Source organism: Erythrobacter sp. AP23 (assembly GCF_001542855.1).
GTDB lineage: Bacteria > Pseudomonadota > Alphaproteobacteria > Sphingomonadales > Sphingomonadaceae > Qipengyuania.
This window is the reverse complement of record NZ_LNBY01000012.1, coordinates 165,729-223,399: the sequence shown is the minus strand read 5'-3', so window position 1 is coordinate 223,399 and position 57,671 is coordinate 165,729. Positions and strand designations below refer to the sequence as shown.

At 64.5% G+C, this 57,671-nt stretch carries 53 protein-coding genes (2 of these 53 cut by a window edge); 39 read left to right on the top strand and 14 right to left on the bottom strand.

Translation table 11 applies throughout. The features are described 5' to 3' along the window. From argS to tatC, 8 genes are all read left to right on the top strand, one after another. Positions 1–878 carry the 3' portion of an arginine--tRNA ligase gene (gene argS / locus ASS64_RS06390; RefSeq protein WP_067691505.1) on the top strand. It extends 862 nt beyond the left edge of the window, so only the last 878 of its 1,740 coding nucleotides appear in the window; its start codon lies beyond the left edge, outside the window; the stop codon is at positions 876–878. 2 nt (positions 879–880) lie between these two features. Then, positions 881–1,573, top strand: a complete 693-nt coding sequence (locus tag ASS64_RS06385) for an SPOR domain-containing protein (RefSeq protein ID WP_067691502.1) — start codon at positions 881–883, stop codon at positions 1,571–1,573. Positions 1,574–1,654: 81 nt separating this feature from the next. Then, complete coding sequence (nagZ, locus tag ASS64_RS06380; protein ID WP_067691673.1) at positions 1,655–2,677, top strand: beta-N-acetylhexosaminidase; 1,023 nt, start codon at positions 1,655–1,657, stop codon at positions 2,675–2,677. Beyond that, the gene (locus ASS64_RS06375) at positions 2,674–3,483 is read left to right on the top strand and encodes a ScpA family protein (RefSeq protein WP_067691500.1); all 810 of its coding nucleotides are present in this window, start codon (positions 2,674–2,676) and stop codon (positions 3,481–3,483) included. The genes nagZ and ASS64_RS06375 overlap by 4 nt, the downstream gene beginning before the upstream one ends. Further along, entirely contained in the window at positions 3,483–4,097 is a 615-nt protein-coding gene (scpB, locus tag ASS64_RS06370) for an SMC-Scp complex subunit ScpB (RefSeq protein ID WP_067691497.1), read from the top strand. The genes ASS64_RS06375 and scpB overlap by 1 nt, the downstream gene beginning before the upstream one ends. A gap of 61 nt (positions 4,098–4,158) precedes the next feature. Beyond that, positions 4,159–4,389, top strand: a complete 231-nt coding sequence (gene tatA, locus ASS64_RS06365) for a twin-arginine translocase TatA/TatE family subunit (RefSeq protein ID WP_067691494.1) — start codon at positions 4,159–4,161, stop codon at positions 4,387–4,389. A 24-nt stretch (positions 4,390–4,413) separates the two neighbouring features. Continuing rightward, entirely contained in the window at positions 4,414–4,848 is a 435-nt protein-coding gene (gene tatB / locus ASS64_RS06360; RefSeq protein WP_067691491.1) for a Sec-independent protein translocase protein TatB, read from the top strand. Position 4,849: 1 nt separating this feature from the next. Further along, positions 4,850–5,644: a twin-arginine translocase subunit TatC gene (gene tatC / locus ASS64_RS06355; protein ID WP_067691489.1), complete on the top strand. Its 795-nt coding sequence runs from the start codon at positions 4,850–4,852 to the stop codon at positions 5,642–5,644. On the opposite strand, the gene ASS64_RS06350 is transcribed toward tatC, so the two are convergent. Next, positions 5,629–7,278 (bottom strand): amidohydrolase, encoded by a 1,650-nt coding sequence (locus ASS64_RS06350; protein ID WP_067691670.1) that lies wholly within the window; start codon positions 7,276–7,278, stop codon positions 5,629–5,631. The genes tatC and ASS64_RS06350 overlap by 16 nt on opposite strands. A gap of 109 nt (positions 7,279–7,387) precedes the next feature. Between ASS64_RS06350 and ASS64_RS06345 the strand changes: the two genes are divergently transcribed. From ASS64_RS06345 to ASS64_RS06330, 4 genes are all read left to right on the top strand, one after another. Beyond that, positions 7,388–8,638 carry a threonine ammonia-lyase gene (locus ASS64_RS06345; RefSeq protein WP_067691487.1) on the top strand — a complete coding sequence of 417 codons (1,251 nt, stop codon included), beginning with the start codon at positions 7,388–7,390 and terminating at the stop codon, positions 8,636–8,638. A gap of 170 nt (positions 8,639–8,808) precedes the next feature. Then, complete coding sequence (locus ASS64_RS06340) at positions 8,809–9,651, top strand: arginyltransferase (RefSeq protein WP_067691484.1); 843 nt, start codon at positions 8,809–8,811, stop codon at positions 9,649–9,651. Positions 9,652–9,694: 43 nt separating this feature from the next. Beyond that, entirely contained in the window at positions 9,695–11,791 is a 2,097-nt protein-coding gene (locus ASS64_RS06335) for an autotransporter assembly complex family protein (protein WP_234002343.1), read from the top strand. After that, positions 11,791–16,002, top strand: a complete 4,212-nt coding sequence (locus ASS64_RS06330) for a translocation/assembly module TamB domain-containing protein (protein ID WP_067691481.1) — start codon at positions 11,791–11,793, stop codon at positions 16,000–16,002. Before ASS64_RS06335 ends, ASS64_RS06330 begins: the two co-directional genes overlap by 1 nt. 7 nt (positions 16,003–16,009) lie before the next feature. Here the strand turns inward: ASS64_RS06330 and ASS64_RS06325 are convergent, their stop codons facing one another. From ASS64_RS06325 to ASS64_RS06285, 9 genes are all read right to left on the bottom strand, one after another. Continuing rightward, positions 16,010–16,576: a fasciclin domain-containing protein gene (locus ASS64_RS06325; RefSeq protein WP_198147666.1), complete on the bottom strand. Its 567-nt coding sequence runs from the start codon at positions 16,574–16,576 to the stop codon at positions 16,010–16,012. A 10-nt stretch (positions 16,577–16,586) separates the two neighbouring features. Next, complete coding sequence (locus ASS64_RS16800) at positions 16,587–17,555, bottom strand: hypothetical protein (protein ID WP_067691475.1); 969 nt, start codon at positions 17,553–17,555, stop codon at positions 16,587–16,589. Positions 17,556–17,645: 90 nt separating this feature from the next. Then, complete coding sequence (locus tag ASS64_RS06315; RefSeq protein WP_067691472.1) at positions 17,646–18,233, bottom strand: lysozyme; 588 nt, start codon at positions 18,231–18,233, stop codon at positions 17,646–17,648. Between the two features lie 140 nt (positions 18,234–18,373). Continuing rightward, positions 18,374–21,991 carry an autotransporter domain-containing protein gene (locus ASS64_RS06310; protein ID WP_067691469.1) on the bottom strand — a complete coding sequence of 1,206 codons (3,618 nt, stop codon included), beginning with the start codon at positions 21,989–21,991 and terminating at the stop codon, positions 18,374–18,376. A 230-nt stretch (positions 21,992–22,221) separates the two neighbouring features. Next, complete coding sequence (gene glnA / locus ASS64_RS06305; protein ID WP_067691465.1) at positions 22,222–23,631, bottom strand: type I glutamate--ammonia ligase; 1,410 nt, start codon at positions 23,629–23,631, stop codon at positions 22,222–22,224. A 58-nt stretch (positions 23,632–23,689) separates the two neighbouring features. Then, positions 23,690–24,028: a P-II family nitrogen regulator gene (locus ASS64_RS06300; protein WP_067691461.1), complete on the bottom strand. Its 339-nt coding sequence runs from the start codon at positions 24,026–24,028 to the stop codon at positions 23,690–23,692. A gap of 168 nt (positions 24,029–24,196) precedes the next feature. Continuing rightward, a complete protein-coding gene (gene argC, locus ASS64_RS06295; RefSeq protein ID WP_067691458.1) occupies positions 24,197–25,135 on the bottom strand; it encodes an N-acetyl-gamma-glutamyl-phosphate reductase in 939 nt (312 codons plus the stop codon). Next, a complete protein-coding gene (locus tag ASS64_RS06290; protein WP_067691455.1) occupies positions 25,125–25,478 on the bottom strand; it encodes a hypothetical protein in 354 nt (117 codons plus the stop codon). Before ASS64_RS06290 ends, argC begins: the two co-directional genes overlap by 11 nt. Before the next feature lie 74 nt (positions 25,479–25,552). Next, positions 25,553–26,941 (bottom strand): M17 family metallopeptidase, encoded by a 1,389-nt coding sequence (locus ASS64_RS06285; protein ID WP_067691453.1) that lies wholly within the window; start codon positions 26,939–26,941, stop codon positions 25,553–25,555. 58 nt (positions 26,942–26,999) lie between these two features. Here ASS64_RS06285 and ASS64_RS06280 point away from each other — a divergent pair, with 58 nt between their 5' ends. Both ASS64_RS06280 and map read left to right on the top strand, forming a co-directional pair. Further along, a complete protein-coding gene (locus ASS64_RS06280; protein WP_067691450.1) occupies positions 27,000–27,812 on the top strand; it encodes a DUF3298 and DUF4163 domain-containing protein in 813 nt (270 codons plus the stop codon). A gap of 40 nt (positions 27,813–27,852) precedes the next feature. Then, a complete protein-coding gene (gene map, locus ASS64_RS06275; protein ID WP_067691448.1) occupies positions 27,853–28,680 on the top strand; it encodes a type I methionyl aminopeptidase in 828 nt (275 codons plus the stop codon). Here map and ASS64_RS06270 read toward each other — a convergent pair. Together ASS64_RS06270 and ccmA are read right to left on the bottom strand one after the other, a co-directional pair. Next, on the bottom strand, positions 28,677–29,330 hold the full coding sequence (locus ASS64_RS06270; protein WP_067691445.1) for a heme exporter protein CcmB: 654 nt from the start codon (positions 29,328–29,330) through the stop codon (positions 28,677–28,679). The genes map and ASS64_RS06270 overlap by 4 nt on opposite strands. Further along, positions 29,327–29,908: a heme ABC exporter ATP-binding protein CcmA gene (gene ccmA, locus ASS64_RS06265; RefSeq protein ID WP_067691442.1), complete on the bottom strand. Its 582-nt coding sequence runs from the start codon at positions 29,906–29,908 to the stop codon at positions 29,327–29,329. The genes ASS64_RS06270 and ccmA overlap by 4 nt, the downstream gene beginning before the upstream one ends. A 58-nt stretch (positions 29,909–29,966) precedes the next feature. Here ccmA and ASS64_RS06260 point away from each other — a divergent pair, with 58 nt between their 5' ends. After that, positions 29,967–30,260 (top strand): 4a-hydroxytetrahydrobiopterin dehydratase, encoded by a 294-nt coding sequence (locus ASS64_RS06260; RefSeq protein ID WP_067691439.1) that lies wholly within the window; start codon positions 29,967–29,969, stop codon positions 30,258–30,260. Positions 30,261–30,263: 3 nt separating this feature from the next. Here ASS64_RS06260 and ASS64_RS06255 read toward each other — a convergent pair whose 3' ends face one another. Continuing rightward, a complete protein-coding gene (locus ASS64_RS06255) occupies positions 30,264–31,070 on the bottom strand; it encodes an SDR family oxidoreductase (RefSeq protein ID WP_067691437.1) in 807 nt (268 codons plus the stop codon). A 50-nt stretch (positions 31,071–31,120) separates the two neighbouring features. Continuing rightward, on the bottom strand, positions 31,121–31,738 hold the full coding sequence (locus tag ASS64_RS06250; protein WP_067691434.1) for a DNA-3-methyladenine glycosylase: 618 nt from the start codon (positions 31,736–31,738) through the stop codon (positions 31,121–31,123). Between the two features lie 90 nt (positions 31,739–31,828). Between ASS64_RS06250 and ASS64_RS06245 the strand changes: the two genes are divergently transcribed. The 24 genes from ASS64_RS06245 to ASS64_RS06130 all read left to right on the top strand — a co-directional run. Then, positions 31,829–32,146 carry a 2Fe-2S iron-sulfur cluster-binding protein gene (locus tag ASS64_RS06245; RefSeq protein ID WP_067691431.1) on the top strand — a complete coding sequence of 106 codons (318 nt, stop codon included), beginning with the start codon at positions 31,829–31,831 and terminating at the stop codon, positions 32,144–32,146. A 300-nt stretch (positions 32,147–32,446) separates the two neighbouring features. Further along, positions 32,447–33,463, top strand: coding sequence for a cysteine synthase A (locus tag ASS64_RS06240; protein WP_067691428.1), 1,017 nt, complete (start codon positions 32,447–32,449; stop codon positions 33,461–33,463). Positions 33,464–33,494: 31 nt separating this feature from the next. Continuing rightward, positions 33,495–33,857, top strand: a complete 363-nt coding sequence (locus ASS64_RS06235) for a hypothetical protein (RefSeq protein WP_157075100.1) — start codon at positions 33,495–33,497, stop codon at positions 33,855–33,857. 4 nt (positions 33,858–33,861) lie between these two features. Beyond that, entirely contained in the window at positions 33,862–34,602 is a 741-nt protein-coding gene (locus tag ASS64_RS06230; RefSeq protein ID WP_067691422.1) for a hypothetical protein, read from the top strand. A gap of 344 nt (positions 34,603–34,946) precedes the next feature. Beyond that, positions 34,947–35,447 carry a division/cell wall cluster transcriptional repressor MraZ gene (locus ASS64_RS06225; RefSeq protein WP_369815357.1) on the top strand — a complete coding sequence of 167 codons (501 nt, stop codon included), beginning with the start codon at positions 34,947–34,949 and terminating at the stop codon, positions 35,445–35,447. Next, positions 35,444–36,382: a 16S rRNA (cytosine(1402)-N(4))-methyltransferase RsmH gene (rsmH, locus tag ASS64_RS06220; RefSeq protein WP_067691415.1), complete on the top strand. Its 939-nt coding sequence runs from the start codon at positions 35,444–35,446 to the stop codon at positions 36,380–36,382. The genes ASS64_RS06225 and rsmH overlap by 4 nt, the downstream gene beginning before the upstream one ends. Next, the gene (locus tag ASS64_RS06215) at positions 36,382–36,888 is read left to right on the top strand and encodes a hypothetical protein (RefSeq protein WP_083508208.1); all 507 of its coding nucleotides are present in this window, start codon (positions 36,382–36,384) and stop codon (positions 36,886–36,888) included. The genes rsmH and ASS64_RS06215 overlap by 1 nt, the downstream gene beginning before the upstream one ends. Positions 36,889–36,950: 62 nt before the next feature. Further along, entirely contained in the window at positions 36,951–38,654 is a 1,704-nt protein-coding gene (locus ASS64_RS06210; protein WP_067691664.1) for a penicillin-binding protein 2, read from the top strand. Further along, positions 38,651–40,123, top strand: coding sequence for a UDP-N-acetylmuramoyl-L-alanyl-D-glutamate--2,6-diaminopimelate ligase (locus tag ASS64_RS06205; RefSeq protein ID WP_067691412.1), 1,473 nt, complete (start codon positions 38,651–38,653; stop codon positions 40,121–40,123). The genes ASS64_RS06210 and ASS64_RS06205 overlap by 4 nt, the downstream gene beginning before the upstream one ends. After that, a complete protein-coding gene (gene murF / locus ASS64_RS06200) occupies positions 40,120–41,586 on the top strand; it encodes a UDP-N-acetylmuramoyl-tripeptide--D-alanyl-D-alanine ligase (RefSeq protein WP_067691408.1) in 1,467 nt (488 codons plus the stop codon). The genes ASS64_RS06205 and murF overlap by 4 nt, the downstream gene beginning before the upstream one ends. Before the next feature lie 18 nt (positions 41,587–41,604). Further along, on the top strand, positions 41,605–42,675 hold the full coding sequence (gene mraY, locus ASS64_RS06195; RefSeq protein WP_067691405.1) for a phospho-N-acetylmuramoyl-pentapeptide-transferase: 1,071 nt from the start codon (positions 41,605–41,607) through the stop codon (positions 42,673–42,675). Next, positions 42,672–43,955, top strand: coding sequence for a UDP-N-acetylmuramoyl-L-alanine--D-glutamate ligase (murD, locus tag ASS64_RS06190; RefSeq protein WP_067691402.1), 1,284 nt, complete (start codon positions 42,672–42,674; stop codon positions 43,953–43,955). Before mraY ends, murD begins: the two co-directional genes overlap by 4 nt. Before the next feature lie 47 nt (positions 43,956–44,002). Beyond that, complete coding sequence (locus tag ASS64_RS06185; protein ID WP_067691662.1) at positions 44,003–45,220, top strand: FtsW/RodA/SpoVE family cell cycle protein; 1,218 nt, start codon at positions 44,003–44,005, stop codon at positions 45,218–45,220. Further along, entirely contained in the window at positions 45,217–46,413 is a 1,197-nt protein-coding gene (gene murG / locus ASS64_RS06180) for an undecaprenyldiphospho-muramoylpentapeptide beta-N-acetylglucosaminyltransferase (protein WP_067691399.1), read from the top strand. Before ASS64_RS06185 ends, murG begins: the two co-directional genes overlap by 4 nt. Next, complete coding sequence (murC, locus tag ASS64_RS06175; RefSeq protein ID WP_067691396.1) at positions 46,410–47,834, top strand: UDP-N-acetylmuramate--L-alanine ligase; 1,425 nt, start codon at positions 46,410–46,412, stop codon at positions 47,832–47,834. Before murG ends, murC begins: the two co-directional genes overlap by 4 nt. 44 nt (positions 47,835–47,878) lie before the next feature. Then, entirely contained in the window at positions 47,879–48,805 is a 927-nt protein-coding gene (murB, locus tag ASS64_RS06170; protein WP_067691660.1) for a UDP-N-acetylmuramate dehydrogenase, read from the top strand. Further along, positions 48,775–49,776, top strand: a complete 1,002-nt coding sequence (locus tag ASS64_RS06165) for a D-alanine--D-alanine ligase (RefSeq protein ID WP_198147664.1) — start codon at positions 48,775–48,777, stop codon at positions 49,774–49,776. Before murB ends, ASS64_RS06165 begins: the two co-directional genes overlap by 31 nt. After that, entirely contained in the window at positions 49,769–50,677 is a 909-nt protein-coding gene (locus ASS64_RS06160; RefSeq protein WP_067691390.1) for a cell division protein FtsQ/DivIB, read from the top strand. Before ASS64_RS06165 ends, ASS64_RS06160 begins: the two co-directional genes overlap by 8 nt. Then, positions 50,677–51,963 (top strand): cell division protein FtsA, encoded by a 1,287-nt coding sequence (gene ftsA / locus ASS64_RS06155; RefSeq protein ID WP_067691387.1) that lies wholly within the window; start codon positions 50,677–50,679, stop codon positions 51,961–51,963. Before ASS64_RS06160 ends, ftsA begins: the two co-directional genes overlap by 1 nt. A gap of 134 nt (positions 51,964–52,097) precedes the next feature. Further along, positions 52,098–53,894 carry a cell division protein FtsZ gene (gene ftsZ / locus ASS64_RS06150; RefSeq protein WP_067691385.1) on the top strand — a complete coding sequence of 599 codons (1,797 nt, stop codon included), beginning with the start codon at positions 52,098–52,100 and terminating at the stop codon, positions 53,892–53,894. Between the two features lie 49 nt (positions 53,895–53,943). Beyond that, positions 53,944–55,494: an SPOR domain-containing protein gene (locus ASS64_RS06145; RefSeq protein ID WP_067691382.1), complete on the top strand. Its 1,551-nt coding sequence runs from the start codon at positions 53,944–53,946 to the stop codon at positions 55,492–55,494. Between the two features lie 150 nt (positions 55,495–55,644). Beyond that, positions 55,645–56,148 (top strand): YbjN domain-containing protein, encoded by a 504-nt coding sequence (locus tag ASS64_RS06140; RefSeq protein ID WP_067691378.1) that lies wholly within the window; start codon positions 55,645–55,647, stop codon positions 56,146–56,148. A 134-nt stretch (positions 56,149–56,282) separates the two neighbouring features. Further along, a complete protein-coding gene (locus ASS64_RS06135) occupies positions 56,283–57,023 on the top strand; it encodes a Bax inhibitor-1/YccA family protein (protein WP_067691375.1) in 741 nt (246 codons plus the stop codon). A 133-nt stretch (positions 57,024–57,156) separates the two neighbouring features. Next, a protein-coding gene (locus ASS64_RS06130) for a hypothetical protein (RefSeq protein WP_234002342.1) crosses the window boundary here: on the top strand, positions 57,157–57,671 show its 5' portion. Its footprint extends 421 nt past the window's final position; 515 of the gene's 936 nt are visible here — the first part of the coding sequence; the start codon lies at positions 57,157–57,159; its stop codon lies beyond the right edge, outside the window.

Below are 57,671 nucleotides of genomic sequence, written 5' to 3'. Positions count from 1 at the left end.
TCGTCTACGACGGCGTGCTCGAAGCGCCCAAGGGCAAGGCTCCGCCCGAAGATTGGGAGCCGGTCGAGCTGCCGCTGTTCCGCTCCACCGAATTCGGCGACGACCAGGATCGCCCGATCAAGAAATCGAACGGGGCCTGGACCTATTTCGGCGCCGATCTCGCCTATCACTTCCAGAAGGCGGAAAAAGCCGACGCGCTGATCGACATCTGGGGCGCCGACCACGCAGGCACGGTCAAGCGCATCAAGGCCGCAGTCGCCGCGCTGACCGAGGGCGCGGGGCGCGACGTGCCGTTCGACGTCAAGCTGGTGCAGATGGTCAAGCTGCTGCGCGATGGTGTACCGGTCAAGATGTCCAAGCGGTTGGGCACTTTCGTCACGCTGGCCGATGTCGTGAACGAGGTTGGCAAGGACGTGGTGCGCTTCACCATGCTCACCCGCAAGCCCGACGCGCAGATGGAATTCGACTTCGCCAAGGTGGTCGAAGCCTCGAAAGACAATCCGGTCTTCTACCTGCAATATGCGCATGCCCGCATTCACTCGACCCTGCGCAAGGCAGGCGTCGAGCCGAGCGATGCGCATCTCGACCGGCTAGGCGAGGAAGAGCTCGCATTGGTGCGCGAAGCCTCGCAATTCCCGCGCGTGGTCGAATCCGCCGCCAAGGCGCGTGAGCCGCATCGTATCGCTTTCTTCCTCGGCGATCTCGCTGCCGCCTTCCACAGTTTCTGGAATGCGGGTAACGATGATCCGTCGAAGCGGATCATTCAGGAGAGCGATCCCGAACTGACGGGAGCGCGGCTGTTTCTGGCGGCGCAGGTCGGGCAGGTTATTCGCAACGGCCTTGCGATCCTGGGGGTCGAAGCGGTCGAGGAGATGTGAGCATGGTGGCGTCGACGCCTTACGATAGGGATGGCGATTTGCAGGGCGAAGACCAGCTCGACCTGGCCGATGACGAAAGCCTGCCCTGGCTCGAGGCGGGCGAGGACGAGGAAGAAACAGGAAGCTTCGACACGTCGCGACTGGTCCTCCTGGGCGTGCTCGCGCTTGTGCTGCTCGCTGTGGTGGTTGGTGGAATCTGGTTCGTTTCCAATCAGGCATTGGATGAACCCCCAGCCGATGGCAGCGTGATCGCCGCGCCGGACGAACCATATAAAACCAGGCCCGAGAACCCGGGTGGCAAGACATTTGCCGGAACCGGCGACACCAGTTTTGCGGTCGGCGAAGGCCAGACGCGGGAAGGCAGGCTGGCAGAGCCGCCGGGCGCGCCTGTCGACCAAGCTGGCGACGCCGGGCCTGCGATCGCCTCGACGGTCAACGAGGGTACGCGCACCGCACCGCCGGCCGGAACCGCTGTACAGGTCGGCGCCTATCCGCGCCGAGCCGACGCCGAAGCGGCGTGGTCGAACCTGATCCGCCAGACCGAGGCGCTCAACGGAGTGAGGCATCGCGTGGTCGAGGCGCAGGTCGATATCGGCCGCGTTTATCGCCTTCAGGCTCTGGCCGGAGACCGTGCCGCGGCCAACCGGCTGTGCTCAGCGCTCAAGGCCGATGGACTCGCCTGTTTCGTCAAATAAGGCGGTCTCCGGACCGAATTTCCACACTTCCCGCAGGTCGCAAGCTTGCGGGATTCGAGCGAAAACCCCAGTTTGCTGCGCATGACGCCAGCCATTTTCGGCATTTCCGGTCTCGAACTGAGCGCCGATGAACGTGCCTTTTTCAAGGAGGCGGACCCGGCAGGCTACATCCTGTTCGCGCGTAATTGCGAGAACAAGGAGCAGTTGCGCAAGCTGACCGACGATCTGCGCGCGATCCACGGTCGCGATCACCTGATCGTGTCGATCGACCAGGAGGGCGGTCGCGTCGTGCGCATGAAACCGCCCGAATGGCAGCGCTATCCGGCGGGCGAAGCTTTCGCCAAGCTGTGGGATATCGCGCCGGCCTCGGCGATAGAAGCGGCGCGGGTCAATGCCGAGGCGATGGGCCGCGAGCTCGGCGAGATGGGCATCACGGTCGACTATCATGCGCCGTTCGACGTGCGCCGCGCCGAGACCGATGACGTCATCGGCGACCGGGCGTTGGGCAGCGATCCCATGCAGGTCGCGGCGCTTGGCCGTGCAGTTCTCGACGGTATGGGCCGGGCCGGTATCGTAGGCTGCCTCAAACATATGCCCGGTCACGGCCGTGCGACATGCGATTCGCACAAGGCATTGCCCCATGTCATCGCGAGCGAAGAAGAACTCGAGATCGATATCGAGCCGTTTCGAACGCTGTCCGCGCATCCTCTTGGAATGAGCGCGCATATCGTGTTCGAGGCGTGGGACCCGCAGAATCCGGCGACGCTTTCGGAAACGGTGATTCGCGAGGTCATCCGCGGCAGGATCGGTTTCGACGGACTGCTCCTTTCGGACGATATCGACATGCAGGCGCTCGATGGCACGATCCCCGAACGTTCGGTCCGCGCGCTGGAGGCAGGCTGCGACATCGTGCTCAATTGCTGGGCGAAGATGGAGGACCAGATCGCCATCGCCGAGCGTGGCGGGACGATGCGCGCAAAGACGACCGAGCGGCTGGCACGCGTGCATGCTGCAATGCGCCAGCCGCAGGACGGGCCCGACACCGCCGAACTGCTTGCCAAGCGCGATGCGCTGCTGGCGATCGCCGAGGAGCGCGCGGCATGACCAGCGATGGCCTCTTTTTCAACGAGACCGCCGCTGAAACGCAGGATGAGTGGGATGGTATCGCGGCGCAGGCACCGGTCGACGAGAATGCGCTTTATCTCGAGCTGGAGGGTTGGGAAGGCCCGCTCGACCTGCTGCTCGACCTTGCCCGCCGGCAGAAGGTCGATTTGCGGTCGATCTCGATCCTCGCGCTGGTCGACCAGTATCTCGGCTATATCGACCGCGCCGGGGCGCTGAAACTGGAGCTGGCAGCCGACTATCTCGTGATGGCGGCATGGCTCGCCTATCTCAAATCGGCCCTGCTGCTGCCCAAGGAAGAGCAGGAAGACCCAAGTCCCGAAGAATTGGCACTCAAGCTGCAATTGCGGCTCCAGCGCCTGGGCGCGATGCGCGATGCCGCGGCACGGCTGCTGGGCGGCGACCGGATCGGGCGCGATGTGTTCCTGCGTGGCGATCCCGAGGGTCTTGAAATCGCCCGCAAGACCAAATGGCGCTGCGACCAGTTTGCGCTGATCGAGGCATATGGGCGGGTGAAGGCGCGTACCGCTCCTGCGATCCACATGGTCCGCGAACGGCCCGTGATGACGCTCGAATCGGCGCTTGACCGGGTGTCCAATATGCTCGGCGTGACGCTGGACTGGATGGAATTGCGCGATTTCCTTCCGCCCCATGCCGAACCGCGTCTCAAGCGCTCGGCGCTGGCTTCCAGCTTCGTTGCCGCGCTCGAACTGGCGCGGCTGGGCAAGGCCGAACTGCAGCAGGAGGATACTTTCGGCCCCCTCCATCTTCGCAGGATGCCGGGCTGATGGACGAACTCGCCCGCGCCGTCGAAGCCGCGCTGTTTGCGGCGGAAGAACCGATGACGGCGGAGGCGCTGGCAAGTTTCCTCGGAGATGCGGCAGTCGGCGACGTGCGCGCGGCCTTGCGCAGTGTGGCAGAGGATTACGAAAAGCGCGGCATCCACCTCGTGGAGCGCGGCAAGCGCTGGCATTTCGAAACCGCGCCGGATCTTGCGCACTTGCTCCGGCGCGAAAAGGAGCAGGTCCGCCGCCTGAGCCGAGCCGCGACCGAGGTTCTTGCGATCATCGCCTATCACGAGCCGGTCAGCCGTGCGGAGATCGAATCGATCCGCGGGGTGCAGACCAGCGGCGGCACGCTCGACGTATTGATGGAGGCGGGCTGGGTTAAGATCGCCGGACGACGCGAGGTGCCGGGGCGACCGACGATCTATGCGACGACGCCCGAATTTCTCGAGCATTTCGGCCTGTCGAGCCGCCGCGATCTGCCCGGGATCGCGGAATTGCGCGCGACGGGCCTGCTCGACCCGGTCGAGGATGCTTTTGAGGAGCTCATGTCCGACAGTTTGCCCGAGGATTCGGGCGACAGCATGGGTCGCGAAGAGACTTCGGATGAAGCCTGACTGGCGCTAAGCCGCGGCAATGCCTATATTCGTTGCCAAGCAATTCGAAAGAGTAGGTCCCATGGGTCTTAGTGTCTGGCAGATCGCCATCATCGCCATCGTTATCCTCGTCCTCTTCGGGCGCGGGAGGATTTCCGAAATGATGGGTGATTTCGGCAAGGGAATCAAAAGCTTCAAGCAGGGCATGAACGACGAAGACGAGGCGCCCGCCAAACAAATCGGCCACGAAGCCAAGCCCGCGGATGAAGGGCTGACCCCAGACCAGGTCAAGCAGACCACCGACACCAAGTAATTTCGCTAGAAAGCGAGGCAGGCCATGTTCGATATCGGCGCCAGCGAATTGCTGGTGATCGTCATCGTGGCGATCCTCGTGATCGGCCCCAAGGACATGCCCAAGGCGCTGCGCACTGCAGGCCGCTGGATCGGCAAGCTGCGCCGCATGTCGGGGCATTTCCGTGCGGGTCTCGACGAGGTCGTCCGCCAGGCCGAAATCGAGGAAATGGAAGAAAAGTGGGCCAAGCGGAATAAGGAAATCATGGCCAAATACCCCGAGGGCTCGACGCCCGAGGGCGGGGCGCCGGAAAACCTCATACCCGGCGAGATGGAGCCACTGGCTTCGGCCAATGAAGTACCGGATGCCGATGCGGCGGCAGAGGCTGCGATCAAGCGCGCGGCACCGGTGAAGGCGCCCGAGCATACGGACGAGCCGCCGCTCCCGCTCGATCCGCCGCCAGCAGGCAAAGGTCGCTGACATGGCCGTCATAAAGGATATCGACGAGAGCCAGGCCCCGCTGCTCGACCACCTGATCGAATTGCGCGCGCGGCTGGTGCGCTGCGTGCTGGCATTGGCGATCGCCTTCGGCATCTGCCTCTATTTCGCCGATCCGATCCTCGGCTTCCTGATCCAGCCGCTCAAGAATTCCTTTGCCGACGGGGAAGGCCAGCTGATCTTCACCAAGCTCTACGAGGTTTTCTTCGTCGAGCTGAAAGTGGCGCTGTTCGCGGGCTTCTGTCTCAGCTTCCCGATCATCGCGAACCAGCTCTGGGCTTTCGTCGCACCCGGGCTCTACGCGAAGGAGAAGAAGGCTTTCCTGCCCTTCCTGCTGGCGACGCCGATTCTCTTCACCATGGGCGCCGCGCTGGCCTATTACATCGTCATGCCGACCGCATTCCGCTGGTTCCTCGGTTTCGAAGGCACCGCGGGCGGGCTCGAAATACAGGCGCTGCCGACGGCGAACGAGTATCTCGGCCTCGTAATGCAGTTCATTCTCGCATTCGGGATGAGCTTCCTGCTGCCGGTCCTCTTGCTGTTGCTGCACCGTGCGGGGATCGTCACACGCGACCAGCTCGTTTCGGCGCGGCGCTATGTGATAGTGGCGGTGGTGGCGCTCGCGGCAATCATCACGCCGCCCGATCCGGGGTCGCAACTCCTGCTCGCGATCCCATTGCTGCTGCTATTCGAGGGATCGCTTTTTCTGATGCGGCTGACCGAGAAGCGGCGCAAAGCGGATGTCGAAAAGCCGGAGGAACCTCAGTCGGCATCATAGACCTTGCGTCCGCCGACCCAGGTTTCGAGCACCTTGGTTGCGCGCAATTCGCTGGGTGTCGCAAGCAGGGGGTCGCGATCGATCAGCACGAAGTCGGCACGCTCGCCCGGCAGCAGCCGGCCAAAGCGGCCTTCGGCAAATCCGGCATAGGCGGCCTCGCTCGTGAAACCCGCCAGCGCCTGTTCGCGGTTGACCCGCTCTTGTGGGCGCCAGCCGCCGAAAGGCTCGCCATTGGCGTCCATGCGTGTGGTGGCGGCGGCAAGGCCGGCGAAAGGATCGGGCGATTCCACCGGAGCGTCCGAACCAAAGGCCAGCCGCCCGCCAAGCTGGAGGATCGTGTTCCACGCATAGGCGCCTTCTAGCCGGTCGGGACCGAGCCGCGCTTCGGCCATCGTTCGATCGCTGGTCTGGTGAACCGGCTGCATCGATGCGATGATGCCGTTCTGGCCCAGCTTCGGGAGGTCCACCGGATCGACGATCTGGACGTGCTCGATCCGCCAGCGGCGATCGCCGGGAAAGCTTTCGGCGATCTCGCCAATTGCGTTGAGCGCGTCCTCATTGGCTGCGGTTCCGATGGCATGGATCGCGGGCTGGAAATTGCCCTGTGCCGCGCGCACGAGAATATTGCGCAGCTTGGCCGGGCTGGTCAGCGGCAGGCCGGTATTGCCCGGATCATCGGCATAGGGCTGCTTGAGCCAGGCCCCGCGGCTGCCGAGTGCGCCGTCGAGGTAGAGCTTCACACCGTTCATCCGCAGCTTGTCGTCGTAAAGCCAGGGCGAGGGCCGGGCGCCCGCGATCAGTTCCATCTGGTCGGGACCAGCGGCGTAGGACATGATCCTGAGCGTCAGCGCGCCCTTGTCTCCCGCGCGACGGAAGGCCTGCCAATCCTCGATCGTCGTCCCCATGTCGGCCACTGCGGTGATGCCGTGGCGGTGGAGCACCTTCTGTGCCTCGGCAAAGGCGAGATCGCGCTCGTTGGGACGCGGTGCCGGGATCGCGGCCCGCATCAATTGCTCGGCGGCATCGACGAATACGCCGGAGGGTTGCCGTGAGCCGAGCATGCGCTCGATCCGACCGCCGGAGGGGCTCTCGCTGGCTTCGGTAATGCCGGCCGCTCGCATGGCGAGAGTGTTGGCCCAGCCGGCATGCCCGTCGACCCGCTCGAGATAGACTGGACGGTCGGCTACGGCGCTGTCGAGCTCTTCGGCTGTCGGGAAACGGCCAAGGCCCCATTTTTCCTGGTTCCAGCCGCGTCCCAGGATCCACGGGCGCGCCTCGTTCTCGGCCGCGAAACGGCGGATCTTGTCGAGCGCCTCGTCGAGCGAAGTGGTATCCGACAAGTCGAGCGTCAGCGCGCCGATGCCGATCCCCATCACATGCGCATGGGCATCGATCAGGCCGGGAATCATCACCGCGCCCTTGCCATCCTCGCGATAGTCGGTCTGCGGCTTGTCTTCGCCCGACTTTACGATCTGCGCGACCTTGCCGTCATCGTCGATCACCAGCGCGGTGAAGCGTTCGACCTTGCCGTCCTCGCCGATCGTCATACCCTCTACATTGTCGATCAGCACATCGGCCTGAGCCGGTGCGGCCAGCGCGAGGGCGAGGGCAGTGGCAAGGAATTTGAACTTCATTTCAGGCGGTCCCCGTCCGTGTTTCGTCCGTGCGCGATAAGGCATAGCTTGAGCGAGGCAAACCCTTTCGGCGATTGCGCCCCGCGCCAGCGCGCCGTAGGGGCGGAGCATGACCCAAGCATCTCCCGTGCGTGCCGCCAAGGCGACCGAGCTCCTGACCCTCGACGATGTGCGCGCTGCCGCCGCACGTATCGAAGGCGCGGTGGTCAAGACGCCGATGCTGCGCTCGCAGACGCTGTCGGAGATTGCCGGGGCGGATATCTGGCTCAAGTTCGAAAACCACCAGTTCACCGCTGCCTACAAGGAACGCGGTGCGCTCAACGCCCTGTTGCATCTGAACGAGGAGCAGAAGGCGCGCGGCGTCATCGCCGCATCGGCCGGCAACCATAGCCAGGGTCTGAGCTATCACGGGCGCCGGCTCGACGTGCCGGTGACCATCGTCATGCCGCGGACCACGCCCAGCGTGAAAGTGATGCAGACCGAAAGCGTCGGCGGCAATGTCGAACTGTTCGGCGAAACCTTCGACGAGGCCTATGCCCACGCCCGCCAATTGGAGGACGAGCGCGGCCTCACTTTCGTCCACCCGTTCGACGAACCGCTGGTGGCGGCCGGGCAGGGTACGGTCGCGCTGGAAATGCTCGAGGAGAAGGACGATTTTGACTGCCTCGTCGTGCCCATCGGTGGCGGCGGGCTGATGAGCGGCATGGCGACGGTCGCCAAGGCGCTGAACCCATCAATCGAGTTGGTCGGCGTACAGGCCGAACTCTATCCCTCGATGTATTCTGCCGTTACCGGCGATGATCGCCCCTGCGGAGGCGATACGCTGGCGGAAGGCATTGCAGTGAAGGCCCCCGGCGAGTTCACCCGCCAGATAATTGCCGAACTTGTCGACCAGGTTCTGTTGGTCAAGGAGGCAAAGCTCGAGCACGCGGTATCGTTACTGTTGCAAATCGAAAAGACCGTGGTCGAAGGCGCGGGGGCTGCCGGCCTTGCCGCGGTGCTTTCGAATCCGGAGAGATTCGCCGGCAAGACCGTCGGCCTTGTCCTGTGCGGTGGTAATATCGACACCCGCCTGCTGGCCAACGTCCTGCTGCGCGATCTCGCGCGCTCGGGCCGTCTCGCGCGGCTCCGGATCGTGTTGCAGGATCGGCCCGGCGCGCTGTTCAAGGTGATGCGCGAGTTCAATACGCATGATGTCAATATCATCGAGATCTACCACCAGCGGATCTTCACGACGCTGCCTGCCAAGGGGCTGACGGCGGAGATTGAATGCGAAGCGCGCGGAGGCGAACAGATCGACCGGCTGGTGGAAGCGCTGCGTGCCAAGGGTTATAGCGTGGAACTGGCCGAGCTGGCCTGAACCGGATTGCCGCCGCAGCCCCTTCAAGCCGTCGAGTTTCCACCAATCCGCGTCGTTCGACGGATGGGTTGCATATTTCGTGGTTAAGAGGGTTTTAACGCGGGACCCGCTCTGGCATTGTATGTCTATCAGACAGGGAATTCCCAAGCCCCGAGAGGACGCAGGCCACCGTGACCGCACCAATTCGCTTCCCCCGCTTTTTCGTGACCAGCCCCGCGCCGTGTCCGTACCTGCCGGGCAAGAGCGAGCGGAAGGTGTTTACCGAACTGCGCGGCGAGAATGCCGACGAACTGAACGAGGCGCTCGGCCGGATCGGGTTCCGCCGCAGCCAGACGGTCGCCTATCGCCCGTCCTGCCTCGATTGCCAGGCCTGCGTGTCGGTCCGCGTGGTGGCGAATGAATTCCAGGCCTCGTCGAGCCAGAAGCGCACGCTCAAGTCGAATGACGACCTGATCGCCACCGAATGCCGTCCCTGGGCCACCTCCGAACAGTTCGAGCTTCTGCAGAAATATCTCTCTGCGCGCCACCCCGGCGGCGGCATGACGCAGATGGAAGAAACCGACTTTGCGGATATGGTGGAACACACCAGCGTTACGAGCTATGTGATCGAATATCGGGAGCCGGGCACCGGCTTCGAACCGGGGCGTCTGGTGGGGGCGTGCCTTACGGACTACCAGGGTGACGGGCTGTCGATGATCTACAGCTTCTACGACCCTGAGCATGGGGATCGCGCCGGGCTTGGGAACTACATCATCCTCGACCACATCCGCCGTGCTGCCGATCGTGGGCTGCCATACGTCTACCTTGGATACTGGGTCGAAGGGGCCGAGCGGATGCGATACAAGGTCCGCTACCGGCCGCTTGAACGACTCACTCGTGGCGGATGGGAGCGCATGCCCGATGCCGAGCAGAGGCGCCTTATCGCCGCTGCAACCGCCCCGCGTGCGAAGCGCCGCGACGAGGCCCTGCCTTCCAAAGACGGGCTGGCAGCCGAGTACAAGATCGCCGATTGAGAGCGCTCGTGTAGCGCTGACCACCTGCCTTGCCGCGCTTGCCGTGGCAGGTGCTCCGCCAATTGCCGCGCAGGATAGCGAGGTCCCGCCCTCGCTCGAGGATCTGATTCCCGACAGCGCGGTCGAGAACCCGGACGAATGGGCGCGGCAGGGAACCGACGACGCGGCTGGGCCGGGCGTCGATACCGTGCCCGATCTGGATGCGGAAACTCCCATCGCGGAGATTCCGGGAATGTCGGTAGCCTGGCCCGAGAATGTCGAACTCGAGCCGCTCCAACCGCTGGAACCCGAAGACGACATCGAATTCGCGCAATTGCTCGAAGATGCGCCTCAGGTCGCATTCGACGAGGCGGAAATCGAGGAATTGTCCGAAACGCTGGTGCTCGGCTTCCCGCAGCAGGAGCCGCCGTTCAGCCAGCGCGGCGATTTCGTCGACCGCTTCGAAGCGCTCTCGACCGTCGAAGAACTGAACGATGGCGACGAGAATGTCGCTCAGCTCGCAGCGCGGGCGCGCGAAGATGAGGAATTGCTCACCAACCTGCTGCGCGTCTACGGCTATTACGATGGCGAGATCGTCCGCACCATCGCCACACGCGATGCGGGCGAGGACACTGCAGACCAGCGCCCGCGCGTACGCTTCGACGTCATTCCGGGCGCGCGCTACACCTATGGATCTATAGACCTCGGGCAGCTGGATACTGCGGTGGATGCAGCGTCGTTGCGCGATTCCTTCAATATCCAGGTCGGCGATTATCTGCAGTCCGATACGATCATGGCCGAACGCTTCAATCTCGACCGCGCGCTGGGCGAGAGTGGTTACGCCTTCGCCGAGATCGACGAGCCCGAATTGCTGATCGATCACGAACGGGTCGAGGGCGATTTGACAATACCCGTGCGGCCCAATGGCAAATATGTCTTCGGCCAAGTCTTCAGCAGCGACGAGGCGTTTCTATCGAGCCGTCACCTCGAACGCATCGCGCGGTTCGAATCCGGAGACATCTACCGCCGCAGCCTCGAATTCGACTTGCGCCGGGCAGTCACCGCGACGGGGCTCGTATCTGCGGTCGGGGTCGAAGCGCGGGAGATCCGGCCACCGCAGGGCGACGAGCCCGGCGTGGTCGCAATGGATGTCACCATGGAACGGGCCAAGCTGCGCACCATTGCGGGCGCGATCGGCTATGGTTCGGAAGAGGGCATCCGGGTCCAGGCGAGCTGGGAGCATCGCAACCTCTTTCCGCCGGAAGGCGCGCTGCGCCTGCGCGGCATCCTCGGTACGCGCGAGCAGCTTGCCGGGATCACGTTCCGCAAGAACAATTTCGGTGGGCGCGACAAGGTTCTCACCGTCGATGCCTATGCCTCAAGCATCGATACCGTCGCCTATGACGCGCGCACCGTAGCGTTGACGGGGACATATGAACGCACGTCGACCCTCCTTTTCCAAAAGCCGCTCGCCTGGGGAATTGGCGCCGAAGTGCTTGCGACCGACGAACGCAACCGCATCGTCGAAGGGGTGGAGCGGCCACGGCAAACCTATTTCGTCGGCGCGCTGTTTGGCCGGGCAACACTCGATACCAGCGATTCCCTGCTCGATCCGACGCGCGGGTTCCGCGTGACGGGCTTTCTCGCGCCCGAAACCTCACGCACACAGGGCGTGCAATACTACTACCTGCGCAACCGCGTCGATGCCGCATACTACCAGACGGTCGGCAATCGCACGGTGATAGCTGCACGCGCCGCCTTTGCCAGTATCCAGGGGGCCGAGCTCGTCGGCATCGCGCCCTCGCGCAGGCTCTATGCGGGAGGCGGCGGGTCGGTACGCGGTTATGGCTATCAGGCGATCGGGCCGAAGAACGACTTCATGGAAGCCACAGGCGGGCGCAGCCTCGTGGAGGCCTCGATCGAGGCGCGGATCGGCACCGGCTTGCTCGATGGGGCGGTTTCGGCCGTGCCCTTCTTCGACCTTGGCAGTGTGTCCACATCGACCACGCCTGATTTCGGCGAGATCAAGATGGGGGCGGGGCTTGGTGTTCGCTACACCACCGGTTTCGGTCCCATCCGCCTGGATGTCGGCTTCCCGCTCAATCCTGAGCCGGAGGACTCCGCAGTCGGTGTCTATATTTCGCTGGGGCAGGCCTTCTGATGGCGGACGAGGTCGACGCCCTGGAGGAGCGGCCGGTTCCGTCCGCGAGTGCTTCGCGGCTGGGGAGGACCGGCAAATGGCTGCTTGGCCTCGCTGCGGCCCTGGTCTTTCTCGTGGCGAGCGCCCTGGTGGTGCTCAACACGCCGCTTGGCGAACGCTTCCTGGCCAACCGGATCGCCGAGCAGACCTTTCCCAACGGGCTCAACATCCGGATCGGTCGGATCGAGGGCAATCTTTACGGAGCGGCGATCCTGCACGATGTGCAATTGTCCGACCCGCAGGGTGTCTTCCTCACCATCCCGCGTGCCGAGATCGACTGGAATCCTGGCGCCTGGCTGTCGAACCGGCTCGAGATCGACAGCTTCGCCGCCCGCCGCGCGCAACTTGCGCGCATTCCCGAATTTCTGCCGAGCGAGGAAGAGGGACCGATTCTGCCCGGTTTCGATATCTCGGTCGAAGAGTTCACGATCGACAATCTGACGCTCGCGCGCGGGATAGCGGGGGATCGCGCGCAGAGGGTCGATCTGGCTGGCAGTGCCCAGGTCGCCGACCGGCGGCTGATGGTCGATCTCGACGGGCGATTGGGGCAGCGCGACCGGCTGGCGCTGTTGCTCGATGCCGAACCCGATGGCGACGATTTCTACATGTCGCTCGATGTCGCGGCTGAAGCGGATGGTCCACTGGCACGGCTGGCCGGCCTCGACACTGCTCACACCGCGCGCATCAGGGGCGATGGAACCTGGTCGCAATGGACGGGCGGGCTGCTGGTCCAGAGTGAGGAGGGGCGGGTCGCGGCACTACGCCTGACCAATCGCGCCGGCATTTTCGGACTTCTGGGCAAGATCGACCCTTCGGACTATCTTTCCGGGGTCCCGGCACGGGCGCTGGGCGAGGATGTGGCGCTCCAGGCGGAGCTGGCGATCGACAACCGTGTTTTCGATGGCCGAGCGCGGGTGATTGGACGCGGGCTCGGCCTCGTGGCGGATGGCCTGCTCGACCTCGCGGAGAATCGCGTCGACGGGCTCGAACTGGATGCATTCGTGCGCGATCCCGGCCTGTTGGGCGACGGTCTCGAGCTGCGGAACACGCGGCTCACTGCCACGCTTGACGGGCCCTTGCGCGATCTCGCGATTGCCCACGACCTTCGCGTAGGAGAGCTCGACCTTGATGGCACGCTGCTGTCGGGGCTCCGCCAACAAGGCACGGCGCAGTATGACGGAACGCGCTGGAGCCTGCCGCTCGACGTGGCGGTGGCGAGCGTGACCAGCGGCAATGCGCTGGTCGATCCACGCCTGGTGAACGGTATCGGGCGGGGGACTTTGGTCCTCACCGGTTCACGCCTGTTGGCCGACGATTTGCGGATCGCCTTCCCCGGCACATCCGCCAATCTTGCGCTGCGCGGCGATGTGTCCAGCGGGCGATACCGGATCCGCGGACCGGTGAGCGCGCAGCAGCTGGTACTCGACGATGTCGGTAGGGCGGGGGGCACGGCAATGATCGATCTCGCCCTCGCGCCGGGAGCGCCCTGGCGCCTGACTGCACAGCTCGATGCGCGGATCTCGCCGGTAACCAATGCCACGCTCGCCAATCTCGCAGGCGCGCCGATCCGAGTGCGCGGCGGGCTTGCAATGGGCGGCGCAGCCCCGCTCGAGTTCGACCGATTGCGCGTGGATGCAAGCAAGGTGCAACTCGCCCTCGACGGCAGCGTGCGCGAGGGCACCACGCGCGTGGCGGGAGCGGGCACGCATGTCGACTTCGGAGATTTCACGGTCGAGGCGAGTGTGAGCGATGCCGGACCGAGCGCGGCGCTCGTTTTCGCCCGACCGGCAACCGGACTGGAAAATGTCCGTTTGGCCATTGCACCGAGCGGCGAGGGCTTCGCGATCGATGCCGCAGGCGATTCGCTCCTCGGACCTTTCGCGGGCACGTTGGACCTGACCGCACCCGAAGGCGGCCCGACGCGTATCGCAATCGACCGGATGCGCGTATCCGATACCGGCGTCACCGGCAGCGTCGCTTTCGTGCAGGGCGGCGCAGAGGGCATGCTGGCCTTCGCCGGGGGCGGGCTCGACGGAACGGTTGCGCTGGCGCCGCGTGGCGGCGGGCAGGGGCTCGACATTGCGTTGCAGGCCCGCAATGCGCGCTTCGGCGGCGAAACGCCGCTTCGCATCGCACGCGCCGATGTCGAAGCCTCGGGTCTGATCCGGCAGGGAAGCACGACTTTCGTCGGTTCGGGTACGGCGGCGGGGCTTTCCTACGGCACGCTGTTCATCGCCCGCCTGGCGGCGCAGGGAGAGGTCGAGAATGGCATCGGCCAGGTCGATGCCTCACTGGCGGGCCGGCGCAGCGGGCGGTTCGTGCTCGACGTCAATGCCGGCATCCGCCCCGATCGCATTGCCCTTGCCGCGCAGGGCGAATTCGCGGGCAGGCGCATTTCCATGCCCCGCCGGGCTGTTCTGACCAATCAGGCAGACGGCGGCTGGCGTCTTGCGCCGACGCAGCTTTCCTACGGCGATGGCGGTCTGATCGCGTCGGGGAGTTTTGGCGGCGGTGATCTCGATTTCGATTTCAAGCTTGCGCGCATGCCGCTCTCCCTGATCGACATCGTCCGCCCCGATACCGGACTGGGGGGCACGATATCGGGGGTCGTTACCTACCGCACCGGTGCCGACCGGCTGCCGGTAAGCGATGCGAAAGTACGGATCGACGGGCTGACGCGCTCCGGCCTCGTGCTGACATCGCGTCCGGTCGATGTCGCCCTTGTCGCACGGCTCAGCGAAACCGAACTCGAAGCGCGCGCCCTGCTACGCAACGATGATATCCGGCGCGGTCGTGTGCAGGCGCGGATTACCGGCCTACCCGGCTCGGGTATCTTGATCGATAGGCTGCGCGCCGGGGGACTGTTCGCGCAATTGCGCTATCACGGCGCGGCGGAGAGCCTTTGGCGGCTCGCAGCGCTGGATACTTTCGACATTACCGGCCCGATCGCGATTGCCGCCGATGCGACCGGTACGCTCGAGGACCCTACCGTGCGTGGATCGATCTCGGGCGAAACGCTGCAACTGCGCAGTTCGCTGTCGGGCACGGACATTCGCGACATCTCCGTTCGCGGGCGGTTTCGCGGTTCGCGGCTTCAGCTGGCCCGCTTTGCCGGGACGCCTGCCGATGGCGGCAGCGTGAGCGGCAGCGGTATCGTCGACCTGCGGACGCTGGGCGAGGCGGTCGAGGGCCGGGTGCTGGAGATACGCGGACCGATCATCGACTTGCGCATAGCGGCCAGGAACGCGCAATTGATCGAGACCGGAGGGCTGAGTGCAACGATTACCGGACCGCTGCGAATCGTTTCCAACGGGCTCGGCGGCACCATTGCGGGCCGCGTCCGGGTCGATCGGGCAAGCTGGCGGCTCGGCACGGCAGCCGACGACCTGCGCCTGCCGCAGATCGCCACGCGGGAGATAAACGCTCCGGCCAATCGCGCTCCCCAGGTCGCTCCCGGCAGGCCCTGGCGCTATCTTGTCGATGCGCGGGCCGCCAGCAGGATCGACGTCGACGGGATGGGTCTCGACAGCGAATGGTCGGCAGATATCATTCTGCGTGGGACGACCGACGATCCGCGGATCGGCGGCAGCGCGGAGGTGGTGCGCGGAGACTACACCTTCGCCGGAACGCGTTTCGAACTGACCCGAGGCGAGATCGAGTTCGATGCCAATGTCCCGATCGACCCGAGGCTAGACATTCGTGCCGAAACCGAGCGCGACGGCCTGACCGTGGAAGCGACCGTCCGTGGCAGTGCGACCCAGCCCGAGATCGCATTCAGTTCCAATCCCTCGCTACCCGAGGAAGAGCTGCTCGCGCGCTTGTTGTTCGGCGGTTCGGTGACCAGCCTTTCCGCGACCGATGCGCTGCAATTGGGCGCTGCGGTAGCGAGCCTGCGCGGTGGGGGCGGGATGGACCCGATCAACCAGTTGCGCAGTGCCATCGGCCTCGATCGGCTGCGGATCGTCAGCGCGGATCCAGCCCTCGGGCGCGGGACCGGGGTCGCCCTGGGCAAGAACTTCGGGCGACGTTTCTATGCCGAGATCATCACCGACGGGCGCGGTTACAGCGCGACCGAAGTCGAGTTCCGCGTGACCAGTTGGTTGTCGTTGCTCGCAGCGGTTTCGACCGTTGGGCGCGAAAGCGTCGTGGCCGAAATCAGCCGCGACTATTGAGCCGCATTCACCCCTTGGGCGGAAGCAACACGCTGTCGATAGGGATCACCACGCCGTTGTTTGCTGCAATGGCGGTGCCCGAAAGGGTCGCGCGCGCAGCCCCACCCATTTCGACCGTGATCGTGTCGCCTGACTTTGTGAAGACCACATCGGTTTCGCCGAGAGTCGTCATGGTCACGGGGCCGCCCTGCGTTCGAATCGCTTCTTCGATACCCTCCGGAGTGACATGTCCCGGCAGCAAATGGTCGCGCAGGATCGCAACGAGTATCGGACGCTGATCTTCTTCGAGGAGCGCCGTGCCATCGGTACGCAAGTCTTCGAAAGCCATGTCGGTCGGCGCAAGGACCGTGTAGCTGGCGGGACCGTCGAAGACGCCCGACAGTTCCGACTGCGCCAGCGCCTGCTGCAGCCTGCCAAGGTCGTCGTTCGTCCCCAGTGCGGCCGCGAGCGTCAGCGAACCATCTTCCGTGGTCGCGATCTCGGGCTGATCCGGCTCAACGTCGCCGCACGCCGCCAGCAACGGCAGCGAAACAATCGCTACGAACCAACAGCGGATATTCCCTTTGCCGATCATACCCATCGCCTCAAACGAGCAGGTCGATGGCCGCCGCGACCATCCGAGTTGCGGGATCGATCCGATAGACGTAGCCGTCGGAATAGCGGTACCAGGCATTGGCCGTGTCCGCGTACCGTTCGCGATAGGAATAGGGCACGTTATAGACGTCATAGCCGTGCGGCATGGGTTGGCCGACAACGAATTCGTCACCGGTCAGCAAAGCAGCCACGGAAGTGATCGCGGTATTTTCGGGATCGATCCGGTAAATGACATTGTCGGCGAAGCGATAGGATGAAGCGGATCCCAGATCGAAATAGTCGACGTAGTAATCGGGAACCGTGAAGCTTTCGTAGGAGGATGGCCAGGCATTGCCGATGGCCAGTGCGCCGCCGAGCAAGGGGATAAAGCCAGCAATGCCATTCTTGTCCGCACGGCGCAGCAGATACCCATCCCGATAGACGAACCGGCCGGGTGCATAATTGCTCAGCCCGAACAAGCGGGGGCCATACTCATAGCCGTTCCACCGCTCGAGCCGGTTCGCAAGCTGGTCGGATTGGCCGGGCGGCAGGCAGCCATTGTTTTTCGCGGCAAGGCCCGGCGGGCATCCGTCGATGATCGCGCGTACGCGATCGCGCGATAGGAAGTCATGGTCCGGCGTTTGGCGCATGCCGTCGAAGTCTTGTTGCTCGCCTAGCGCTTTCACAGGGGTTTGACGACGCTCCGCCGAACGCTCGATCCGGCGGTCACCATCGACGGCGGTTCGCCTTCGATTCTCGCCCTTCTCCGCGCTGTGGTCGCGACTGTATTGGCGAGGGTCAGCCGGGCGCGAGCGTGCCGCTTCGCCCCTACCGTGGGATTTGCGCTCGGCAACGCGTTCCGAGGCGTGAGAGACATTGTCTTCCCCACTCGCCTTCTTCTCGATGCCCTTTCCGGGAGCCGCATAGACTCCACTTGCGGCGAGCGCGATGGCGGCCGCGGCTGCTAGCAAGGTTGTCATTTGTTAAGCTCCATTTGCTGCCCCAACGGCGACGGGTCCGTTCCGGTTCCGGTCGTCGGTGGGGTTAGAAACGGCGGAGTTTCTCGGTTTTCATCGCGATCGATAAAGCGTCGCTTCGGCGTTGCGCCGACGCACGAGACCCTTCAACACGCGTCCTCCTGCGCGGTTCCAGCGCGAGAACTCTGCCGCCGCCGCTGCGTGATCGCCCGATAGATGGCGCTTGAGGAGGGTCGATCGCCCGATCGCCCCGGTATTGTAGTGGAAGCTCACGAGGGCATCGAACTCATTCTGCGTCGTCGGCGCATCGCCGAGCGCTACAGCCACATCTTCGGCATGCCGGGCGATATCGGCGGCAAGGCGATCGTCGCATTGCTCTTGCGTCCATACCGTGCCCGGGCCGATGCCTTTTCCGGTCGCGCCCCAGCCGATGGTCCACGGGGCATCGCCAGTGCCGGGATCGGGATAGGCTTCGATGAGCCCGTCGGAACGCAAGCGCGCGCAGCCTTCGAATTGGCGGATGAGTTGGAGGCCGCGTGGCCCGATACTACGCGATGGAACGGGGGCCTGGGGCACCTCGTGCGAGCCGTCCAACGCGGCATCGAGGGCGTCGACTTCGGCCTGGCGGAAGCCGCGCCCCAACAGCTTGCGGACGGCATCGAAAAGCGGTTTGCGGTTCATATCGGGCCTCCATGATCAAAGAGGCCGGCTGATTAGGCACACAGATACCGAGTAGGAAAATCCTTTCGTGCAAAGGAGGAAGGGCCGCCCGGTTTCCCGGACGGCCCTTCCAGTTTTGTGCGATTGCTCGCGGCGTTCGATCAGTACTTGAACGTCGCCGTCGCGCGATAGGTTTGCGCATTGGCATTGTGACGCCCGATCGTCGTGTCAAATCCGACCCCAAACATTGCCGACTCGGTACCAAATTGAGCCGACAGACCTGCTTCTGCCCAGTTCTTGTCTCCATTCGCCAGAAGGAAGAGCGCACCTGGGCCAGTGCCGTTGGCAAACTGCGCCGAGAAGGCTTGCGGACCGTCTTCGTACTCGTGCACGAAATCGAAATTGGCGTCGAGTTGGAATGTCCCGCTGATCTTCTGGTAATCCAGACCGATACGACCCTGGAGGCTTTCGAAGTCCTCGCGATCGATCCGCAGGGCAAGCGGGCCACCGGTTTCAGTGACGACGTCGAACGACTGATCGGCATAGCGCAGCTCGATCCCCGGAGAGATCGTGCCCATCGGGCCTTCGATGTCGTAGGAGATACCCAAGGCCGCCGCGATGCCGCCATCGCTGCTTTCGCTCGCAAGCGTCTGGGTGCCACCGAGGAACGATACGGTCCGCGTGGTGTCGACGTCGAGATCGGTCAGGCTGACCTGACCGTCGATGACGAAACCATCCTCTGTTTTGGCACTACCGTAGGCCGATACAGCCAGCATCGTCGCTTCGGCTTTCTGCCCGAGCGCGGTGTCGGCGTCGAGGTCCGAGTAATAGACGGACAGGCCGATCATCGAGCTATCGCTGGGGAAGTGCTCGATACCGCCACCGAAGAAGTAGCCATCCACATCGGTATCGACCGCGGTGTAGCCGGGCATCGAGTCGCCGCTGCCACTAAGCAGTCCGCCTGCGAGATAAAGAGCGAAATCCTCGCGAATCGCACCCTCGCGCACGCTGGTCGGTTCTTCGCCCTGGTCGAGGCCAAGCGCACCGGCAACGATCGGCTGGCTGCCGCGCGAGACCTGCATCTGCGCGGTCTGCAGCGGATTGCCGAACGTGGCGATCGTGCCGCCGGATCTGGCGAGATCCGATTCCCGCAGGCGCATTGCATTGAACGACTGCAGGTTGTTTAGCGATTGCGCAGCAAGCTGCTGGACGGCCGTTTCGGCGACCGGTGCCAGCCCTTCGAAAGTGGCCTGGATCGTGGCCGCATCTGCGAAATCGAGGCCGTAGAGTTCGGCCAATGCCGAATTGCCACGGTTCTGGTCGAACAGCTGCGCATAGGCACGCTGCACGGGGTCGCTCGTGTCGATTACGGTACGATAGCTCGCGGCGAGGATCTGCATCAGCACTGCCGTATCGGTGTAGGTGAACGACTGGCTGAGGATCGCGGAGATATCGTTCTCGTTGAAGGTGCCGTCGAGGCCTCCGGCTGCTGTCAGGATGGTGTATTCCTGGCCCAGACCGTTGACCTGCTGCATGATCCCGGGACCAACGACGACATCACCACCGATCGAGGCACCCCCGGAAATCTCAAGAAGGTCCGAGGTGTTGTCCGGTCCGATATCGATCATCAGTGTCGAACCCGATGAGAGGATCGCATTACCGTCGATTCCGAGGGTACCGATGGTGCCCATCGTTCCGGGAGCGATGGCGCCGACGATATTGGTGAAGAACGGAGTTTGAACAGTGCCCGTGCCACCAAGGATGCCGGCAATCATCAGATAGTCGCCGCTCGTGCGCAGAGCGCCGTCGACATTGATCGTTCCGCCGCCCTGCATGATGTCGATGATCGAAGTGAGATCACCGTCGGCCTGGATATCGAGACCTGCGGCACCCACGACCGTAAGCCGATCGATGGTCACGGCGCTCGACAGCGTGGTCGTGCCGGCTGCGCTGAGCGTTACGTCGAAGTAACGCGCATTCACCTGTTCCGCCGGATCGGCGCTGACGACCGGATCGATATTGTCGGGGACGAACCCGGTTGCACCGGGCAGACCGTTATCGAGCGTGGGAGCGGGATTGTCGGCGTCCGCAAACTCTGGAGGGCCGCCGCTCGGGCCGTGGGGCTGCTCTTCCGCCGGTCCAAGCTCATATTGCGCCTGTTCGATGGGGAAGAGAATGCTCGTCGCGTGAGGCTGCTCCAGCGAACCGCTGATCACCTGACCCCCGGTATCGCCGGCGCTTGCGGAAACAACCGCTTCACCACGATTGTTCGACGTATTCGCCGAAACCAGTGCTTCACCGCGATTGTTGGATTCGCCTGCGGTTACTCCGATTTCTTCGGGAGCGTTCGACGTACCAGCGGAAAGGACCGCTTCACCCCGATTGTTCGACACGGCAGCGGTTGAGGCCGGTTCGCCATCGACCGTCGTTTCTCCGGTTCCGACATTCTCGCAGCGATTGGTCGGAAGCGTGGTATCTACGCCAGCGGGATCGAAGAAAAACGGGGTCTGAATGCAAACTTCGCCGAAGTCCGGTTCAGTGCCGTTCAGTCCCGCGCCGGGCGATGACGGCAAGCCATTCACAACTTCACCGGCCTCGTTGATGACACGATAGATCGGGTCGAGGTCGGTCTGCCAGTGATTGGGGTCTTCCCACGCCCCGTCTCCTGCAATCGCACTCACGTAGCGATAAGGATTGGTCGCGACGATGTAATCCCAATACAGGAACAGGGGCTGGTAGAATGAACTGGAGCCATAGGCGCTGAAGCCAGCTGAGCCAAAAAAGCTCGAGCCACCGGATAGAACACCGATCTGCAGGTTCTCGGTAGACAGATCGTTATTCGCGGCATCCAGGATGAGGGGGCCGCCCGAATCTCCGCCCGCCGTGGTGCCTTCACGGGCCAGGGGATCGTCACGATAGAGGTTGAGATCGCGGACATCCGGCGCGGTTGTGTCGTCACCATCCGTACGGGCCGGGTCGTCGAAATCGAGCTGGTAGAGATTTTGTGGCAGGAATGGTTCCCCGTCACCGCCGAAGAATGCATCATTGCGATCATCGAGAGACAGCAGTCCGCCGAGCATATTTTCGGCCGAGCGACGGCGGAAATCGATCGCTTGGCTGTCGCCCGTCGTACCGCTCCCGGTACGGCCATAGCCGGTGATGTTAACGTGATAACCGGTACCGTTGACGGGATCGATTTCGTCTGGCGAAGGCAAAGGCGAGAACAAGAGCGCCCAAGTCGGAATGGTCGACACTAGCGAAGTGGTGGTCGGGTCGAACTGTGTTCCGACCGGCGTATCCAGCGTGGCGATGGCAATGTCTGCTTCGATAAAGCCAAGTGCCTGCGGATTCTGTAGCGATCGCGGATCGTAGCGGATTTGATTGATATTGTAGACCAACAGATCCGTATTGGTCTGGCCCGTACCGAACCAGTCCAGAATGCCCGGGAAGGCATCGACCGTGAATGTTACCGATGCGCGCACATTCTCGCCATCGTAGTCGCTTGCGGCGCGGTCGTTGACGCAGTGCGCGGCAAACAGGACTGTGCGCGGGTTGATCAGCGTGCCGGTGCAGATGCCAATGCCGCCTTGTCCGACCTGATTGGTTATGACCATGCCGACGCCGTTAACATCGCCTTCTTCATCGACGATTTCGTCAGGCGTAAAGTTGTCGTTCGGCACAATTGCATGTGCAGGCGAACTCATCGCGACAGACGAAAAAGCGATGGTGGCGGCACCCGCCAACAGGCGGCCGCCGGTGCGGTTAAAACTAGATTTCATTACGAAAGCCCCTCCAGGATTGGTTCGCAAACGCGGGCCCGAGCCCCGCATGCGATTGTTCTAGAACCGACCGAAGTGAAAAGGGAAGGGCCTTGCGACCGCGTTGTGACTCGTTTTTCGATTCAATGTGGCAGCAAGGACGCACTTTTTCATACAGTTCAAAGAGAAAGGCGACCGGATCGCTCCGGCCGCCACTTCGATACTAATGCCGATTGACCGGCGGAGCCGGATCAGGCGCTGTAATACATGTCGAATTCGGCCGGGCAGGGTGTGGTTTCGACCCGCAGGACCTCGTCCCACTTCAGTTCGCAATAGGCTTCGATCTGGTCCTTGGTGAACACATCGCCCTTGAGCAGGAAGTCGTGGTCCGCCTCCAGTGCTTCCAGCGCCTCGCGCAGCGAGCCGCAGACGGTCGGCACGTCGGCCAGTTCGGCGGGCGGCAGGTCGTAGAGGTTCTTGTCCATCGCCTCGCCCGGGTGGATCTTGTTGGTGATCCCGTCGAGCCCGGCCATCAGCAGCGCGGCATAGGCGAGATAGGGATTGGCCATCGCGTCGGGGAAACGGAACTCGACGCGCTTCGCCTTGTCGCCCGCGCCGTAGGGAATGCGGCATGATGCCGAACGGTTGCGCGCCGAATAGGCGAGCAGCACCGGCGCCTCGAAACCCGGGACCAGGCGCTTGTAGCTGTTGGTGGTCGGGTTGGTGAAGGCATTGAGCGCCTTGGCGTGTTTGATGACGCCGCCGATGTAATAGAGGCAGTTTTCGCTCAGGCCGCCATACTGATTGCCGGCGAAGGTCGGCTTGCCGCCGTCCCAGATCGACATGTGCGTATGCATGCCCGAACCGTTATCGTCCTTGATCGGCTTGGGCATGAAGGTCGCGGTCTTGCCGTAGATATGCGCGACCTGGTGCACGACATATTTGTATATCTGCATGTTGTCGGCGGTTTCCACGAGCGTGCCGAAAGTCAGGCCCAGTTCGTGCTGCGCGGCGGCCACCTCGTGGTGGTGCTTGTCGCAGTTGAGGCCCATTTCGATCATGGTCGAGACCATCTCGCCGCGGATGTCGACCGCGCTGTCGACCGGGGCGACGGGGAAGTAGCCGCCCTTGGCGCGCGGACGGTGGGCGAGGTTGCCGCTCTCGTATTCCTTCCCCGAATTGGTCGGGAGCTCGACGTCGTCGATCGCATAGCCCGAGCCGGCATAGCCATCCTCGAAGCGCACATCGTCGAACATGAAGAATTCGGCTTCGGGGCCGACATAGACGGTATCGCCCACACCGGTCGATTTGAGATAGGCCTCGGCGCGCTTGGCGGTCGAGCGCGGGTCGCGCCCGTACCATTCGCCGGTCGAAGGCTCGACGATGTCGCAGAAGACGATCAGCATGGGTTCGGCACTGAAGGGGTCGACATAGACCCGGTCGAGGTCGGGCTTGAGGATCATGTCGCTTTCGTTGATGACCTTCCAGCCGGCGATCGAAGAACCGTCGAACATCAGACCGTCTTCAAGCTCATCTTCGCCGAGCACGCCTGCGACCATGGTCAGGTGCTGCCACTTGCCCTTCGGGTCGGTAAAGCGAAGATCGACCCATTCGATGCCTTCGTCCTTGATCTGTTTCAGGACGTCGCTTGCACTTGCCATTGGTATTGCCTCCGTTTGAACTGGAACTGCGTTTGCGGGATGATGCCCCGCCAAATTTTTAGATTGCGTCGTCGTCTTTCTCGCCGGTGCGGATGCGTAGGGCACCCTCGATCGCGGTGATGAAAATCTTGCCGTCGCCGATACGCCCGGTTTGTGCCGTGGCGGCGATCGCTTCGACCGTGCGGTCGGCGATCCCGTCGGGCACCACCACTTCGAGCTTCACCTTGGGCAGGAAATCGACGACATATTCGGCACCGCGATAAAGCTCGGTATGGCCTTTCTGGCGGCCGAAGCCCTTGGCCTCGGTAACGGTGATACCGGACACGCCGATTTCGTGCAGCGCCTCCTTCACCTCGTCGAGCTTGAATGGCTTGATGATCGCTTCGATCTTTTTCACCTGGCGGTGTCCCCCGAGAAGTCTGGTACCCGTATCGCACGTAAATTACGCGTCGCGCCCGCCCGTGTTCCAAGAAGCGTGCCAAGTACGCAATAGGCGGAAATGCGTCGGTCGGATCAAGCTGGGCGGCTCCCCCTGCCCGAAGTGCAGACAGGCGGTGCCTGTTTTTTAGGCACCAGGTAGTCGCAGGCCGGCAGCCTCGGGAAGGCCGCACATAAGATTGAGGTTCTGCACCGCCGCGCCGCCGGCGCCCTTGCCGAGATTGTCGAGCCTGGCGACGAGGCGCGCGTGCCAGCCGCCATCGTTGCCGAACACGAAAAGCTCCATGGCATCGGACGGGGCCGCGTTTTCTTCCAACAGCAACTCGCTAATCGGACCGCTTTCGTGGACGGATACGGTTTTCGAACCGGAATAGAATTCGCGCAGAGCATCGCGCAGACGGTCGGCGGTGGGGTCACCATCGATAGCCCCGAGATGCAACGGTACCTCGACGATCATTCCGCGGTAGGCCGGAACGACCGAAGGTGCGAAGATGACCTGGTGTTCGAGCCCCGCATGGGCTTGCATCTCGGCAAGGTGCTTGTGGGCCAAATCGTATCCGTAGGCGCGAAAGGCGGGTGCGCCCTTCGCCTCGAACCGCTCGATCAAAGCCTTGCCGCCGCCCGAATAGCCACTGACCGCATTGACGGTATAAGGCCAGTCGGCAGGTAGCAGTCCGATCCTCACCAGCGGGGCTATGAGCGCCAGAAATCCGGTCGGATAACAGCCCGGATTGCTCACCCGCCGCGCATCGGCGACGCGCTCGCGGCCGACCAGCTCGGGAAAGCCGTAGCACCAGCCCTCGGCGGTACGGTGCGCGCTGGACGCATCGATGACCCGTGTTCCACTGCCCGTATCGATCAGCTCGACAGCTTCGCGCGCCGCCTTGTCGGGCAAGCAGAGGATTGCGATGTCGGCTGCATTCAGTGCATCGCGCCGGGCGCCTGGATCCTTGCGCTGTGCGTCGTCGAGGCGGATCAGGCTGAATTCGCCCCGCCCGTCGAGCCGCTCGGCGATTTCGAGGCCGGTCGTTCCCGCCGCCCCATCGATGAAGACACTATGCGTCACTGGCGGGCGCGAGCGCGTCGAGCCGGACATAGCCGCTCGGTCCTTCGGGGCCGCAGGCGATCCACGCCCAGTCGCCGGCGCAATCCAGCAGTTCGACCAGCTGGCCCGCCTCGAGCGAAGCCCCGTCGGCGGCGTCGTCGCGCATGGCGATTTTCAGCGTTGCCGGTGCATCGCCGATGTTGCGCAGTTGCGGTATGACGTAATGCGCGGCGAGATAGGTCTGGGCCAATGCGATATGCGCAAGATCGCCGCGCAGTGGCAGCGTGCCGGGCGCGGGCTTATCGACCGGCCCCTTCAATCCGACGGTGCCCTGAGGAAGAGAATAGCTGGCGGGGACAGTCACGCTGTGTGCAATATCCGGTTGTGAACGTTGCGGGCGCTTAGCCCCGCATGGGCTTTCAGGCAAGGCGTCCGCCCTCAATCCCCACCGAAACGCTTGCGCAGCATGTGCCAGGCGGCGCGCAGGCCGTAGGCGTCTCCGCCCTTGGGACGACCTGGCTTCGCTTGCGGACGCCAGGCGAAGGTGTCGAAATGCGCCCAGTCGATCCCGTCCCCGACGAATTTGTCGAGGAAAAGGCCCGCCACGCTGGCTCCGGCAAAGGAATTGCTGTGGGCGTTGTTGGTGTCGGCGATGTCGGAATTGAGCCATTCCCCGTACGCTTCGGGAAGCGGCAGGCGCCAGGGTTCGTCGTCATGCGCCTTGCCCGCCGCGACCAGCGCCTCGGCGGTCGCGTCCTCGCGGGTCATCAAGGCGGGGTAGTCCGGGCCCAATGCGACGCGGGCCGCTCCCGTCAGCGTGGCGAAGTCGATAATCAGCTCGGGTTTCTCCTCGCTCGCGCGCTGCAAGGCATCGCCGAGGATAAGACGGCCTTCGGCGTCGGTATTGCCAATCTCGACCGTCAGCCCCTTGCGGGTCTTGAGCACATCGCCCGGGCGAAAGCTGTTCGAACTGATCGCGTTTTCGACCGCGGGAACGAGCAAATGCAGGCGCACCGGAAGTTTGGCACCCATGACCAACCCGGCCAGCGCGATAGCATGCGCGGCGCCGCCCATATCCTTCTTCATCAGCTTCATTCCGGCCGCGCTCTTCACATCGAGCCCGCCGGAATCGAAGCAAACGCCCTTGCCGACGATGGCGAGGACCGGGTCGCTTTCCTTGCCCCAGGTCAGGTGCATGATTCTGGGTGCATGGTGCCGCGCGGCGGCGCGGCCGACCGCGTGAACCATGGGGTATTCCTGCTCGAGCGTATCGCCCTTGGTCACCTTGAGCGTGGCGGAATGCTGTTTCGCAAGCTTCTCGCATTGCTCTTCGAGCGCGGCCGGCCCCATGTCCTCCGCGGGCGTGTTGACGAGGTCCCGCACGAGGCACACGGCCTGCGCCTCGGCCAGCGCGCCGTCGATCGCTTTCACGTCCTTCGTCAGCAGGATGCGCGGGCCGACGGGGCGCTCGGGCTCTTTATAGCGATCGAAGACATATTGCGCGGTCTGCCAACCGTGCAGCGCGGGGCCGGGCTCGCCGACAGCGCGGCGATAGGCGCCTTCGGGCAGGCTTTCGGCGAGCTTGGCCATGCACCAACTCGAAAGCTCGTCGGGCTTGGCAACGCCGCCGACGGCGAACCAGCTATCGCCATCGGGCACGATGCCGACCTGGTATCCTCCGCCGTCGAATTTCTGTGCCTCCAGCGCCGCGCGCTGGCTCGCGGACAGCTTCTTGTTCCAATCGGGAAAGGTATCGCGGTTGACGAGATGGATCGATATCGCTTCCTGCCCCCGGTCGGGCTGGATAAGCGGCTGGTTGTCGGCCATAGTGGTGATGCCCCCGTGTCTGTTCTCAGGCGTTTCATCCTAGGCGAAGGAAACCGCCATGCGTGCGCCCCTGTTCCTGATTTCGCTCGCGCTGTCGAGTGCGGCCTGTTCCGATGGCGCGGAGTATGCGGAAAAGGCCGGCGTAGGCGAGACTGCTACAACCACCGCGAATGCGCCTACCGGTGAAGATTCTGCGGCAGAGCCGTATTCGTCCGAAGAGGAGACCGATCGCTACCAGTTCGCCTATTCCTGGCCCTCCGAGGTGGCTGGCGAGCCGGAATTGGCGGCGCTGCTGCGGACCAAGGCCGATGCCATGCTTGCCGAATTGCGCGGCGAGGCCGACGAGGACTGGAATTCGGCTGCGGGGCAGGAATGGACGCCGCGCCAGCACAGCGCATCGGAAGAGTGGAAGGTGGTTGCCGATCTATCGGGTTATCTCAGCCTGTCGGGACATCTCGCCACCTATTCGGGGGGCGCTCACGGAATGTATGGAATGCAATCGCTGGTCTGGGACCGCGAGGCGGCGGTTGCGATGAAGGGTATCGAGCTGTTCAATTCGCCCGTCGCGCTGGAGCAGGCGCTCGGAAAGCGATTGTGCGATTCCCTCAACGCCGAACGCGAGGAACGGCGCGGGATGAAGGTCGAAGAGGGCAGCGAAGACATGTTCGACAAATGCCCCGGTCTCGATGAAGCGAATGTGCTGGTCGGCTCTTCCAACGGGCGGACCTTCGACCGGATCACGGTCTATTTCGGCCCCTATGTCGCGGGTGCCTATGCCGAAGGAGATTACGAGCTGGATTTTCCGGTCACCGCTTCGGTAATCGATGCGGTCAAACCGGAATATGCGAGCGCATTCAGCGTCAATCGTTAGCCGTCTCGCATTTCGGGCGGAGAGCGCCTATGTGGGGCGCATGACCGAATATCAGGTAATCGATGCGGACGAGACCGTCTATCGCGACGGCACCATCAAGCTCCACGGGACGGAAGGCTTCGAAGGCATGCGCAAGGCCGGGCGACTGGCCGCAGAGATTCTCGACGAGCTGACCACTTTCGTGCAGCCCGGCGTGACCACGGGTGCGATCGACGATCTTGCGCGGACCATGATGCTCGATGCCGGCGCCGTGCCCGCGACGATGGGCTATCGCGGTTATACCCACAGCTGCTGCACTTCGATCAATCACGTGATCTGCCACGGCATCCCGTCGGAGAAGGCGCTCAAGGAAGGCGATATCGTCAATATCGACGTGACCCCGCTATTGGACGGCTGGCACGGCGATACCAGCCGCATGTTCTTTGCCGGCGAGCCCTCGATCAAGGCGAAGCGGCTGGTCGAGGTGACCCATGAATGCCTGATGCTGGGGATCGACGCCGCCTCGAAACCGGGTGCACGGCTGGGCGATATCGGCGCCGCGATCGAAGCGCATGCGCGCCAGTTCCGCTATGGTGTGGTGCAGGAATTCTGCGGCCATGGCCTCGGCCGCCTGTTCCACGACGCGCCCGAGGTGATCCATGCGGCGCGCGCGGGCACGGGTCCCGAGCTCAAGCCCGGCATGTTTTTCACCATCGAACCGATGATCAATGCGGGGCGCCCGCATGCCAAGGTCCTGCGCGACGGCTGGACTGCCGTGACGCGCGACAAGTCTCTCTCGGCGCAGTTCGAGCATTCGATCGGGATCACCGAGGACGGGGTGGAAATCTTCACCGAAAGCCTCAAGGGGCTGCACAAGCCGCCTTACTAAGCCTGCCGCGCGGCCCGAATTGCGGCTCCGGCGGCGAAGGGGGCGAGGGCGCACAGGCCGAGGCTGATCGCACCGGTCAGCAGCAATGCACCCGGATCGGGCCGCGCGAGGGCGCCGGCACCGAAGATCAGGATCGGGACCGCCAGCGGGATCACCATCAGCCCCGCCAATGCTGCACCGCCGCGAAGCGAAGCCGTGAGCGCGGCAACGGCAAGGCCCACGGCGGCAAGGCCCGGCGTCCCGGCGAGCAGGCCGAGCAGGACCGTGCGCGTCGTTTCGCCGGACAGCCCGAGCAGGGCAGCCGCCGGCAGCGTGGCCAGCAATAGCAGCGGGCCGAAAGCGAGCCAGTGCGCGAACAGGCGAACGGCCATGGCCAGTTCCTCGCTCACGCCGCGCAGGTGAAGCTGATCGAACACACCCGCCTCGAGATCGTCGGTGACCAACTTTTCCAGCGGCAGGATCGCCGCCAGCAGGGCCGCGACCCAGATTACCCCGCCGCCGGTGCGTGCGAGCAATTGCGCGTCGGGGCCGACCGCAAAGGGATAAAGCATCGCCACCGCGAGGAAAAACAGCAGCGGCAGCACACTCCCGCCGCCACGCCCGCCGGGGACCAGCAGGCCGAGGTCGCGCTTGAGCAGAGCGGCGATCATGCCGCATACCTCGCAAGGTCGAGGATCCTGGGCGAGGGCAGGGCGATCGGCTGGTGCGAGGCGACCACCGCGATCCCGCCCCCGCTGCAATGGATCGCGATTAGTGCTTCGAAAGTCTTTTGCGCCTCGCCGTCGAGCCCGTTGAGCGGCTCGTCGAGCAACCAGATCGGACTGCCACGATTGATCAGCCGGGCAAGCGCGGCGCGTTTTTTCTGTCCTGTGGAAAGATAGCGCACCGGAACGTCCATCAGCGGGCCAAGCTGGAGCAGCTGGATGGCGCGGCCCGGATCGCGGGAGCCGTCGAGACCCTCCCAGAAAGCCAACGCCTGACCCAGCGAGCGATTGCCGTCCAGCGCCAGCCGTTCGTCGACCAGACCCATCGCCCCCTCGCGTTCGACCGCCCCGGCGAAGGGCTGCATCAGGCCAGCAAGAATGCGGATCAGGCTCGATTTGCCGATCCCGTTGGCTCCGGTGATATGATAGGCATCGCCCGCCTCGCAGGCGAGCGAGAGGCCACGGAACAGCAGCCGCTCACCCCGGCGGCAGGCAATATCCTTTGCGACGAGGCGAGCTTGCATGACCGGGGGCGATAGGCAAAAGGCGCGCGAGCGACAAGCGAGAGGAGATTCGGATACCATGACTGTCGAGCAACTGACCGAGGAAGAACGCGACAGCTGGCTGCGCGGCCTAACCGGATGGTCGCTCGTGCGCGACGGAAAGGCGATCGAGCGCAAGTTCGAATTCGCCGACTTCTCCGAAGCCTTCGCCTTCATGACCCGCGTGGCGATGATCGCGGAAACCCGCGATCACCATCCCGAATGGTTCAACGTCTACAACCGCGTCGAAGTCACCTTGACCACGCATGACGCGGGCGGGCTGAGCCTGCGCGACGTCAAGATGGCGCGCAAGATCGACGCGTTGCTGGCCTGAGGCCTACTGCCCCAGCGGGCGAAAGGATTCGCGGGTCTGCTTGCGGACCCGGCCGGGCATCCAGCGCGCACCGAAGGCAATACGCTTTGCCGTCTTGCCGACGACCGTGTGCAATCTCTCTCCGTGAACGGCCGCCCATGCGGCGGCGGCGACCTCTTCCGCCGGGGTGATTTCCAGACCTGCTTCCTGCACCCGCTGGCGAATGCCTTCGTTCGAGCGCGCGTTGGGATTGTGGTCGAGCAGCGGCGTATCGATGAAGCTGGGCATGAGCGAGTGAACCTTGATGCCGTCCTCTGCCCATTCACCGTCGAGGCTCTCGGTCATCGCGCGCACGCCGAACTTGGTCGCCGAATAGACGCTGGCGCCCGGCGTTCCGTAAATTCCGGCAGCGCTCGCGGTGTTGAGCAGGCACGATCCGGGCGCGGTCTTCTTCAGATACGGATGTGCGGCCTGCGCGCCGAACAGAACGCCCTTGAGATTGATGTCTAGGCAGCGTTCGATTTCCTCGGTGCTGTTTTCCAGCAGCGATCCGCCGAGCGGAATGCCGGCGTTGTTGAACAGCACGTCGATCCGGCCGCCGGCAGCGACCGAGAAAGCCTCCAGCGCTTCGTCCCATGCAGCGCGGTCGCGCACGTCGAAGACATGCGAATAAGTGAAGCCGTGCCCTATCATTTCCTCGGTCTCGCGCATGCCCGCCTTGTCGATATCGCCCAGGCCGACGAACCAGCCACGCTCACCGAAATAGCGGGCGACCGCCCGCCCGATGCCCGAGCCGCCCCCGGTTATGAAAATCGCTTTGCGATCGCTCATGAATTCTCTCCCGTTTGCGGCCTGGTGCGCCCCGCCTTGGTGTCCCGGCGCTAGAGTGCCGCGTTGTTGTATGTGTGCCAGGTGAAGATGGCCATCGCGCCGCGATAGGGGCTCCATTTGTCCCCCAGTGCGCGCGTTTCCTTCTCGCTCGGGCGTGCGGGCAGGTCGAGCAGCCTGCCGACTGCCTCCTGTACGGCGAGATCGCCAGCCGGCCAGATGTTCGCGCGACCTTCTGCGAACAGCAGGTAGATCTCGGCCGACCAGCGACCGATGCCCTTGATGCGGGTCAATTCGGCGATGGCTTGCTCGTCGTCTTCGGGCAGGTCGGCCAGGTCGAGTTCACCGCTGGCGACGAGCTCGCACAATGAGCGCGCATAACCCTGCTTCTGGCGCGACAGACCGCAGGCGCGCAGCGTATCGAAATCGCGGGCGAGCAATTCCCGCGCATGCATGTCCTCGCCAAGCTCCGCTTCGAGCTTGTTCCATACCGATTGCGCCGAGGCGACGCTGACCTGCTGGCCGACGATCGTGCGCAACAACGTGCGGTACCCGATGGGGCGAATGCGCTCCTCGGGGTATCCGCAGCGCTCGATCGCGGCGGCAACCACCGGGTCGCCATCGGCGACCGCATCGAGATGTTCGCGCAATTGTGCATTGGTCAGTCCCATGGCCAGTACGCTTGCCTTCCCCGCCGCGATTGAATAGCAGCCGCTCGCATAGGGTCGACGAGTGGCCCTTTGCAACCGAGGATACGCGCAATGCCGAAACTGATCGTGACCACCCGCGAAGGCGAGACCAGCGAAATCGATGTCGCCGACGGCCTGACCGTGATGGAAGCGATCCGCGACAACGGCTTCGACGAGCTGCTGGCGCTGTGCGGCGGTTGCTGTTCCTGCGCCACCTGTCACGTCCATGTCGATGCGGCCTTTACCGACAAGCTGCCCGAAATGAGCGAGGACGAGGACGATCTGCTGGAATCGACCGACCACCGCGAAGCCACCTCGCGCCTGTCGTGCCAGATTCCGTTTACAGCGGAACTCGACGGGTTGAAGGTTACGATCGCGCCGGAAGACTAGTGGCGTCTGATCGCGCCTGACTGCGTCAGTCGCTGCGCCCTGTTCCATCCCGCTCCCCCTCCCGGCCACCCACGGCACGGTATTCTATGGGTGGCCGGGAGGGGGAGCGGGATGGAACAGCAAGGTCAGGACGGATGTCCTGACCGCACCCAACAAAATATCCGGGAGGGGAGCGGGACGGCACAGCCGCATGGGAAGCGCGTCTGCGCTTCCCGCACGCAACAAACAATCACTCCCCCTATTCCCCCTGCAAGCGCATGTAGTTTGCACCGCCGCTGCGGCGCGCCTACCTCCCGCATCATGACATCAATTCCCGTACGCGAGCACACGCTCGACCTAATCGGCAATACGCCGCTCGTCCGCCTCGAAGGACCGAGCGCGGAAGCCGGCTGCGACATTTTCGGCAAGTGCGAATTCGCCAACCCGGGCGCGAGCGTGAAGGACCGCGCGGCGCTATACATCATCCGCGATGCGGAGGAGCGTGGCGAGTTGAAGCCCGGCGGCACGGTCGTCGAAGGCACCGCCGGCAATACCGGGATCGGCATTGCGCTGGTTGCCAATGCGCTGGGCTATCGCACGATCATCGTGATGCCCGACAACCAGTCGAAAGAGAAAATGGACACCATCCGTGCGCTCGGCGCGGAGCTGGTGACAGTCCCGCCGACCAAATATGCGGACTGCAACCATTTCCAGCACGTCTCGCGCCGGATGGCGGGCGAAATCGATGGCGCGATCTGGGCAGGCCAGTTCGACAACACCGCCAACCGCAAGGCGCATATCGAAACCACCGCGAAGGAGCTGTGGGAGCAGCTGGAAGGCCGGATCGACGGCTTCACCTGCGCCGCGGGCACCGGCGGGACGATTGCCGGCGTCGGCATGGGGCTCAAGGAATTCGACGATAACGTCGTTATCGCGCTGACCGATCCGCATGGCGCGGCGCTCTACAACTACTTCGCTCATGGCGAGCTCAAGGCAGAAGGTTCGTCGGTGGCCGAGGGAATCGGCCAGGGTCGCATTACCGCCAACCTCGAAGGCGCACCCATCGATACGCAATTTCGCATTTCGGACGAGGAAGGGCTCGCCTGGGTGGCGCGCCTGCTGCGCGAGGAGGGACTGTGTCTCGGCCTGTCGAGCGGGATCAATGTCGCGGGCGCGATCGCGCTGGGCAGGCAGCTCGTCGACGAGGGACGCGAGAACCCGCGCGTGGCCACGATCCTGTGCGACAACGGTTTTCGTTACCTGTCGACGCTCTACAACGCCGAGTGGCTGGCGTCGAAAAACCTGCCCGTATTCGACTGGTTGCAATCGGGCGATTGACTGGCGGGCCGGGACCCCTAGGCTAATGCGCGTGCCCCAATTTTTCGACATGAGCCGCAAACCGCCCGTGGGCGAACTGCCCGACGTGCCCGGCAACGATGCCCGTCGCGAGCGTACCGTGCAGCGGTTGCAAATCGGCATTACCGGCATCGTGATGATGATCCTGCTGGTCGGCCTTGCCAGCATCATCCAGGACCGTGCTGCCGAAACCGATGCGACTACCGTGCCCGCTGCCGCACCCACGACCGAGCCGACACAGGCTCCGCCGCAGAATGACCCCCTGGTCGAGGCCGGCGTCGTACCCGACTTGCCTGTCCAGCCGACGCCGACCGCAGCCGCCACGCCGACCCCCGGTGCGCAGGCCGATATCGATGTTCCGCCTGCCACGAATTAGCGTATTGTCCGCAGTCCTCGCACTGGTTCTCGCTGCCTGTGCTCCGGGGCAGGCGGGCGAAGAGACCTTGCCCAAGCCGCGCGTGGGCCTTTTCACCAGCCTGCCGATCTACTGGGGCGAAGGCGATTTCGGCGAAATCCTCGATGGCGAGGCCGAGCAGAACTGGGTGCGCGCCGAATTGGAGACGCGGTTCGAACTTGTCCCGCTCGACACGCTCGAACCCGATGCGCTGTCAGGACTGGAGCGGGTGATCCTTGCCCAGCCACGCGCGCTTGCGCCATCGGAAAACGCATCCTTCGACGAATGGGTGTCACAAGGCGGACGGGCCGTGATCCTGGCCGATCCGATGCTCACGCGCCATTCGCATTATCCGATCGGCGACCGCCGCCGACCGCAGGATGTCGTGTTGCTTTCGCCCATTTTTTCGCATTGGGGAGTGGCGCTGCAGTTCGACGAGGGCCAGCCGGAAGGCGAGCGCGAGGTCGCGTGGAATGGCCGCGGATTTCCTGTCAACCTGCGGGGCCGCTTTACCGAAGCGGATACCGGTGCCGGTGACCGGTCCTGTGAGGTCGATGGCGACGGTTTGGTGGCGCGCTGCGCGCGCGGCGCGGGGGAGGCACTCTTGTTCGCAGATGCTGCCCTGCTGGACTGGGAGGATAGCGGACCGCTCCCGCAGGCTCGCCGCGATGCCCTGTGGGACCTTCTCGCACCGCTTGCCGCCGACCGGCAGTCGTCCGCGAATTGACACGGGAAATTGCGGGAAGCAGGCCGGGATTTGCGGGATGCCTCCTGCGACTCCGCGGAATTGCGTTGATTTCCATAGTCTTCGTTCAGAAAGTGTTAGGCAATTCGAGACGTAAGGCCGTCAAAAAATATTTATAAAACAGATATTTGCGGGCTTATCCCGTAAAATCCCGCAATTTTCCCTTCCATCCCCGCCTGTCCCGAGGTAAACCGCCAAGACATCGGACAGCACTGTCTATGCGCGCTCGGCCCGCGGGCGGAGCGGCTCGCCCATTCGCATGGGCGAGTGCGGAAAGGTGCTGCCTGGTGAGGAGGTAAGTAGAACCGTTTCGGGGAATGGGGACAGTGTCTTTCGGAGGGTACAGCGGTCAGGCCTATTCGCCCGCGGGCGACAAGGGCCGCTTCGTGCTTCCGCCACTGTTCCGCAAGGCCGTCAAGGAAAGCAGCGACGGCCGCGTGCTGTGTCTGATGAAGCATCCCGGCTGGAACTGCCTCGTCGGCTTCGGTCTCAGCCGCAAGCCCGAACTCGAAGCCCAGCTCGACCGCGAGGAAGAGCTCGCCGTGCGCCTCGGCAAGGAATTCGACCGCGATACGCGGTCCAGCCAATTGTTCGGCTTCCAGGAAATGCCGTTCGACGACAGCGGCCGTTTCGTCATGCCCGATCACCTGCGCGTACTCGGCAGGATCGAGGACGGGCTCTATTTCCAGGGCGGCGGGCGCTTCTTCACGCTGTGGAACCCGAGCGAGCTGGCCCAGATGGGCGACGACTGGGCGGGCGCCAAGGCCGCGTGCGAGAGCTTCCTCGCCGACGCGAAGGCGAAGTCCGGGAAGGGCGGGGGCAAATGACCGGCGCCCCGCACATTCCCGTCCTGCTAGACGAAGTGATCGAAGCGCTCGATCCGAAGCCGGGCGACGTCGTGATCGACGCGACCTTCGGCGCGGGCGGCTATACGCGCGCGCTGCTCGATCGCGGCGCGACGGTGCATGCCTTCGACCGGGATCCCGATGCCGTGGCCTCGGGTCGCACCTGGCGCGAGACGGAGGAAAATCCGCCGCGCCTCGTTCTTCATCCGCACCGCTTTTCCGAAATGCTCGACGTCATGACGTCGGCCGGTGTTGCAAGGGTCGACGGGGTCGTGATGGATATCGGCGTGTCCTCGATGCAGCTCGACCAGGCGCATCGTGGGTTCGCCTTCTCGGTTGACGGGCCGCTCGACATGCGCATGAGCCAGGACGGCGAAAGCGCTGCCGATTTCCTCAATACGGCGGACGAAAAGGCGATCGCCGATGTCCTCTATACCTATGGCGAAGAGCGCCAGTCGCGCCGGGTCGCGCGCGCTATCGTCGCCGCGCGTCCGCTGGAGACCACCGGCGAGCTGGCGCGGGTCGTGCGCAAGGCGCTGGGCCACAAGCCGCACGACAAGAAGGATCCGGCCACCCGCACCTTCCAGGCCGTCAGGATCCACGTGAACGGCGAGCTCGACGAATTGACCCAGGGTCTGTCGGCCGCCGAACACCTGCTGTGCGAAGGGGGCCGCCTTGCGGTGGTCAGCTTTCACAGTCTCGAAGACCGGATCGTCAAGCGCTTCCTGCGCGAGGCGTCCTCAACCCCGAGCGCCTCGCGTCACGTCCCTATGGTGGCGCAGGATGATCCGGTCTTTTCGAAGGTCAGCAAGGCGATCAAGCCGGGCGCGGCCGAGATCGAGCGCAATCCGCGTGCGCGCTCCTCGGTGCTGCGCCACGCCACCCGCACCGCAACCCCTGCGCGGGAGGCGGCGTAATGGTTGGCGGGTCGCGCATCAGGCAGATCGGCTGGGCGCTGGTGCTCGGCGTGTGCTTCGCCCTGCTTCTCGCGCTGACCTTCAAGGTCAATGCGGTGAAGAGCGACGTACGCCTCGCCGAACGCCAGATCATTGCTGCGCAGCGTGCCAAGCTCATGCTCGAAACAGAGTTCGAAACCCGCGCCAGCCAGCAGCAGCTGTCCGACTGGAACGCTGTGGAATTCGGCTATTCCGCACCGCGTGCCGACCAGTATCTCGAAAGCGAGCGTCAGCTTGCCGTACTGGGCGCGCCGCGCGGGATTGATGCGCCGGCGCCGGTGCGCGTCGCGCTCAACCGCCCCGCGCCCGAAAGCGAAAGCCTGTTCGCCGAGTGGATCGAGGATGACAAGGCCGACGATGCAGACCGGCGGCCCGAACGCCGCGAGCTCGCGGCCGCGGGCGGCCTTGCCGAGCGCCTAGCGAGCCCGACGGTCGGCAGGACCGCTGTTGCCGAGGTGAGCCAGTGAACGCCTTCACCGGCTTCGGCCCCGCCGTGGCCGCGGGCAGAAGCGGGCATGGGGCGGTCAGCATGGCGGTGGCATCCGGCCGCGTCCAGCTCGTCACTATCCGCCATCGCTCGCTTACTCTCGCACGCTTTCGCATCCTGTGGATCGCGCTGGGCTTCGCCTTCGTGGCGCTGATGGCGCTGGTGCGGATCGGCTATCTCGGCATGTCGGATCACGGCATGCGCGGCACCTCGCTCGAAGAGGCTCTGCTGCCGCCACGCGGGGAGATCACCGATCGCAACGGCGTGCCGCTCGCGCGCGCCTTTCCCGCCTATGCGCTGTGGTTCAATCCCAAGGCGCTGGGGGAGGAGGGCGCGCCGCTGGTGCGCGATCCCGAAACCGTCGCCGCCAAACTCAAGGCGATCTTCCCCGACCTCGACGAAGAGGCCGTCGCCGCGCAGCTGGCCTCCGGCAAACAGGGCTATATCCGCCGCCGCGTCCTGCCCGAAGAAGCCAATCGCGTGCAGGAAATCGGCGAGCTGGCGCTCGAAATGCCGATGGAGAACGACCGCCATTATCCGCAAGGGTCGATGGCCGCCCACGTGCTCGGCTATGTCGCCGCGGACGGCAAGGGGCGTGTCGGTATGGAGCAGGTGCTCGATGCCCAGCTGTCCAACCCCGCAACGCGGGGAACACCGGTAGCCCTGTCGATCGATTCGCGCGTCCAGGGCGCGCTGGAAGACGAACTGCGGCGCGGCATGAAGCTGGTCGAGGCGCAGGGCGCGGCGGGGATCGTGCTCGATGTCGACACGGGTGAAGTGCTTGCGCTGGCCTCGCTACCCGAGTTCGACCCCAACAAGATCGATGCGCGCGGTCAGAAGCTCATGTTCAACCGGGTGACCAACCAGGTCTATGAACTCGGATCGACCTTCAAGCCGCTCTCGGTCGCTGCGGCCATCGATGCGGGCGTGGTGCGCAATCTCGGGCGCCGTTGGGATGCCAGCCCGGTCAAGGTCGGGCGGTTCAGCATCCGCGACAGCCACGACATGGGTGACGATCTCAATGTGGTCGAGACGCTGATCCATTCCTCCAACACCGTAACCGCCCGCGTTGTCGACGAACTGGGCCCCGAGCGGATGCGCCGGACCATGATCGATCTCGGCATGAACGAGCGCCCCTATATCGAGCTCCCGGCCAAGGGATTCCCGATCTGGCCGGGTGAGAAATGGCCGCGGCTGCGCTCGATGACGGTCGGCTATGGCCACGGGATCGCCGTCACCCCGCTGCACCTTGCCAGCGCCTATGCGGCCATGGTCAATGGCGGTATCTGGCGCCCGGCGACGCTCAGGAAACTGGGGCCGGGCGAAGCGCCCAAGGGCCGCCGCGTGTTCAAGGCCTCGACCTCGAGCCGGATGCGCCAGATCCTGCGCGCGACCTCGATCTATGGTACCGGCAAGAACGCCGATGCGCCGGGTTACCGCGTGGGCGGCAAGACCGGTTCGGCAGAAAAACCCGGCGGCAAGGCAGGTTATCGCCGGACCGCGCTGGTATCGACCTTTGCCGCGGCCTTCCCGATGGATCGCCCGCGCTATGTCGTGATCGCCATGCTCGACGAGCCGCGCGGTACGCTTGCCAGCTCGTACCAGCGGACCGCCGCGTGGAACGCCGCACCCATCGTCGGGCGGTTGGTGCCGCGAATCGGCCCGTTGATCGGCGTGCGTCCCGACGATACGCGCGACGTCGACATTTCGGATATCAAGCCGCTGATCCCGGAGGCGAACAAGTGAAGCTTGCCAAGCTCTGCGCCGAGGCGGGGATCGCCTGCGATGCCGAGGCAAACGTGACGGGTTTTGCGATCGACAACCGCAAGGTTGCGCCCGGCACCGTGTTCGGCGCGTTCCAGGGCACCAGGGTCAATGGTGAGGATTTCATCCCCGCCGCAATCGAAAGCGGCGCCGTGGCAGTCGTCGCGAGGCCCGAGGCGGCGGTCGAGGGTGTGATCCATATCGCCGACGATATCCCGCGCCGCGCCTTCGCGGATCTGGCCGCGTGTTTCTATAGGCCCGTCCCCGAGCATATCGTCGCGGTCACCGGCACCAATGGCAAGACTTCGACCGTCGAGATGACGCGCCAGATCTGGCGCATGGCGGGCGAGCGCGCGGCGAGCGTCGGCACGCTGGGGGTGACGACGCCGGACGAGAGCGTTTCGACCGGGCTGACGACGCCCGACATCGTCACCTTTCTGTCCAACCTCAGCGGGCTTGCGCGCGAAGGCGTGACGCATGTCGCCTACGAGGCATCGAGCCACGGCCTTTCGCAATATCGCAACGAAGGCGTGCCCGTCATGGCTGCGGGGTTCACCAACTTCAGCCGCGACCATCTCGACTATCACGCGGATATGGAAGACTATTTTGCTGCCAAGATGCGCCTCTTCGACGAGGTCGTCTCGGACGATGCCACGGCGGTGATCTGGATGGGATCGGGCGAAAGCGGCTGGAACGCGCGCGTGATCGAACATGCCGAGCGACGCGGGCTCGCCATCATGACCGTCGGCGAGCAGGGCGAGGCGATCCGGCTGACCAGGCGCGAGCCGACCCAGCTGGGCCAGTCGCTCACGGTCGAGCACGAGCGCAAGAGCCGGACGATTAATCTGCCGCTGATCGGCGCCTACCAGGTGTCAAACGCGCTGACTGCGGCCGGCCTTGCGCTGGCGACCGGAATCGAGGCGGGGCTCGTTTGGGATGCGGTCGCGCGCCTGCAGCCCGTGCGCGGACGGCTCGAGCGTGCGGTCATCGCGCCGTCGGGGGCGCCGGTCTATGTCGATTATGCGCATACCGCCGACGCGCTTAAAGCTGCAATCGCGGCATTGCGACCGCATGTTTCGGGAAGGCTCATCACCGTATTCGGGGCGGGCGGCGACCGCGATCACGGCAAGCGCGCGCCCATGGGTGAAGCGGCCGCAAAGGCCAGCGACCTCGTGATCGTCACCGACGACAATCCGCGCGGCGAGGATCCTGCGGAAATCCGCCGCCAGGTGCTTGCAGGCGCGCCGCAGGCACGCGAAGTTGGCGGACGTCGCGAAGCCATCCTCGCAGCCATCGCCGAAGCGGGTGCGGACGATATCGTCCTTATCGCCGGCAAGGGACATGAAACGGGTCAGATCATCGGATCGGGAGAGAACATGCGGGTGTTGCCCTTCGACGACGTCGAGGTCGCGCGCGAATGCGCGGCGGAAATTGCCAGAGGTGACGCATGAGCGCGGCAATCCTGCGCCATCCGGCCTATCTCGAATGGCCTGCCGACCCGCGCGACCGCTTGCCGCTGACGCTGTGGGATGCGCAGAGCATCGCCGAAGCCGTGGGCGGCACCGCAAGCCATGATTTCCAGGTCGCGGGCGTCGAGATGGACAGCCGCGACGTGGTCAATGGCGATCTGTTCATTGCGCTCAAGGGCGAGACGATGGACGGCCATCGCTTCCTCGACAAGGCTTTCGCCAATGGCGCATCCGGCGCAATCGTCGATCGCCCGGTTGACTGGCCGCACATCCTGGTCGAGGACACGACCGAAGCGCTGAAGGCACTTGCCCGCGCGGCGCGCAGCCGGGTTGAGGCGAAAATCATCGGCGTGACCGGCTCGGTCGGCAAGACCGGCGTCAAAGAAGCAATCTTCGCCAGCCTCGAGCGCGCCAGCCGCGGGGCCGCGCATCGTTCGACGCGCAGCTACAACAACCATGTCGGCGTTCCGCTCAGCCTTGCGCGCATGCCCGTGCGCAGCCGTTTCGGCGTGTTCGAGATGGGCATGAACCACGCGGGCGAGATCGAAGGGCTGACCACCCAGGTTCGTCCGCATGTCGCGGTGATCACTACCATCGCCCCGGCGCATATCGAAAACCTCGGCAGCATGGAGGCGATCGCCGACGCCAAGGCGGAAATCTTTGCCGGGCTCGAACCGGGCGGCGTCGCGGTGCTCCCTGCCGACAGCGAGTATTACCAGCGCCTCAAGCTTGCCGCGCTGCGCGCAGGGGCGCGGGTCGTCAGCTTCGGCAAGGCACGCTTCGCCGACGTGCGCTTGCTCGACGCCATCCCCAGCGCCAATGGCGGCAGCCTCGTGACCTGCGAATTCCCCGAAGGACGGCTGTGCTACACCGTCGCCGAACCCGGCGATCACTGGGTGGTTAACTCGCTCGCGGTCATGGCGACCGTGCGTGCGGCGGGCGGAGACATGGCTGCGGCCGGCCTCGCGCTTGCCGAAATGGGCGGGCTCAAGGGCCGAGGCGCGCGTCACGGGATCGATGTACCCGGCGGCAAGGCTTTGTTGATCGACGAGAGTTACAATGCCAATCCCGCCAGCATGCGCGCCACGCTGGCGCAGCTCGGCCAGACTCCTTCGGGTCGCCGCATCGCCGTGCTCGGCTCGATGAAGGAACTGGGCGATTTCGGCCCGCAGTTCCACGCCGCGCTCGCCGAACCCTTGCTGGCCGCCGATGTCGACTTTGCCGTTCTAGTCGGTGACGAGATGACCTACCTCGCGCGGGAACTGGGGAAACCGGAGGGCTGCGTCCTTGGCAAGCCGATCGCCTGGGCGCATTGCCAGACGGCCGACGAGGCGGTCGAGTTACTCGAAGACTTCGGTGTCGTCGCGGGCGATGCGGTGCTGATCAAGGGTTCCAACTCGGTCGGTCTCGGCCGGCTCGTGGATCATTTCACCCGCGCCGGTTAGGCGCGACGAGAGGCTAGCTTGCTGTATCTCCTCGCCGAATGGTTGAATTTCGAAGGCATCTTCAACCTCGTGCGCTACCAAACCTTCCGTGCGGGCGCGACGCTGATGACCGCGTTGGTCATAGGCCTCGTCATCGGTCCGCGCTTCATCGACATGCTGCGCGTTCGCCAGGGCAAGGGGCAGCCGATCCGCGAGGACGGTCCGCAATCGCACCTCGCCAAGCGCGGCACGCCGACCATGGGCGGGCTGATGATCCTCATCAGCCTGACACTGTCGGTGCTGGTCTGGATGGACTTGCGCAACCCATTCATCTGGTCGTGTCTCGCCGTCACGCTGGGCTTCGGCCTGATCGGCTTCCTCGACGATTTCGACAAGGTCTCCAAGGCCAGCCACAAGGGCGTTTCGGCGCGTGTGCGGTTGCTGATGGAATTCGCGGTGGCGGGCGTGGCGGCCTATATCACCGTTAGCCAGATCAGCACCTTCGTCTACGTACCCTTCGTCAATGACTTCGGGGTCGAACTGGGCGTTTTCTACTATGTTTTCGCCGCCATCGTGATCGTGGGGGCGGGCAATGCGGTCAACCTGACCGACGGACTCGACGGGCTCGCGACCATGCCGGTGATTATCGCCGCCGGTACCTTTGCCCTGATCGCCTATCTCGTGGGCCGCGTCGATTATTCCGACTATCTCGGCATCCCGCATGTCGCGGGGGCGGGTGAACTGGCGATCTTCTGCGCTGCCATCATGGGGGCGGGGCTGGCCTTCCTGTGGTTCAACGCGCCGCCCGCCGCCGTATTCATGGGCGATACCGGCAGCCTTGCGTTGGGCGGGGCGCTCGGCGCAATCGCTGTGGCGACTCATCACGAGATCGTGCTGGCGGTGGTCGGCGGGCTGTTCGTGTTCGAGGCACTCAGCGTCATCATCCAGGTGTTCTGGTTCAAACGCACCGGCAAGCGCGTCTTCCGCATGGCGCCGATCCACCACCATTTCGAACAGCTCGGCTGGTCGGAGAGCAAGGTCGTGATCCGCTTCTGGATCGTGTCGATCGTGCTCGCGCTCATGGGGCTCGCAACGCTCAAGCTCAGATGATCGCATCGCCCGCCTGGAAGGACAAGAAATACGCGGTGCTAGGCCTCGCGCGCTCCGGCCGGGCGACGGTCGAGGCGCTGCTGGCTGCCGGTGCCAACGTGCTGGTGTGGGACGACCGCGCCGAGGCGCGCGAGCCCTTTGCCGGGCGCTGCGCCATCGGCGATCCGCTGGAGGCGGACCTCACTGGCTATGCGGGCGTGGTCGTCAGCCCCGGCGTTCCACTCAACACGCACCCGATCAAGCCGCATGCGGATAGCTTCGGTGTCCCGGTGATCGGCGACGTGGAACTGTTCGCCCAGGCGCGCGAGCACCTGCCGCCGCACAAGGTCGTCGGTATTACCGGCACCAACGGCAAGTCGACCACCACCGCGCTGGTCCATCACATCCTGAAAGAGGCGGGCCTGCCGACCACCATGGGCGGCAATATCGGCCTGCCGATTCTCGAGCAGGAGCCGCTGCCTGAAGGCGGGGTCTATGTGCTGGAGCTGTCGAGCTACCAGATCGACCTGACCTATTCGCTGGATTGCGACGTGGCGGTGCTGCTGAACATCACGCCCGACCATCTGGACCGGTATGATGGAGATTTCGGGAAGTACGCGGCGGCCAAGGCGCGGCTGTTCGAGATGCAGTCGCCTCGGCGCTTTGCCGTGGTCGATGATCGGGCCGAAGCGGACGAAGACGTTTTGGAGACCGCCGAAGATCCGTTGATCCAGTTCATCGGCGACGTCGATGTGGGTCATTTGTCTGATTGTCCAACACTGCAAGGGCCGCACAATCAGCAAAACGCTGCTGCTGCTTCGGCAGTCTGTAATGACCTTGGCCTGACTGACGAGCAAATAGCCGAGGGACTTCGCACCTATCCGGGCCTCCCCCACCGCATGGAGCGCGTCGCGGAGATTTCCGGCGTTGTCTATGTTAACGACAGCAAGGGCACCAACACCGCCGCCTCCGCCCCCGCTCTCGCGGCGTTCGACAACATCCACTGGATCCTCGGCGGACTCGCCAAAGAGCCGGGGCTGGGCGAGTGCGAAGCCGAGCTGGGCCATGTGAAGGCCGCCTACACCATCGGCAAGGCCGGTCCGGACTTCGCCGCGCTGCTGGAGGGCCGCGTGCCGGTCGAACAGTGCGAAACGCTCGACCGTGCGGTGAGCGAAGCCGTTGCGAAGGCCGAGGCGGGCGATACCGTCCTGCTGTCCCCCGCCTGCGCCAGCTTCGACCAGTATCGCGATTTCGAGGCTCGTGGCGACCATTTCCGCTCGCTGGTGGAGGGGCTGAGGTGAACTCGACCACGCAGCCCTATGTCCCCGGAAAGCGCCAGCCCGCGCATATGCCGAAGGGCAAGCTTTCGCGCTGGTCCGAGCTCAAGATCTGGTGGCGTGAGATCGATCGCGTGCTGCTGTTGCTCGTGTTGCTGTTGATGAGCTTCGGCACCATCGCCGTCGCCGCCGCCAGCCCGGCCAGCGCCGACCGCCTCTCGACCTCCAGCGAAACGCTCGACCCTCTCTATTTTTTCTATCGCCATCTCGCCTGGCAGGTGCTCGCGCTCGGCACGCTGCTCGGCATCTCGATGCTGGCACGCGAGAATGCGCGACGGCTCGGAATCGTGCTCGCTGCAGGCATGACCGGTCTGCTCTTCCTGGTCCCGCTGATCGGCGTCGAGATCAACGGTGCGCGGCGCTGGATCAATCTCGGCATGCAATTCCAGCCGTCCGAGTTTTTGAAGCCCGGCTTTGCCGTCGCCATGGCCTGGATCCTGAGCTGGCGCATGCGCGATCCCAACCTGCCCGTGCTTGGCATCGTGACCGCCTATCTCGCGCTGATCGCCGCACTGATGATGATGCAGCCCAATTTCGGCGGCACCATCCTATTCGGCGGCGTATGGTTCGTGATGGTCGTGCTTTCGGGCGTCGACGTAAAGCGGCTCGGCGCGGTTGTCGGTGGCGGGATTGCGGGCCTTACCGCGACCTATTTCCTCTATGACAACGCGCGCCACCGGATCGATGCTTTCCTCGGAGGCGGCACGGCCTTCGACCAGGTCGACCTCGCCAGCCGCACATTGCTCGCGGGCGGGTGGACAGGTGCGGGTTACGGCCTCGGCATCCGCAAGATGAGCCTTCCAGAAGCGCATACCGACTACATCTTCAGCGTGATCGGCGAAGAGTTCGGGCTGATCGCCTGCGGCCTGATCGTGCTGCTCTATCTGGCCATAGTCGTGCGCGTATTGATGCGGCTGATCGACGAGGAGGATCTGTTCGCACTGCTCGCGGGTGCGGGGCTGATCGCGCTGCTCGGCGGGCAGGCCTTCATCAACATTCTCGTCAATCTGCAGCTCTTCCCGTCGAAGGGCATGACGCTGCCGCTGGTCAGCTACGGTGGTTCCTCGACCATTGCCATCTGCCTCAATGTCGGGCTCATGCTGGCAATCACGCGGCGAAACCCGTTCCTGAAAAGCAAAACCAGGGGACTTGGCGACAGGCTCGGCATCGGGCAGACGGCCCCGATGAAAAACCACACGGGTTCCGCACGCCGGGAGATTCAGCCATGACGGGCGCCAGCCGACACTATGTCCTCGCGGCCGGGGGTACGGGCGGGCACTTGCTGCCCGCCTTCGCGCTGGCCACCGAGCTGGATCGCCGCGGCCACCATGTCGCGCTGATTACCGATGCGCGCGGGGCCGATATCCCCGGCAAGCCAGACTTCATGCCCGCGCATGTTATTCCCGCCGGACGGTTCGGCAAGAACCCGCTGACCTGGTTCAAGGGAGCGAAGGCCGTGCTGGAGGGCCGCCGCATGGCGCTGCGGCTGTTCGACAGTTTCGAGCCGAGCGCCGTGGTCGGCTTCGGTGGCTATCCATCCTTGCCATCGCTCCTTGCCGCGACCAGCGCGGGCGTGCCTACGGTGGTACATGAGCAGAACGCCGTGCTGGGCAGGGTGAACCGGCTGTTCGCGGGCCGCGTCGATGCGATTGCCACCGCTTATCCCGAAGTCGAACGCCTCGACGCCAAGCATGCGGAAAAGGTCCATCTCGTCGGCAATCCGGTGCGCGCGGGCGTGCTTTCCTTGCGCGACGAACCGTTTCCCGCCGTTACCGAAGATGGCCTGCTGCGCGTGTTGGTGACCGGCGGCAGCCAGGGCGCGCGGGTGCTGTCCGAAGTCGTTCCGGACGGCCTCTCCATGCTACCACCCGCACTGCGACAGCGTTTGCAAGTGACACAGCAATGCCGGCCGGAAGACCTCGAGGCAGTGCGCCAACGTTACCGGAGCCACGGGATTCCTGCCGAACTCGCGACCTATTTCGAGGATATGGCCGCGCGGCTGGCCGATGCGCATCTGTTCATCGGCCGCGCGGGCGCCTCGACCGTTGCCGAGCTGACGGCGGTCGGTCGTCCGGCGATCCTGATCCCCTTGCCGATCGCGACCGACGATCACCAGGCCGCCAACGCGCGCGAACTCGCCAAGTCGGGCGGGGCGCGGATGATCCGGCAGGAACGGTTCACCGGCAAGGAACTGGCCAAGCAGATCAAGGCGCTCGCCGAGAACCCCCAGGGACTCGCCAAGGCCGCGCATGCGGCCTGGAATTGCGGCCGGCCCAAGGCGGTCGAAGACCTTGCGGACCTGGTGGAGAGCTTCGGCGGGGCGGAAATGATGGATGTCATCCGTGTGGGCGGCAACACCGCGCGCGGTGCGTCGCAGGGCCTTCCCGCCGGGCAGGGTGCCACTCGGGAGAGGGCGGAATGAGGGGCGTCCCGACAGATATCGGCACAATCCACTTCGTCGGAATCGGCGGCATCGGCATGTCGGGCATCGCCGAGGTGATGGATAACCTCGGCTACAGCGTGCAGGGCTCCGACGTTAAGGAGAGCCCGACGGTCGAGCGCCTGCGCAAGCGCGGGATCACGATCGCCATCGGGCATGCGCCGGAAAACGTCGAAGGGGCGGCAGTCGTAGTCACGTCCACGGCGGTGAAGCGGACCAATCCCGAAGTCGCCTATGCGCTGGAAAACCGCATCCCGGTGGTACGCCGCGCGGAAATGCTGGCCGAGCTGATGCGGCTCAAATCGACCGTCGCGGTGGCCGGGACGCATGGCAAAACCACCACGACAAGCATGATCGCTGCGCTGCTCGATGCGGGCAATATCGACCCCACCGTGATCAACGGCGGGATCATCGAGCAATATGGCTCCAACGCGCGGCTCGGCGACAGCGAATGGATGGTGGTCGAGGCCGACGAAAGCGACGGCAGCTTCCTGCGGCTCGACGGGACCATTGCCGTGGTCACCAACATCGACCCCGAGCACCTCGACCATTACGGCGATTTCGACGGGGTGAAGGATGCCTTCGTCGAGTTCATCCACAATGTGCCCTTCTATGGCGCCGCGATCCTGTGCATCGACCACCCCGAAGTGCAGGCGGTGATCGGCAAGGTGCGCGATCGCAATGTCGTGACCTACGGTTTCAACCTGCAGGCCGACATCTGCGGCGTGAACATCCGCCCCGATGCTGGCGGTAATTGCTTCGACGTGATCGTCCGGCGGCGCGGGCAGGAGGATCGCAGGATCGAAGGCGTGCGCCTTCCCATGCCCGGTCGCCACAACGTCCAGAACGCCCTCGCCGCGATCGCCGTATCGATCGAGATGGGCTGCCCGGACGATGTCATCTGCAACGGGTTTTCCGCTTTCGGCGGTGTCCGCCGGCGTTTCACCAAGGTCGGCGAGGTGCCGAGCGGCAGGGGCGTGGCGACCATCATCGACGATTACGGCCACCACCCGGTCGAAATCAGGGCTGTCTTGGGAGCAGCGCGCGAAAGCGCCGGCGAGGGCCGCGTCATCGCCGTGGTCCAACCGCATCGATACACCCGCCTGCGCGATCTGATGGACGAGTTCCAGAGCTGCTTCAACGAAGCCGACGAGGTCTATGTAACGCCGGTCTATGCCGCGGGCGAGGATCCGATCGAGGGCGTAGACGCCGATGCGCTGGTTGCCGGTCTCAAGGCGCGGGGCCACCGCGCGGCGCGCACGGTCCAAGACGAAACGGACCTGGCTGAAAAGCTGGCTGCCGATCTGCGCGCTGGCGATTTCGTCGTCTGCCTCGGGGCGGGCGACATCACCCAATGGGCGGCAGGCCTCACCAACGGCATCGCAAAGGCCAGTACGGCATGAGCAGTATCGACCAGCCGAACGATGTCTGGAACGCGGACACCGGAATGGCTCCCGATTGCGAGGTGGAAGGCGGGATTGCTGCGCCCATCGAGACCCAAGGTCTGCGCGGAAAGCTCACGCCCGACGCGCCTTTGGCCAAGCTGGTCTGGTTCAAGAGCGGCGGGGCGGCCGACTGGCTTTTCGAACCCGCCGATCTCGACGATCTCAAACTGTTTCTCGAACGGCTGGATGGCGACCTGCCGGTCATGGCGCTGGGCCTCGGCTCGAACCTCATCGTGCGCGATGGCGGTGTTCCCGGCGTCGTCGTCAAGCTGGGTAAGCCCTTTGCCGGGATCGAGACAGGCGACGATTACACGCTGACCTGCGGCGCCGGGGCGCATGGCATCCTCGTCGCCTCGACCGCCCGCGACGCGGGTATCGCGGGGCTCGAGTTCATGCGCGGCATTCCCGGAACCGTCGGGGGCTTCGTGCGGATGAACGGCGGGGCATATGGCCGCGAGGTATCCGACGTGCTGATTGATTGCGACGTGATCATGCCCAATGGCCAATGGATCACGCTGCCTGCGAAAGACCTGCAATACACCTATCGCCATTCCGCGCTGCCCGATGGCGCGGTGGTCGTGCGCGCGCGGTTCCAGGGCGAGCCCGGTGACCCCCAAGCTATCGGGGCGAAGATGGACGAAATCGGCGAAGCACGTGAAAACTCGCAGCCGCTGCGCACCAGGACGGGCGGATCTACCTTCAAGAACCCGCCGGGCAGGAAGGCCTGGGAGCTGGTCGATGCCGCCGGTTGCCGGGGCCTGCGCATGGGCGGCGCACAAGTGAGCGAGAAGCACACCAATTTTCTCATCAATGTCGACAATGCGACCAGCGCCGATATCGAGGGACTCGGTGAGGAAGTGAAGCGCCGCGTCTACGAGCATTCGGGCGTCGAACTCGAATGGGAAATCCAGCGTGTGGGGCGGCCGTGACCCTCGTCAGGAAATTGCACATTGCCGTTCTCATGGGTGGCTGGGCCAATGAGCGGTCCGTCAGTATGATGTCGGGCGAAGGTGTCGCCAGCGCGCTGGAAGAGCGCGGGCACCAAGTCACGCGGATCGATATGGACCGGCAGGTTGCCGCGCGGATTGCCGAGGCCGCACCCGATGTCGTCTTCAACGCGCTTCACGGCGTGCCGGGCGAGGATGGGACTGTGCAGGGCATGCTCGATCTTATGGGCGTGCCCTATACCCATTCGGGCCTCGCCACCTCCGTGATTGCGATCGACAAGCAGCTGACCAAGCAGGCGCTGGTGCCGCACGGCATCCCCATGCCCGGTGGGCGCATCGTCAAAAGCGCCGATCTGTTCGAACGCGACCCGATGCCGCGCCCCTATGTGCTCAAGCCCGTCAACGAAGGCAGCTCGGTCGGTGTGGCGATCGTCACCGACGAGGGCAATTACGGCAACCCCATCGCGCGCGATGCCGAGGGCCCCTGGCAGGAATTCGCGGAGCTTCTCGCCGAACCCTATATCAGGGGGCGCGAGATGACGGCTGCGGTGGTCGATTTCGCGAACGGACCGCGCTCGCTGGCGGTGACCGAACTCAAGCCCAAAAGCGGGTTTTACGATTTCGATGCGAAGTATACCGACGGCATGACCGATCATGTCTGCCCGGCGGATATCCCGCAGCACATTGCCGATCTGTGCCTCGAATATGCGCTCAAGGCGCACAAGGTGCTCGGCTGTCGCGGCACCAGCCGGACCGATTTCCGCTGGGACGAGGAGCAGGGCGAGGACGGCCTCTTCGTCCTCGAGACCAATACCCAGCCGGGCATGACGCCCTTGAGCCTCGTGCCCGAACAGGCGAAGCATGCCGGCATCGAGTATGGCGAGCTGTGCGAGCTGGTAGTCGCGGCCGCGCTACGCCACCATTCGGCCGATATCGGTGGCGGTGATGGCTAAGGTCAAGCGCAAACCCACCGGCGTTCGCCGCTCGGCTGCGGCGCAGAACCGCAGCCAGAAGGCCCGCGCCGCCAAGCGCCACACCAGCGGTCTGCTCGACCGGGCGATGGCTGCGCTCCCCTTCACCGAGGAGCAGTGGCACAAGTTCTTCCTGTTCGTCATTATCGTCGCCGGCGCAGGCATCGCCTGGACCATCGCGAGTTATGCCGGCGTGCCCGAACTGGCGCGGACGGAGCTGGCCAAATCCGCCTCGCGTTCGGGCTTCGAGGTCAGCCGCGTGCGCGTTTCGGGGGTGGAGCGCATGAACGAGCAGTTGGTTTACGAGCGTGTGCTGGCCGAGCGCGATCGACCGATGCCCCTGATCGAGCTGGAGGATGTGCGCGAGCGGCTGCTCGAATTGCCGTGGGTGGCCGACGCACGCGTATCGCGCCAGCTGCCCGACACACTCAAGATCGATATCGTCGAGCGCGTTCCTCACGCGGTACTGAAGAAACCCGACCGCCTGGTGTTGATCGATCGGGAGGGCAACGCGCTCGAGCCGATCAGTGCTGAGAATGCCGAGGGCAAGTTGCTGATCGAGGGGCCGGGTGCCGCGCGCCAGGTGGAGGAATTGGGCAGGCTGCTCGATGCCGCCCCCGCGCTGAAACCGCAGATCGCCTCGGCCGAATGGGTCGGCAACCGGCGCTGGAACCTGACATTCAAGACAGGCCAGCTGCTGGCTCTTCCCGAAGGCGATCTCGGCCCGCCCGCGCTGGTCAAGTTCGCCCAGCTGGACGGCATGCACCGCCTGATTGGTGGCAAGCCCATCGCGATCGACATGCGCGTGCCCGATCGTGCCTATCTGCGCTGCGAGGAGGGGCCGTGCCCCAAGCAGATGGCGCTCAACGGACGGGGCGAATAGTGGCCAGCCAGCAGCCGCGCATCACCCGAATCTTTGGTGCCGTGAACATCGGTTCGTTCCGCGTTTCGGCGATGATCATGGGGCAGGCCGAGGGCGGCGAAATGGTCGTGCTGGGATCGAGCCACCGCGCGAGCGACGGGATCAAGCGTGGATATGTGACGGATATGCGGGCGGCGAGCCACGCGATCCGTACCGCGGTGGAGAAGGCCGAGGCCAATGCCAATACCTCGATCCAGAGCGTGTGGATCGGCTGTGCCGGGGCGGGGCTGTCGAGCAAGATTTCGAGCGTCGAGATCGCCATTGGCGGCAGGCGCATCGAAGAGGACGATATCGAGCACCTGCTCTATGCCGCGCGCGACCATCTGCACCCCGACGGGCGGATGGTGCTGCACGCGCAGCCCGCGCATTACACGCTCGACGGGGCGCATGGGGTCGCCAACCCCAAGGGCCTCCATGCCGAGGCGCTCGGCGTCGATGTCCATGTGACGCTGGCCGAAGGCGCGCCGGTGCGCAATCTGATCGAGGCGGTGCAGACCGCGCATCTCGACGTGGAAGGCGTGGTCGCGAGCCCGCTGGCTGCCGCTTATGCTTGCCTGGGCGCCGAGGAGCGCGATCTCGGCGTGGCGCTGGTCGAGATCGGTGCGCAGGTAACCAATGTCTCCGTCCATGCCGGGGGGATGCTGCTGGGCCTCAAGTCGATACCCAGTGGTTCGAACGACATTACCGATGCGATCGCCTCATCGCTGGGCATTCGCCGCAGCCAGGCCGAACGGCTCAAATGCGTTGCGGGCTCAGCCATCGCGACGCCCACCGACCACCGCGAGATGATTCCCGTCAACGGCCCCGGAGAAGATCCCGGCGGTCGCCTCGCCCGCGGTGCGGATGAGCACAATCGCATCGCCCGGGCCGAGCTCGTTTCGATCGTCACCGACCGGCTCGGCTTGGCGACTGCCGAGATCGGAAAGGCCCTGAAGGCTCTGGGCTTCTCGGGCGGTCAGGGAGGGCAGGTGGTCCTGACCGGCGGCGGAGCGGAATTGCACGGTATCGCCGAGTTCATGCAAGGGGCACTTGGTCAGCCGGTGCGCATCGGCAAGCCGCCGGCCCTGCAAGGCTTGCCCGAGGCCCATGCGACGCCGGGTTTCGCGGCGCTCGCCGGATTGTGCCTCTACGCTGCGGACGATCCGATCGATATCCGTTCGGTCGGGCCGCGCTACCAGCCTACCAAACGGTATCGCGGCATGGGTCTGGTGAACCGTGTCTTTCAAGCGGTGCGCGAGTATTTCTGAGGGTTGATGCTCGGCGCAAACCCGCCTTTAGCCCTTGTGGATAAGGCAAACATCGCTTCGACCTGCGATTCGCTTTGTGCCAGAGATGTGACATAACGCCAGCAGGCGATTTACGAATACCCAGGGGACTCTTGATGAGTATCAATATCGGACCGGCATCTGACGACGATCTTCGTCCCAAGATAATGGTCGTGGGCGTTGGCGGGGCGGGCGGCAATGCCATCGCCAATATGATGGCGGCAGAGATCGAGGGCGTCGATTTCATCGTCGCCAATACCGACGCCCAGGCTCTCAGTACCTCCGCGTCCGAAAAACGCATTCAGCTTGGCCCCGATATCACCGGCGGTTTGGGCGCTGGCGCGCGTCCCGAAGTGGGTAAGGCCGCCGCCGAAGAAACCGTCGACGAGATCGAGGACGCGCTCGACGGCGTGAACATGGTGTTCATCGCGGCCGGCATGGGCGGCGGCACTGGCACCGGCGCGGCCCCCGTCATCGCCGAGGCGGCGCGCAAGAAGGGCGTGCTGACCGTGGGCGTGGTGACCAAGCCGTTTCTGTTCGAGGGCACGCGCCGCATGCGCGCGGCGGAGGCGGGAATCGACGAGCTGCAAAAGCATGTCGATACGCTGATCGTCATTCCCAACCAGAACCTGTTCCTGGTCGCCAAGGCGGAAACGACGTTCAAGGAAGCCTTCCAACTGGCCGACGAAGTGCTCCAGCAGGGCGTGCGTTCGATCACCGACCTGATGGTCATGCCGGGCCTCATCAATCTCGACTTCGCCGATGTCCGTTCGGTAATGAGCGAGATGGGCAAGGCGATGATGGGCACCGGCGAGGGCGAGGGCGACAACCGCGCGCTCGAAGCGGCCGAGCACGCTATCGCCAATCCACTGCTCGACGGCGTTTCGATGACCGGTGCCAAGGGCGTGATCATCTCGATCATCGGCGGGGAGGACATGAAGCTTCTCGAGGTGGACGAAGCGGCCAATCATATTCGCGAACTGGTCGATGAAGATGCCAACATCATCTGGGGCTCCGCGTTCAATCCCGACCTCGAGGGCAAGATCCGCGTCTCGGTGGTCGCAACGGGCATCGAACAGAATGGCTCGATGCCCGCGGCATCCACGCGTTCCTTCTCGATGCGCGAAAGCAGCGCGCCCAAGCGCCCGGCCCTCGACCTGTCCAGCGACAGTGTCGCCGAGGAAGAGCCGTTCGAGCTGAACGAGGGTCTTTCGGCCGATCCCGAGCCGCAGCCCACGCCGGCGCCGGAACCGGCCTCCGAGCCCGAGCCGGTTACAGCAGAGGCCGATGCGCTCGACCTGACCGATGAAGCCGAGGGCGAGGAAAGTGCCCGGCCCTTCGGTCTTTCGCCGGCAACTTCGGGTTCTTCCCAAGAGGAAGACGAGGACGGCTATGACGATGTCGACGAGATCGTCGATCCGCTGGCCGGACTGCGCAACGAGCATACCGAGCGCTTCGATGGGCCCGATGGCGATGGGGTTCCCCCGCCTGCCGAGGATAGCGAATTCGGCGGTGCTCCGACCGAGGGTGGCTGGAGCGAGGACCGTCCGCCGCTCGACCTGTCGGGCGACATGCGCGAGGATTCCCGGGAACCGCAGGACGAATTCGAACTCGGCGACGAACATCTCGCCGGGGAAAGCCCGCTGGCTACCAAGCCCGGCCGCAAACAACCCGCGCAACCCGGCGAAGGTTCGGCCGGCGGCGCATCCGGCACCGATGCTCCGGCTGGCGGTCAGGGCGCCGGTGGCGGATCCGGATCGCTCCCCGGCAATACGCTGTTCGAGCGCATGGCCAATCTCTCACGCGGGGCGAGCAACGCGGAGACCGAAGACGACGAGGAGGAGGGAAGTGGCGAGAGCAGCAGCGGCGGGCTCAACATCCCGCGGTTCCTCGGACGTCAGAACAACCAGTAGTCACAGCCGGGTCAGCGCGGGTTAACGCCCGGGCTGCGAGGAAGGGCACATGATCTCGAAAGCGCGCCATGCTGCTGTCTTCGCGCTGCTGGCTTTTGCCGCGCACGGGGAAGGTGTATCGGCCCAGCGCGAGATCGTGCAACCCTTGCCCGCGCAGGGCGAGCGTGATCTGGGCGAAGCGTTGTCCCGGCTGGCGCGCAATGCGGCGGATGTTCAGGCCTTGCTCGATGCGGGTGAGGCGGCGCTCGAACTGGGCGATATCGACGCGGCGACCGGCTTCTTCGGACGCGCCAACGAACTCTCGCCCGGCAATGCGCGCAGCAAGCTCGGCCTGGCAAAGGCCTACGTCCGATCGCGCCGCCCCGTCGAGGCGCTGCGGCTGTTTGCCGAAGCCGAAAGGGCCGGTGTTTCGAACGTGCGAATGGCCGAGGACCGGGGGCTCGCCTTCGACCTCGTCGGCGATACGGCCAGCGCGCAGCAGCTTTACCGGGTCGCCCTTGCGAATGGCGTCAATCACGAGATCACCCGTCGCTTGGCTTTGAGCCTGGCCATTTCGGGTGACCGTGAAGGGTTCGAGACCGCTCTGCTGGCCCTGCTCGAGCAGGGGGACGTGGCCGCTTTCCGTACACGTGCCTTCGGTCTCGCCATTCTCGGCGATGCGCAGGAAGCCAAGGACATCGCCAACACCATGTTGCCCGCCGGTGTCGGCGCGCGCATGGCGGCCTATTTCGAATATATGCCGCGACTGACCAAGGCCCAGCAGTCCGCCGCCGGCAATCTTGGTATCTTCCCGCAAACCGCGAGTATCGGCAGGGACGATGCCGGGATCGCGGGATATTCGGGACCACCCGCACAAGTGGCGCGCGCGGCGGCCCCGGCGACCGGGCCGGCGTCCCCTCCTTCGGCCGCGGCTTCCGATCCGCGCGACCGGCAGCCCCGGCGCCGTCCCGATAGGAGGGGAAGCAGGGAAACAGCGCCGCCCCCGGCTGCGGTGCCCGATCAAGCGTCGTCTCCTCTCTCGACGGCCTCAGCTCAGCCCACGGGAGCGGCGACCCCGCCCGGGCGCGAGCGGGTTGTTTCGTCCGAGCAGCAATCGCCGGTGGTCATCGCAGCAGTCGAACCCGCCGGCCAGCCGTCGACGGTTTCGCCGCCACGGGCCACACCGTCGCCTCCGCCCTCGCCAGCACCCGTCTCGTCCTCGGTCGCGGAGGCTTTCAACAGCTTCACACTCGAACCCGGCGAACCCGCGCCAGCGGAGAACGGAGCGGTCGACATCACGAGGATCGAGATCCCGCGCGAGCGAGCCCGGCCCGAACCACCGCCGCCACCGGTCCATACCTCGCGGCACTGGGTGCAGGTGGCGACCGGCAAGGACAGAGACGCCCTGAAATTCGACTGGCGCCGGATCGCGCGCAAGGCGGATGGCAGTCTCGACGGGAAAGGCCCTTTCATCACACCTTGGGGTGAGGCAAATCGGCTTCTATCCGGCCCCTATGAGAGCGCCGAAAAGGCTCGTGAAATAGTCAACGAGCTCAAGCGTTTGAATATCGATTCCTTCCCGTTCACCAGCGCCGAAGGCGAAGCGATCGACGCGTTATGACCCTCGCACAGGGTTAATGCGTTCCGCGGTTTTGTTCACAAGCTTTGCACAAGCCTTCGCGGTTCTCCCCAGCGTCGACGCCTGCCTCCATTGCCAATCGACCCCGCGGTTCGGCATCCAGCATCACATGACGCGCAGGGGACAGTTGCGATGAGACCATCAGAAGACCGCTACGAGGTCGAAGAGGATGCTGCACCGCTGGATATGCTGGTCGCCCTGTTCGAAGCGCGCGGCTGGCCTTGCGAATCGACATCCACGGAGATCAGCGGCGAAATCCAGGGTAGCTGGACCAAGTACCAGCTGCGCAGCATCTGGCGGCCCGAGGACATGGTGCTGCAGATCCTTTGCCTGCCAGACATCCGCATTTCGAAGGACAAGATGGCGTCGGCGCACGAATTGGTGAGCCTGGTCAATGAACAGATGTGGCTCGGCCATTTCGACATCTGGTCGAACGGCGGCGTTCTGCTTTATCGCAATGGCACCATGTTGGGCGACGAGGGTATGCTCAGCCTCGGTCAGGCGCAGGCGCTGGTCGAAATCGCGGTCGACGAATGCGACCGATTCTACCCGGCATTTCAATTCGTTCTGTGGGGAGGACGGACGCCGACCGAGGCGCTCGAAGCAGCGATGGTCGATGCCGCGGGCGAAGCCTGATCGGATTCCGGCGGACGGTTAAGGATCGTTAGCCTTGCCCGCTCCGGTTTCGCTTGAAATCGCGGGACGAAATGCCGATATTCCGCTGCAGGAGCAGGGCGCATTTCCGCGCTGCCAAGAGGAGTTGCACAAAGATGGCCAATTGGAACGACACCGACCAGAGGCAGAGCTTCGGCTCCGTGCCGCGTGCTGGCGACGCCGTTGCCAGGCAGGAGACGTTCGACGCTGGGCTGCGCAAGCACATGCTGTCGATCTACAATTACATGACTTCGGGCGTGCTGCTGACCGGCATCGTCGCCCTGTTGACCGCACAGAGCGGCCTCGCGCTCGCTTTCGCCAGCGGCCCGCTGATGTGGATCGTGGCGCTGGCCCCGCTCGGCTTCGTCCTCGCGATGAGCTTCGGCCTCAACAAGATGAGCAAGGGCACGTTGCAGGTGCTGTTCTGGTCTTTCGCGACCGTGATGGGCCTGTCGATGTCGACAATCTTCCTGCGGTTCACCGGTGAATCGATCGCCGCGACCTTCTTCGCGACCGCAGGCGCCTTCGCGGGCCTGAGCCTGTTCGGTTACACGACCAAGAAGAACCTGCAGGGTATGGGCACCTTCCTCGTGATGGGCGTTATCGGCCTGCTGATCGCCATGGTGATCAACATCTTCTTGCAGTCGAGCACGATGGCGCTGGCGATCAGCTTCATCGGCGTGCTGATCTTCGCAGGGCTTACTGCCTACGATACGCAGCGCCTGAAGCGCGAGTACCAGTATCTGCGCGGCACCGAATTCGCCGGCAAGGCGATCATCATGGGCGCGCTGAGCCTCTATCTCGACTTCATCAACATGTTCATGTTCCTACTGCAGTTCATGGGCAATCGCGAATAGAGCCCAACCGCTCGTCGCACACAGGAATCATTCGACCGTGCCCGGGGCGTTACCAGCGCTCCGGGCATTTTCTTTGCCTGCCGCAGCGGCTAGCAGAGGTGCTTCATCCCCCGTCAAGAGACGGCGGCGCAGGATGAACGAGAAGTTTATCGAGGAGGGTCAACGCGCCATGAGTCGCGGTTCAAATATCACCATTCGCATGGCGGCTGTCGCCGCCGGCCTTGCCGTATTGGGCGCATGTACGACGCCTGCTCCGCCTCCTCCTCCGCCGCCGCCACCTCCCCCGGTCGAAGCCGTCCCCATCCGGCCGCTGCCGCCGGGCCAGGCGTCCTACGTCATGAGGATCCCGCCGGTGAATTCGCTCGGCCTGCGCGAAACCGTCAATCTCGGCATTTCCGACGACGAAAAGGTCTGGCATTTCCGCTCGGCGTGGAATGTCGCGGCGCTCAATTGCCTCGATCCGCAATATCAGCCGATCCTCGATGCCTACAGCAGCTATATCAAGGATTTCGCACGCCCGCTCAAACGGATCAACGACCGCATCGATGCCGATTACCGGACTGAATATCGCGGCCGGCGGGAAGCCATCATGGCGCGCGAAAGCCAGATGACGATGGTCTATAACTATTTCGCCCTGCCACCCGCCCG

What these genes read in the sequence shown, in the direction of transcription:
- ASS64_RS06385 (WP_067691502.1), top strand. Translation starts at nt 881, where the DNA reads ATGGTGGCGTCGACGCCTTACGATAGGGATGGCGATTTGCAGGGCGAA.
- nagZ (WP_067691673.1), top strand. Translation starts at nt 1,655, where the DNA reads ATGACGCCAGCCATTTTCGGCATTTCCGGTCTCGAACTGAGCGCCGAT.
- ASS64_RS06375 (WP_067691500.1), top strand. Translation starts at nt 2,674, where the DNA reads ATGACCAGCGATGGCCTCTTTTTCAACGAGACCGCCGCTGAAACGCAG.
- scpB (WP_067691497.1), top strand. Translation starts at nt 3,483, where the DNA reads ATGGACGAACTCGCCCGCGCCGTCGAAGCCGCGCTGTTTGCGGCGGAA.
- tatA (WP_067691494.1), top strand. Translation starts at nt 4,159, where the DNA reads ATGGGTCTTAGTGTCTGGCAGATCGCCATCATCGCCATCGTTATCCTC.
- tatB (WP_067691491.1), top strand. Translation starts at nt 4,414, where the DNA reads ATGTTCGATATCGGCGCCAGCGAATTGCTGGTGATCGTCATCGTGGCG.
- tatC (WP_067691489.1), top strand. Translation starts at nt 4,850, where the DNA reads ATGGCCGTCATAAAGGATATCGACGAGAGCCAGGCCCCGCTGCTCGAC.
- ASS64_RS06350 (WP_067691670.1), bottom strand. Translation starts at nt 7,278, where the DNA reads ATGAAGTTCAAATTCCTTGCCACTGCCCTCGCCCTCGCGCTGGCCGCA.
- ASS64_RS06345 (WP_067691487.1), top strand. Translation starts at nt 7,388, where the DNA reads ATGACCCAAGCATCTCCCGTGCGTGCCGCCAAGGCGACCGAGCTCCTG.
- ASS64_RS06330 (WP_067691481.1), top strand. Translation starts at nt 11,791, where the DNA reads ATGGCGGACGAGGTCGACGCCCTGGAGGAGCGGCCGGTTCCGTCCGCG.
- ASS64_RS06325 (WP_198147666.1), bottom strand. Translation starts at nt 16,576, where the DNA reads ATGATCGGCAAAGGGAATATCCGCTGTTGGTTCGTAGCGATTGTTTCG.
- ASS64_RS16800 (WP_067691475.1), bottom strand. Translation starts at nt 17,555, where the DNA reads ATGACAACCTTGCTAGCAGCCGCGGCCGCCATCGCGCTCGCCGCAAGT.
- ASS64_RS06315 (WP_067691472.1), bottom strand. Translation starts at nt 18,233, where the DNA reads ATGAACCGCAAACCGCTTTTCGATGCCGTCCGCAAGCTGTTGGGGCGC.
- ASS64_RS06310 (WP_067691469.1), bottom strand. Translation starts at nt 21,991, where the DNA reads ATGAAATCTAGTTTTAACCGCACCGGCGGCCGCCTGTTGGCGGGTGCC.
- glnA (WP_067691465.1), bottom strand. Translation starts at nt 23,631, where the DNA reads ATGGCAAGTGCAAGCGACGTCCTGAAACAGATCAAGGACGAAGGCATC.
- ASS64_RS06285 (WP_067691453.1), bottom strand. Translation starts at nt 26,941, where the DNA reads ATGGCCGACAACCAGCCGCTTATCCAGCCCGACCGGGGGCAGGAAGCG.
- ASS64_RS06280 (WP_067691450.1), top strand. Translation starts at nt 27,000, where the DNA reads ATGCGTGCGCCCCTGTTCCTGATTTCGCTCGCGCTGTCGAGTGCGGCC.
- map (WP_067691448.1), top strand. Translation starts at nt 27,853, where the DNA reads ATGACCGAATATCAGGTAATCGATGCGGACGAGACCGTCTATCGCGAC.
- ASS64_RS06270 (WP_067691445.1), bottom strand. Translation starts at nt 29,330, where the DNA reads ATGATCGCCGCTCTGCTCAAGCGCGACCTCGGCCTGCTGGTCCCCGGC.
- ccmA (WP_067691442.1), bottom strand. Translation starts at nt 29,908, where the DNA reads ATGCAAGCTCGCCTCGTCGCAAAGGATATTGCCTGCCGCCGGGGTGAG.
- ASS64_RS06260 (WP_067691439.1), top strand. Translation starts at nt 29,967, where the DNA reads ATGACTGTCGAGCAACTGACCGAGGAAGAACGCGACAGCTGGCTGCGC.
- ASS64_RS06255 (WP_067691437.1), bottom strand. Translation starts at nt 31,070, where the DNA reads ATGAGCGATCGCAAAGCGATTTTCATAACCGGGGGCGGCTCGGGCATC.
- ASS64_RS06250 (WP_067691434.1), bottom strand. Translation starts at nt 31,738, where the DNA reads ATGGGACTGACCAATGCACAATTGCGCGAACATCTCGATGCGGTCGCC.
- ASS64_RS06245 (WP_067691431.1), top strand. Translation starts at nt 31,829, where the DNA reads ATGCCGAAACTGATCGTGACCACCCGCGAAGGCGAGACCAGCGAAATC.
- ASS64_RS06240 (WP_067691428.1), top strand. Translation starts at nt 32,447, where the DNA reads ATGACATCAATTCCCGTACGCGAGCACACGCTCGACCTAATCGGCAAT.
- rsmH (WP_067691415.1), top strand. Translation starts at nt 35,444, where the DNA reads ATGACCGGCGCCCCGCACATTCCCGTCCTGCTAGACGAAGTGATCGAA.
- ASS64_RS06215 (WP_083508208.1), top strand. Translation starts at nt 36,382, where the DNA reads ATGGTTGGCGGGTCGCGCATCAGGCAGATCGGCTGGGCGCTGGTGCTC.
- ASS64_RS06210 (WP_067691664.1), top strand. Translation starts at nt 36,951, where the DNA reads ATGGCGGTGGCATCCGGCCGCGTCCAGCTCGTCACTATCCGCCATCGC.
- murF (WP_067691408.1), top strand. Translation starts at nt 40,120, where the DNA reads ATGAGCGCGGCAATCCTGCGCCATCCGGCCTATCTCGAATGGCCTGCC.
- murD (WP_067691402.1), top strand. Translation starts at nt 42,672, where the DNA reads ATGATCGCATCGCCCGCCTGGAAGGACAAGAAATACGCGGTGCTAGGC.
- ASS64_RS06185 (WP_067691662.1), top strand. Translation starts at nt 44,003, where the DNA reads ATGCCGAAGGGCAAGCTTTCGCGCTGGTCCGAGCTCAAGATCTGGTGG.
- murG (WP_067691399.1), top strand. Translation starts at nt 45,217, where the DNA reads ATGACGGGCGCCAGCCGACACTATGTCCTCGCGGCCGGGGGTACGGGC.
- murC (WP_067691396.1), top strand. Translation starts at nt 46,410, where the DNA reads ATGAGGGGCGTCCCGACAGATATCGGCACAATCCACTTCGTCGGAATC.
- murB (WP_067691660.1), top strand. Translation starts at nt 47,879, where the DNA reads ATGGCTCCCGATTGCGAGGTGGAAGGCGGGATTGCTGCGCCCATCGAG.
- ASS64_RS06165 (WP_198147664.1), top strand. Translation starts at nt 48,775, where the DNA reads ATGGGAAATCCAGCGTGTGGGGCGGCCGTGACCCTCGTCAGGAAATTG.
- ASS64_RS06160 (WP_067691390.1), top strand. Translation starts at nt 49,769, where the DNA reads ATGGCTAAGGTCAAGCGCAAACCCACCGGCGTTCGCCGCTCGGCTGCG.
- ftsZ (WP_067691385.1), top strand. Translation starts at nt 52,098, where the DNA reads ATGAGTATCAATATCGGACCGGCATCTGACGACGATCTTCGTCCCAAG.
- ASS64_RS06145 (WP_067691382.1), top strand. Translation starts at nt 53,944, where the DNA reads ATGATCTCGAAAGCGCGCCATGCTGCTGTCTTCGCGCTGCTGGCTTTT.
- ASS64_RS06140 (WP_067691378.1), top strand. Translation starts at nt 55,645, where the DNA reads ATGAGACCATCAGAAGACCGCTACGAGGTCGAAGAGGATGCTGCACCG.
- ASS64_RS06135 (WP_067691375.1), top strand. Translation starts at nt 56,283, where the DNA reads ATGGCCAATTGGAACGACACCGACCAGAGGCAGAGCTTCGGCTCCGTG.